At 41.5% G+C, this 57,671-nt stretch carries 47 protein-coding genes (2 of these 47 cut by a window edge); 16 read left to right on the forward strand and 31 right to left on the reverse strand.

The genetic code is table 11. The features are described 5' to 3' along the window. The 3 genes from FFR60_RS17250 to FFR60_RS17260 all read right to left on the reverse strand — a co-directional run. Positions 1-211 carry the 5' portion of an ASCH domain-containing protein gene (locus FFR60_RS17250; protein ID WP_137665099.1) on the reverse strand. The gene continues 179 nt to the left of window position 1, outside the view, so only the first 211 of its 390 coding nucleotides appear in the window; the start codon lies at positions 209-211; its stop codon lies off the left edge, out of view. A 76-nt stretch (positions 212-287) separates the two neighbouring features. Further along, complete coding sequence (locus FFR60_RS17255) at positions 288-794, reverse strand: macro domain-containing protein (RefSeq protein ID WP_137665100.1); 507 nt, start codon at positions 792-794, stop codon at positions 288-290. 88 nt (positions 795-882) lie between these two features. Continuing rightward, the gene (locus FFR60_RS17260) at positions 883-1,857 is read right to left on the reverse strand and encodes a tRNA dihydrouridine synthase (RefSeq protein ID WP_137665101.1); all 975 of its coding nucleotides are present in this window, start codon (positions 1,855-1,857) and stop codon (positions 883-885) included. A 414-nt stretch (positions 1,858-2,271) separates the two neighbouring features. Here FFR60_RS17260 and FFR60_RS17265 point away from each other — a divergent pair, with 414 nt between their 5' ends. The 3 genes from FFR60_RS17265 (at position 2,272) to FFR60_RS17275 (ending at position 5,856) form a co-directional block, all read left to right on the forward strand. After that, positions 2,272-2,976: a helix-turn-helix domain-containing protein gene (locus tag FFR60_RS17265; protein ID WP_137665102.1), complete on the forward strand. Its 705-nt coding sequence runs from the start codon at positions 2,272-2,274 to the stop codon at positions 2,974-2,976. Positions 2,977-3,047: 71 nt separating this feature from the next. Further along, a complete protein-coding gene (locus tag FFR60_RS17270; RefSeq protein WP_137665103.1) occupies positions 3,048-4,484 on the forward strand; it encodes a helix-turn-helix domain-containing protein in 1,437 nt (478 codons plus the stop codon). Positions 4,485-4,839: 355 nt separating this feature from the next. Continuing rightward, positions 4,840-5,856, forward strand: coding sequence for a hypothetical protein (locus FFR60_RS17275; protein WP_137665104.1), 1,017 nt, complete (start codon positions 4,840-4,842; stop codon positions 5,854-5,856). Positions 5,857-6,042: 186 nt separating this feature from the next. On the opposite strand, the gene FFR60_RS17280 is transcribed toward FFR60_RS17275, so the two are convergent. The 10 genes from FFR60_RS17280 to FFR60_RS17325 form a co-directional block, all read right to left on the reverse strand. Then, the gene (locus tag FFR60_RS17280; protein WP_137665105.1) at positions 6,043-7,497 is read right to left on the reverse strand and encodes a helix-turn-helix domain-containing protein; all 1,455 of its coding nucleotides are present in this window, start codon (positions 7,495-7,497) and stop codon (positions 6,043-6,045) included. 5 nt (positions 7,498-7,502) lie between these two features. Beyond that, positions 7,503-7,943, reverse strand: a complete 441-nt coding sequence (locus tag FFR60_RS17285; protein ID WP_137665106.1) for a hypothetical protein — start codon at positions 7,941-7,943, stop codon at positions 7,503-7,505. Positions 7,944-7,952: 9 nt separating this feature from the next. Beyond that, on the reverse strand, positions 7,953-8,732 hold the full coding sequence (locus FFR60_RS17290; RefSeq protein WP_137665107.1) for a class A sortase: 780 nt from the start codon (positions 8,730-8,732) through the stop codon (positions 7,953-7,955). Then, the gene (locus FFR60_RS17295; protein ID WP_137665108.1) at positions 8,701-9,804 is read right to left on the reverse strand and encodes a WxLIP family cell surface protein; all 1,104 of its coding nucleotides are present in this window, start codon (positions 9,802-9,804) and stop codon (positions 8,701-8,703) included. Before FFR60_RS17295 ends, FFR60_RS17290 begins: the two co-directional genes overlap by 32 nt. A gap of 67 nt (positions 9,805-9,871) precedes the next feature. Continuing rightward, positions 9,872-10,696, reverse strand: a complete 825-nt coding sequence (locus FFR60_RS17300) for a WxL domain-containing protein (RefSeq protein ID WP_137665109.1) — start codon at positions 10,694-10,696, stop codon at positions 9,872-9,874. Positions 10,697-10,717: 21 nt separating this feature from the next. Continuing rightward, complete coding sequence (locus FFR60_RS17305) at positions 10,718-13,786, reverse strand: pectate lyase-like adhesive domain-containing protein (protein WP_137665110.1); 3,069 nt, start codon at positions 13,784-13,786, stop codon at positions 10,718-10,720. Between the two features lie 26 nt (positions 13,787-13,812). Further along, positions 13,813-14,601 (reverse strand): WxL domain-containing protein, encoded by a 789-nt coding sequence (locus FFR60_RS17310; protein WP_137665111.1) that lies wholly within the window; start codon positions 14,599-14,601, stop codon positions 13,813-13,815. A gap of 21 nt (positions 14,602-14,622) precedes the next feature. Further along, positions 14,623-15,384, reverse strand: a complete 762-nt coding sequence (locus FFR60_RS17315; RefSeq protein WP_137665112.1) for a WxL domain-containing protein — start codon at positions 15,382-15,384, stop codon at positions 14,623-14,625. Then, positions 15,381-15,818 (reverse strand): EF2685/EF0750 family sortase-dependent surface protein, encoded by a 438-nt coding sequence (locus FFR60_RS17320; protein WP_503826028.1) that lies wholly within the window; start codon positions 15,816-15,818, stop codon positions 15,381-15,383. The genes FFR60_RS17315 and FFR60_RS17320 overlap by 4 nt, the downstream gene beginning before the upstream one ends. A 638-nt stretch (positions 15,819-16,456) precedes the next feature. Further along, the gene (locus FFR60_RS17325; protein ID WP_171004964.1) at positions 16,457-17,524 is read right to left on the reverse strand and encodes a Fic family protein; all 1,068 of its coding nucleotides are present in this window, start codon (positions 17,522-17,524) and stop codon (positions 16,457-16,459) included. Between the two features lie 425 nt (positions 17,525-17,949). Between FFR60_RS17325 and FFR60_RS17330 the strand changes: the two genes are divergently transcribed. Genes FFR60_RS17330 through FFR60_RS17340 form a run of 3 tightly spaced genes read left to right on the forward strand, consistent with a single transcriptional unit; the run spans position 17,950 to position 19,805 of the window. Next, a complete protein-coding gene (locus FFR60_RS17330; RefSeq protein ID WP_171004965.1) occupies positions 17,950-18,900 on the forward strand; it encodes an alpha/beta hydrolase in 951 nt (316 codons plus the stop codon). A 22-nt stretch (positions 18,901-18,922) separates the two neighbouring features. Then, on the forward strand, positions 18,923-19,381 hold the full coding sequence (locus tag FFR60_RS17335; RefSeq protein ID WP_088933949.1) for a LytTR family DNA-binding domain-containing protein: 459 nt from the start codon (positions 18,923-18,925) through the stop codon (positions 19,379-19,381). Beyond that, a complete protein-coding gene (locus FFR60_RS17340; protein ID WP_137665116.1) occupies positions 19,374-19,805 on the forward strand; it encodes a DUF6608 family protein in 432 nt (143 codons plus the stop codon). The genes FFR60_RS17335 and FFR60_RS17340 overlap by 8 nt, the downstream gene beginning before the upstream one ends. Positions 19,806-19,988: 183 nt before the next feature. Here the strand turns inward: FFR60_RS17340 and FFR60_RS17345 are convergent, their stop codons facing one another. The 5 genes from FFR60_RS17345 to rplM all read right to left on the reverse strand — a co-directional run bounded on the left by FFR60_RS17345 (position 19,989) and on the right by rplM (position 25,351). Continuing rightward, positions 19,989-20,867 carry a hypothetical protein gene (locus FFR60_RS17345; RefSeq protein ID WP_137665117.1) on the reverse strand — a complete coding sequence of 293 codons (879 nt, stop codon included), beginning with the start codon at positions 20,865-20,867 and terminating at the stop codon, positions 19,989-19,991. 177 nt (positions 20,868-21,044) lie between these two features. Beyond that, entirely contained in the window at positions 21,045-23,927 is a 2,883-nt protein-coding gene (locus FFR60_RS17350; RefSeq protein WP_249355032.1) for a DEAD/DEAH box helicase, read from the reverse strand. Continuing rightward, entirely contained in the window at positions 23,927-24,328 is a 402-nt protein-coding gene (locus FFR60_RS17355; protein ID WP_137665118.1) for a (deoxy)nucleoside triphosphate pyrophosphohydrolase, read from the reverse strand. The genes FFR60_RS17350 and FFR60_RS17355 overlap by 1 nt, the downstream gene beginning before the upstream one ends. A gap of 186 nt (positions 24,329-24,514) precedes the next feature. Then, complete coding sequence (rpsI, locus tag FFR60_RS17360) at positions 24,515-24,907, reverse strand: 30S ribosomal protein S9 (protein WP_088933951.1); 393 nt, start codon at positions 24,905-24,907, stop codon at positions 24,515-24,517. 15 nt (positions 24,908-24,922) lie between these two features. Beyond that, on the reverse strand, positions 24,923-25,351 hold the full coding sequence (gene rplM, locus FFR60_RS17365; protein WP_242550895.1) for a 50S ribosomal protein L13: 429 nt from the start codon (positions 25,349-25,351) through the stop codon (positions 24,923-24,925). Positions 25,352-25,703: 352 nt separating this feature from the next. Between rplM and FFR60_RS17370 the strand changes: the two genes are divergently transcribed. Both FFR60_RS17370 and argH read left to right on the forward strand, forming a co-directional pair. Beyond that, positions 25,704-26,912, forward strand: coding sequence for an argininosuccinate synthase (locus FFR60_RS17370; protein ID WP_137665119.1), 1,209 nt, complete (start codon positions 25,704-25,706; stop codon positions 26,910-26,912). 598 nt (positions 26,913-27,510) lie between these two features. Then, on the forward strand, positions 27,511-28,881 hold the full coding sequence (argH, locus tag FFR60_RS17375) for an argininosuccinate lyase (protein WP_137665120.1): 1,371 nt from the start codon (positions 27,511-27,513) through the stop codon (positions 28,879-28,881). A 44-nt stretch (positions 28,882-28,925) separates the two neighbouring features. Here argH and lacD read toward each other — a convergent pair whose 3' ends face one another. From lacD to pfkB, 4 genes are read right to left on the reverse strand one after another with little or no spacing between them, the layout of a single operon-like run. After that, positions 28,926-29,900, reverse strand: a complete 975-nt coding sequence (gene lacD, locus FFR60_RS17380; RefSeq protein WP_137665121.1) for a tagatose-bisphosphate aldolase — start codon at positions 29,898-29,900, stop codon at positions 28,926-28,928. Continuing rightward, the gene (locus FFR60_RS17385; protein WP_137665135.1) at positions 29,897-30,355 is read right to left on the reverse strand and encodes a fructose PTS transporter subunit IIA; all 459 of its coding nucleotides are present in this window, start codon (positions 30,353-30,355) and stop codon (positions 29,897-29,899) included. Before FFR60_RS17385 ends, lacD begins: the two co-directional genes overlap by 4 nt. Before the next feature lie 13 nt (positions 30,356-30,368). Beyond that, positions 30,369-31,811: a PTS fructose transporter subunit IIC gene (locus FFR60_RS17390; protein ID WP_137665122.1), complete on the reverse strand. Its 1,443-nt coding sequence runs from the start codon at positions 31,809-31,811 to the stop codon at positions 30,369-30,371. Then, positions 31,793-32,743 carry a 1-phosphofructokinase gene (gene pfkB / locus FFR60_RS17395; RefSeq protein WP_088933958.1) on the reverse strand — a complete coding sequence of 317 codons (951 nt, stop codon included), beginning with the start codon at positions 32,741-32,743 and terminating at the stop codon, positions 31,793-31,795. The genes FFR60_RS17390 and pfkB overlap by 19 nt, the downstream gene beginning before the upstream one ends. A gap of 147 nt (positions 32,744-32,890) precedes the next feature. Here pfkB and FFR60_RS17400 point away from each other — a divergent pair, with 147 nt between their 5' ends. From FFR60_RS17400 to FFR60_RS17410, 3 genes are all read left to right on the forward strand, one after another. Next, on the forward strand, positions 32,891-33,640 hold the full coding sequence (locus FFR60_RS17400) for a MurR/RpiR family transcriptional regulator (protein WP_088933959.1): 750 nt from the start codon (positions 32,891-32,893) through the stop codon (positions 33,638-33,640). Between the two features lie 466 nt (positions 33,641-34,106). Continuing rightward, positions 34,107-35,636: a DUF1538 domain-containing protein gene (locus FFR60_RS17405; protein WP_137665123.1), complete on the forward strand. Its 1,530-nt coding sequence runs from the start codon at positions 34,107-34,109 to the stop codon at positions 35,634-35,636. Then, entirely contained in the window at positions 35,629-36,333 is a 705-nt protein-coding gene (locus FFR60_RS17410; protein ID WP_137665124.1) for a transposase, read from the forward strand. The genes FFR60_RS17405 and FFR60_RS17410 overlap by 8 nt, the downstream gene beginning before the upstream one ends. A gap of 51 nt (positions 36,334-36,384) precedes the next feature. On the opposite strand, the gene FFR60_RS17415 is transcribed toward FFR60_RS17410, so the two are convergent. After that, positions 36,385-36,852, reverse strand: coding sequence for a Dps family protein (locus tag FFR60_RS17415; RefSeq protein WP_088933962.1), 468 nt, complete (start codon positions 36,850-36,852; stop codon positions 36,385-36,387). 111 nt (positions 36,853-36,963) lie between these two features. On the opposite strand from FFR60_RS17415, the gene FFR60_RS17420 reads away from it, so the two are divergent. Next, positions 36,964-37,668, forward strand: coding sequence for a prepilin peptidase (locus tag FFR60_RS17420; RefSeq protein WP_171004966.1), 705 nt, complete (start codon positions 36,964-36,966; stop codon positions 37,666-37,668). On the opposite strand, the gene msrA is transcribed toward FFR60_RS17420, so the two are convergent. From msrA to rpoB, 4 genes are all read right to left on the reverse strand, one after another. Beyond that, positions 37,650-38,174 (reverse strand): peptide-methionine (S)-S-oxide reductase MsrA, encoded by a 525-nt coding sequence (msrA, locus tag FFR60_RS17425; protein WP_137665126.1) that lies wholly within the window; start codon positions 38,172-38,174, stop codon positions 37,650-37,652. The two genes, FFR60_RS17420 and msrA, sit on opposite strands and share 19 nt — an antisense overlap. A gap of 280 nt (positions 38,175-38,454) precedes the next feature. Next, positions 38,455-39,555, reverse strand: a complete 1,101-nt coding sequence (locus tag FFR60_RS17430) for an LCP family protein (RefSeq protein WP_137665127.1) — start codon at positions 39,553-39,555, stop codon at positions 38,455-38,457. 206 nt (positions 39,556-39,761) lie between these two features. Further along, positions 39,762-43,415, reverse strand: a complete 3,654-nt coding sequence (rpoC, locus tag FFR60_RS17435) for a DNA-directed RNA polymerase subunit beta' (RefSeq protein WP_088933966.1) — start codon at positions 43,413-43,415, stop codon at positions 39,762-39,764. 199 nt (positions 43,416-43,614) lie between these two features. Further along, the gene (gene rpoB, locus FFR60_RS17440) at positions 43,615-47,229 is read right to left on the reverse strand and encodes a DNA-directed RNA polymerase subunit beta (RefSeq protein ID WP_171004967.1); all 3,615 of its coding nucleotides are present in this window, start codon (positions 47,227-47,229) and stop codon (positions 43,615-43,617) included. A gap of 849 nt (positions 47,230-48,078) precedes the next feature. On the opposite strand from rpoB, the gene FFR60_RS17445 reads away from it, so the two are divergent. The 4 genes from FFR60_RS17445 (at position 48,079) to FFR60_RS17460 (ending at position 51,840) form a co-directional block, all read left to right on the forward strand. Then, positions 48,079-49,044 (forward strand): ABC transporter substrate-binding protein, encoded by a 966-nt coding sequence (locus tag FFR60_RS17445; RefSeq protein WP_088933968.1) that lies wholly within the window; start codon positions 48,079-48,081, stop codon positions 49,042-49,044. 40 nt (positions 49,045-49,084) lie between these two features. Then, entirely contained in the window at positions 49,085-50,008 is a 924-nt protein-coding gene (locus FFR60_RS17450) for an ABC transporter permease (protein ID WP_088933969.1), read from the forward strand. Beyond that, entirely contained in the window at positions 49,983-50,786 is an 804-nt protein-coding gene (locus FFR60_RS17455) for an ABC transporter ATP-binding protein (RefSeq protein WP_088933970.1), read from the forward strand. Before FFR60_RS17450 ends, FFR60_RS17455 begins: the two co-directional genes overlap by 26 nt. Before the next feature lie 100 nt (positions 50,787-50,886). Continuing rightward, positions 50,887-51,840, forward strand: coding sequence for a biotin--[acetyl-CoA-carboxylase] ligase (locus FFR60_RS17460; RefSeq protein ID WP_137665129.1), 954 nt, complete (start codon positions 50,887-50,889; stop codon positions 51,838-51,840). 35 nt (positions 51,841-51,875) lie between these two features. On the opposite strand, the gene gor is transcribed toward FFR60_RS17460, so the two are convergent. From gor to FFR60_RS17480, 4 genes are all read right to left on the reverse strand, one after another. After that, on the reverse strand, positions 51,876-53,225 hold the full coding sequence (gene gor, locus FFR60_RS17465; protein ID WP_137665130.1) for a glutathione-disulfide reductase: 1,350 nt from the start codon (positions 53,223-53,225) through the stop codon (positions 51,876-51,878). 210 nt (positions 53,226-53,435) lie between these two features. After that, positions 53,436-54,677: a peptidase U32 family protein gene (locus FFR60_RS17470; protein ID WP_137665131.1), complete on the reverse strand. Its 1,242-nt coding sequence runs from the start codon at positions 54,675-54,677 to the stop codon at positions 53,436-53,438. Between the two features lie 13 nt (positions 54,678-54,690). Beyond that, the gene (locus FFR60_RS17475) at positions 54,691-55,605 is read right to left on the reverse strand and encodes a peptidase U32 family protein (RefSeq protein WP_137665132.1); all 915 of its coding nucleotides are present in this window, start codon (positions 55,603-55,605) and stop codon (positions 54,691-54,693) included. A gap of 104 nt (positions 55,606-55,709) precedes the next feature. Beyond that, on the reverse strand, positions 55,710-57,671 hold the 3' portion of the coding sequence (locus tag FFR60_RS17480; RefSeq protein ID WP_088933975.1) for an ATP-dependent Clp protease ATP-binding subunit. 537 nt of this gene lie beyond the right edge of the window; 1,962 of the gene's 2,499 nt are visible here — the last part of the coding sequence; its start codon lies beyond the right edge, outside the window; its stop codon occupies positions 55,710-55,712.

Here is a 57,671-nt window from a genome sequence, read left to right on the forward strand (position 1 = left end):
TCCACGCATACGAATCCTCGGCGATTTTTTTTACATCGACAAGATCCACGATACAAACTGCATGTCCTGAGATACAGCCGGGGGTCTTGATCGCGGTCGAGCAGATCAAGAGCGGTCCGCGGTAATGCGTCGTCCACGATCGATATTCTTCAGTTTTCTTGCCGGAAAGAATTTCCATAACTGGCTCGGGGTGAATGGAGATAGCCTTCAAATAAATCGCCTCACTTCGTCTATTTACTATTATTTTAGCACTTTATTCGGGTTATGATTCAACGAATTAACCGTTTTCACTTTAAGCCGCGTTGCCTGATTTTCTCAAAAATCGCCAGCCAAGACTCCTCAAAGGCAATTACCTGCGTTGTGATCTCCCGATTTTCCCTTCGATCAGCCACTTCACAAAGTATCCGGGCCGCGTCCTCTTTCGGATATCCGTAAATTCCCGCACTTAACACGGGCACTGCAATCGTGTGAAGCTTGTATTCATGAGCCAACCGATAAACCGCCTCATAGGCCGAATACAGCAGCGCTTCTTCCTTGTGCTTGCCGTCAATGTATCGCGGTCCCACCGCATGGATCACATAGTTTGCCGGCAATTCGAACGCGGGGGTGATCACCGCTGTTCCAGTCGGTGTCCCGCCAATGGATGCCATCGCTTGCTTCAATTTAGGTCCGGCAGCTCGATTCAACGCACCATCGACACCGCCGCCAGGGATCAAGGCCGCGTTTGCCGCATTGACTATCGCATCCACAGGAACGTCTAAACGAGAAATATCGCCGATTTTTACTTCAATCATCGCTTTTTCCTCCTTGAGCTTTTTATTTATTATAGCAAGAAAGGAGGAGCTGTCCGCTAATAAATCCGACGCCCTCCTCCTATTTAACTTATATAATTTCTGCGTGTTGATTCTCAAAATTGTCCAAGATCTCGCGGACTTCTTCGGTTGATTTGGTATTCATCAGACTTACCCGCAGATCGTTCGCGCCGGGAAAGCCTTTGACATAAATTTTGAAGAAACGGTGCAGCCCAACAATCGAACGAGGTACCTGCTCCGCGTATTGATCCTGCAAATCCAGCTGCAGCCGCAGCAGGCCGATCATTTCCTTTGGCGAATGCTCTTTCGGAGCTTTCTCAAAGGCGTAAGGATTCTTGAAGATTCCTCGGCCGATCATCAAGCCGTCCACACCATATTTTTCAGCTAACGCTAATCCCATCTGGCGGTCCTGAATATCACCATTGATCGTGATCAAGGTCTGGGGAGCAAGCTCATCCCGCATTTTCACAATCTCCGGAATCAGCTCCCAATGAGCATCGACTTTGCTCATTTCTTTTCTGGTCCGCATATGAACCGAAAGATTGGCAATATCCTGTTTTAATAAATGACTGATCCAGTCTTTCATCTCAGCCGTATCTGTAAAGCCCAGCCGCGTCTTCACACTTACAGGCAATCCGCCCGCCTTCGCAGCTTCGATCAATTCCGCCGCCACATCAGGACGCAAAATCAAGCCGCTGCCTTTGCCCCGCTCAGCAACATTTGGGACCGGACACCCCATATTCAAATCAATCCCCTTAAAGCCCATATCGGCTAGGGCAAGACTCATTTCCCGGAAAAATTCCGGCTTGTCGCCCCAAATATGCGCCACCATCGGCTGCTCGTCTTCGGTGAAGGCCAGACGTCCGCGAACACTCTCGATCCCATCCGGATGGCAAAAGCTGTCCGAATTCGTAAACTCAGTAAAGAAGACATCCGGCGCTCCCGCCTCTTTTACGACATGACGAAACACCACGTCCGTCACATCCTCCATCGGTGCCAAGATGAAAAAGGGCCTTGGCAGCTCCGCCCAAAAATTCGTTGTCATTATGTATGTTTCCTCCTATATCATCCAAAACAACGTTATTATACTAAGCTTTGCCCGAAGAAGCAAAAAGCTGGTTTTTGCGCATTCAGCGAACCAACATAATTCAAACTAACAAAAAAGTAATGTGCAAAAGGAGGAAATCACTCTTTAGCAGGAATAAAATCTGCGATACTTTTGCTATTTAGTTGTTTAAAAAAGCGTATTAGTAATTTATTCATACACCCTCCCCCTTTATAAGTAATGATAAACTGTGGATTATGCGTTGATATTTTAATGTATTTTATTCAAAAATTTAATTTATGAATTAAAAAAATTAAAAAGAAGGAAAAAATATGCTGGATCTTTTTGATAATGTATTGTTGCAGTATTAACACAGAAATAAGGCAAATTTATTTGCTGATAGGAGTGAAAAGCATGGCAAGAATATTAATCATAACAAGAAATTTATTGGCAGAACAAGATTTGCAGGCGATTCTGCAGCGTTCCAATGACGAGGTATACTGCTCCAGCGATTTGATGGCTGATGCACGGCTTTCTCCAGAGATCATCCAGTATTTCTCATTGGTCATCTTTAGCGACACCGTCTCTACTTTGGATATCTCGAAATGCTATTCCTTTTTCAAAGAAAACGGTCTGGCGATTCTGCGCAAAGGCAATAAAAACGACTTAAAAAAATCTGAATTTTCCTACTTGATCGAAGAGTTCGATGATTGGATCGACCGAGATGCCTCTGAGATCGAGATCATTGAAAAAATCGCTAAATTTACCAGTGATCAGAAAAAAGCGCGGGCTGCGAGCAACGAAACCAGCGGATCAAAGAAAGAAAAAAACGCCGATCTATTCTTTTTCAGCCTTTCTTCTAATGAGAAAAAGCTCTTATACCATTTGTACCAGTACCAAAAAGAGGGAAGAGTTCTGTCGCGAGAAAAATTATGCCAGCTGATCTGGGAATCCGATGTGACAAAATCCAATTTATGTCAGCTTTCCAACTTGACCCATCGAATCAAAAAGAAACTTACGGTCAATCATTTTCCCGATGGCGAGCTGATCACTTCATGGAATAAGGGCTATTTTCTAGGGGATCTGCTGTTTAGCGAGGTAGAGAAGTTTATGGCTTAGACAAGAAGGATAAAGGGATACTTATTTTATTAAGTTTTTTCCTGGCTGTGACAATATAAGGAGACATTCAATTGATAGACAACTTTATAGAAAAAGATATCCTGCGCAGAGTAAAAATCACCTATGTACTATATGAATGCAGGCAGATAAAAATTGGGGAACTGGCTGCGAATATGAATACCAGCTTCAATACGATCAAAAAAGATTGCCAAAAGATCGCTTCGAAACTAGAAGATGAGATCGTCTCTTACGATATCTCCCGTTCGCAGCTATCGTTTCAATTCAAACCGGATGTCTGCTGTTACGATCTGGTGCGCAAGCTGTATTCAGATTCACTTTTTTTAAAAGTATGTTATCGCTGCCTGCTGGGGAAGAATAACTACACTTCCATAGCAGAAGAGGAATTCATCTCTGTGACCAAAGTATTCAATTTGAAAAAGAAGGCTGAACGATACTTTCGACAAGGGCTGGGGCTAGCTCCTACGGGGAAAATCGCTTTTGATGACAAACTAAAAGTAAGATACATTTACTTGACCCTCTGGATGAGAGGAATCGGTGTCAACGAGTTGAAAAACGATCTGCTGTTTTTAAAGTCCGAACGAATTGCACAGGATTTAGGCGAGCTGTTAAAAAATCGCCTCAGCAAAAAAAGTCTGCATTACCTGCAATACGCGATATTTTTAAGCATCCGCAGAAAAGAAACGCTGCCGATCGATAGCGAAATGATCGAATTTTTAAAAACTGGAATTATTTTCAACAGCGTTAAGACTTGTTTTTTACAGCATGGTCTCGAAGTAGATGATGCGAATATCGCCTTTGTTTCTTTTATCTATAAAAATCTGCCCTACAACCCCGAAAACTATCGCTTGATCGAAATGGACTACCAATACTATCGAAACCGATTAATCAAAAATTATCCCTCGGTCGTTCAACTGATCCGAAATTTTGAAGCAGCTTTTGACATGACGCTTTTGGGCGAGATCGAGTTTGAAAAACCTTTGATGGACTTGGTCTACACGACTTCCTTGGGGCTCAATGAATTTTTGCTGAACCAGTACTATTTCATCGATTGCAATGACTACTCCATCAAAGAAAAAATCAGCCGAATCATACGAGCCTGGCTGAAAGAAAATATTTCGGCCAACATAACGATGTCCGAATCGATCATTTTGCAATTTTGTCATTTAGTCATGCCTCTTCTGAAAAAAGGTGAGAAAAAGAAGGTCCCGATCATCATCGTTTCTAAAGATGAATACTCCCACATGCTGTTTAGAAATAATATCCGCAAGATCATCTCCGAAAATTATTTCTTCATCAATGACGAGATCTATTATTCCATGGATGATATCCCGGAATTATTCTACAATATCAACTGCTTTATCGTGTGTGAGCGCTGTTTAATGAATCAGGAAAAGAATTTTATTCTTCCTATTTCAATCAATAACCTAACCCACGATTTGAAAGACATCTCCAACTACATCTTCACCTGCGTCTTAACGAAACAATAAGGATAGATACCGCATTTTTTGTGTGGTATCTATTTTTTATTGAAAATAATTATAATCAACCTGCTTACTTGGCAATAAAAATAAATTTGAAAAAATCAAATAAATACCCGCCGCCACCTAAACCTTCAGAACAAATTCCTAAAATTAGTTATTTTAACAGTCGTGAAGTCATCAAAACCCCCTCGAAAATATCGTAAAACCTTATAATCCAAATGTTTAATAATAAATAATAGAAATAATTTTTGAAAAAACTATTTACAATCATGTTATTAAAGGCTACTATTTTAGATACAAATAACAGAAAACGCTTTCGGTAAATAAAAACAAATTTAGAACAGTATGGGGGAAAATGAAGATGGACGTAGCGAAACTAGGACAAAGACAATTATTTGGAATGAAAAAGGAGACGCTCTTAAAAAGAGTCCGCCTATATTTCGAACAAACCCAGCATGCGGCAGAGGTTGTGGAGTACCTTGTCGTGATCCTTTTTCGTCACTCAATCTGTGTCGGGGACTTTTCGCTTCAACCGCTAAGCGAGTTGATCCGCCAAATTTTCTTGACTGAAACACCAAATAATACCCTGCGCCGTCACTGCGTCTACTTTGAAGAATTCTTTGCGCAAGAAGAATGGCAAACCGTTATCCAACGCCTATTCACCAACGAAGAAGAATACCATGAATTTACCAAGGAAACTTGTTTATATAAACAGCTCTTAATAAAAAAGAATCTTGAAACACCGAAAGAAAGCGAATTTCAATTCGACCTCGTGTCGATTTTTAAAGACGCCAATGGAAAACGCCATACATGGACTTTACGCAATACGAAGCAAGTCTCTTCTGTGGAAGAAACCGCGAAAGTATTGGAAATTTTAACGACCTTGACGATCTTCCAAGCCTCAGGTGTCCGCCGCTTCGCCGAATATGTAAAATTCAAAAGCCAAAAAGGCTGTATCGATGCCGAACACGAAGCTGCTCCAGCAGAACTTGTTCAAGAAGAACAGCCAGAAGAAAGTCTGCCGCAAGAACCAGTCAAAGCAGCTACTGGCAAGGCCGCTCCAAAAGGCCAACCTCGTTCATCATCCAGCAACGCTCGTTCAACCAAGCAAAACGCTCCAAAAGTCGCTGCGAAGCCAGACACACGGACCCCGCTTCAAGAAAAAACGCCGCCAACCAAATCAGAGAACCCCTCTGACTCTGCGAAAACCCGTCCGCCCAAAACCAACAAACTAATGACCGAGAGCGCCGCCGCACTTCTCGAACCCGATACCTCCTATATGCGCCATGGGAAAACCAAAGAACAGATCAATCAGGCGCGGGAAGAGCGAAGACGCCAGCAGAAAGTTAATAAGGCCCTAAAAAAGAAGAAAAAATGATGATGCGCCCGCAATATTACGAGCAGTTTATTCAGCACGACCGTTGAGCATAAATAGCCTGCGGGTTTGGCTTATTTAGTATTGGAAAAATAGGTTTCTTTGTGGTGCCTAAATTAGAAAAAAAACGCCAAAAAGCGAGTGATTTCAGATCTACTCGCTTTTTGGCGTGTCTAAATATAGTTTCAATTAAACGTTCGCTTGCTGATGCTTCTGCGCACGGATTTCTAGCAGCTGATTTCCTAGATGCGCCCAGTCAATCGCTCTGGGAGGATCTAACCAAATGACCTTTTCAACATCGAGGTCTTCATATTCGGAATTCAAATTGGTGATCACAATATCCGTTGATTCATCGAAAACAAATTGCACCGCCACATTCAGATTAACAAAAAAAGTCAGGTTTCTCTTAATGAACTCGTTGTATTCCTGACCAAAAGAAAAATCGATACAAATCGTTATTTGCGGCATCACCCGCTCCAATTCAACATGACTCACTAAGATCATCAGATATTTATAGAAAATATAGGGACGGTAGGCTGAAAAGTTTTCTTCCTTAACAAAGGCATCATCCATCAAATAGTCCCGACAAAATAGAAAATACTCGATATAGGATTCCTTAAAAAAGCTGACATCAAAGCGTTCAAAGGAATTAAAGGCATTTAATGGAAAATAAGCCAATTCAAAATGGAGACGATTCAGCTCGGCTGCCAGTATTTCTTGCGTTTGACGATCTTCGATATGAAACGAATCCGTAAAATATTGGATGAAACGCTCGTTGAGTCGGTTGATTCGTTTTCCCAGTTCTTGGTTTTTCATCTTTTCCCGTGAAAGCATGCCATTCGTATATAAATAAGCTAAAACCTCCTCCTGAATAGAAGGATCAATATCAACTGTTTGGATAACTTGGAATTCTTGAGCATAAACCGCTTTTAGTTTTTCCAGCACTTTTTGTTTATTGATATCTTTTTTTGCTAATTGATACTGTTTGTCCTGGCGCATCAATGAAATCGCTAGAAAATGAAAAAGCTTGGTCTGAACATTACGGGGCAAGCTTATTCCCGTTTCTGAAAGTTCATCGATGATGTTTGCGACTTTGCTTTTATAGGTAGCGGGATAGACATCCGTATCGGAAGCGAGCACAAACGAAAAAATGCGCGTCAATAAATAGCGGACATTTCCTTCATTGCCGGCCAGGTGATATTTCTTACTAACCTCAATCTGCAGTTCTTTCAGCAGCTTTTTTATCTGCTGCGTGTGGCTATACACATTGGTATAACTCGTATAGCTCTCTAAAGCAAAATTATTCGCCGACTGGTAATCCTCTCTAAACAGTGCCAATAAAATCGCAAAGGAAAGAGAGTTGCGCAAATAATGCGCCAGTAATAAATCCGAAGTTGCTTGTCCGACTTCTAATAACGTCGTTTGGACATTATTGCTATCAATAGCAAAATAGACTTCCAAACCATAGTTTTCAAAGTCTAGAGATAACTCTTCAATTGTTTTATTGAACAGGAAGTTTGAAAGAGACAGTTGGGCTTGAATCGTTGTATTTAGCGCCGTTAGATCTGAAGACTCCTCCAAAAGGCGAAGAAAATCAAACTTGCGTCGATCCTCTTTATCTAAGAAATTTTCCAAACTCAACATCTCTCTCACTTCCTTCTTCCATATATCGCCACACCTGAAAGCAGCTTTAATGTTTCTGTCAGCTGGGCTTCAGATTGTCCCTGTCCGCCTCCGGATGAGCCGCCATTTAAGGCAATCGCTTGATGATTAAAATCATTCGTAAAAAAAGCCTCGTCCAAATAAAGTTTTTTTCTCTGCATCGTCTTCTTCTCAGTTTCCTTCTTAGGAGTTTGTTTCTTTGCTTTTGGCTGCTCCTTACTAGAAGACTCCGTACGTACGACAGGTACTGAACTTTCAGTGGTCTTTTCTTCAGGTACATCGGAAGGAGCGACTGGTTTTACTTCTTGGTTAGGGTCAACAGGACTATAGATCGTATCGTTGGCAAAAGAAACATCCTCTTGCAGAAGCAGCGCCGTAGAAAACAAGACCAATGTTCCTAAAACGATAATTTTTTTCTTGTTTTCCACATCCGCACCTCACACTTTCTTGATGATTAAATAGGTTAACAGCACCAGCAATAAACCGATACCGAGCAATGGCAGCCAGATCATCGAAAGACGCAGCCGAGGCTTTTGACCGTGACTCACTTTTTCTTGCTTTGTCATCTTGGTTTGAATACTGGCTTTTGCTTGATCTTCAACCAGCTTAGCCGTGATCACTAATCGACCGGTCGTTTGCGTACCGCGATCACAGGTCACTAGCGTTAATAAGGGCTTTGCTGTATTTTCTAAAACCGCGATATCGGCTTCATTTACAATTTCTTTTGACTGTATCTTGTAGGCATAATAGTTGGAAAGATAGCGCAAATAGATCGTATCACCTAGCTGCGCGTCTTTTAACTTTCCAAACAAAAGGTCAGAAACGCCCAAATGATGACCTAGTAAAACTAAATTATCTTTTTGCGGATTTCTTTCTGGATACATCGAGCCAGCACCATAAATCATTTCTTCTTGACTCAATCCAGCAAAAACTGGCAAGTCTAAACCTACCCCAGGAACTTGAACTTCACCAATACTAGAAAAATCATTACTACTTTTCATAATCTCACTGACAGAGGGGGCTTCGATTCGTTCGAAGGGAATCTGAGTGATCTCCGTTAAGTTCTTCACTTCAGTAATCTTCGAGGTCGTTGCCTTCTCCACCAAAATACTATTTTTAAGAATCGGGAAACTAACTAATAAAACGCCAGTGTATAACAAGAACAAAACAACTATTTTGACTAGTCTATTCTGCTTTTCGTTTTTCCTCTTCTTCATTCTTTTTCTTCTTTCTCCAAATCAACCAAATAATGAATAGCACTAACAGTAACAACACAATACCGATCAGAACAAATAACCAAGTATAGTCTGTCTTGACTGTCACATCTTTTTTGTTTAGATCACGTGCTACTTCACCAGTGATGGTAAAGTCTTTTTCGAACACCCATTGGTTTTGATAGCGAACTTCTTTTCCAGCGCTGTCTTTGCCGCGAACATACTTGCCATCGGCACTTTTATTACCATCCATCACAAGCTTGATATGATAGTCTCCTGCTTCTAAAGGTTTTCCGTTTAGATTTACTGGGAAGTTGAAATTAGAATTAGGAGCGACTTGCAAGGCATCCTTATGTTCATCATATAAAACCTTTGAATCACCTTTTTTAGTGATTTCTGCGTCAATCGCCACTTGGTTAATATAGGTCATTTGATCATTTTGCAAATTCGACAAAATAACGTTTCTTGCATTGATTTGACTTGGTTTAACTGAATTCATTTGAACCTTAGGAGCCACAGTCGTTTCATTTTGACGCATTAGCAAAGCGACCACATACGAGTATTCGTTTTGAATAGCCAAGCCTTTTTCATCGGAAGAGGCCTTGGTAGTTTTCTCTGTTTTGGCTTCCTTAAACGTGATCCCGCCAGCCATGACACCATTAAATGCTTCTGCGGGCATTTGAAGCTCAAATGGTACCTTCACTGCTGAATGAGGATTTAACGTTACTTGTTTAGGTGCCTTCACATATTTTGCTAAATCATATTTCAGACTTTTATCTGGTTTGATACTGTTTTTGCCGTATTCTACGATGACATTGGTGTTCGTAGTCGCACTATTGACAGAAACATCCACCTTCACAGCACGATCCAAGTCGTTTTGCAATTGAACATAGACCGTTTCTTTTTGTCCGGCATTTAGTTTTAAGTCAAAGAATGTTTTTGTTTTGTCGATTTGATTATCTGGAATGATTGGCGTCACGGCAAAGCTGAATTCACTAGCCAATGAAGTCAAACCGCCAGAAAAGACCGCTAAGATCGTGATGATTAAAGTAAGTAATGATTTTTTAAATTTCAATGCAGCTCTCTCCTTTGATAAGAAAAGTAAGATTCGCAAACACTGCGAATCTCACAAGTGTAACAGTCTACGCGTTTCCTTCAGGATCTGAATTTCCGGGAACGTCTGTTAATGTCCAAACTAATTTCGTTGAATATTTTTCAGCATACTTGGTTGTTGCACCAGGAACAGCTAATTGAATATTGTTGGTTTTTATTACGTCTTTACCGTCTTCTTGAACTACGCTTAAATTATCTTTAGTTCCCCAATCATTCAAGTAAGTACCTGCACCTTGACCTGCTTGAGCGCTCATTACTGGTGAAACTTCCCCTGGAACAAGTGTCAAATCACTATCGTTAGGCGTTGGTTTTGTTGATTCAGAAGCTGTTTGCACGTTCGCACCTTTTAAGGTAATCGCTGCACCAGTCAATTCATGATCAGCAGTACCTGTAAATTGTTTTTCTTGTGCGACAGTTAATGACCAGCCCGCTTCAGTACCGCGGTTATCTGTTACTTGGACATAGTCTGGTCCGTATAAGATTTCGCCAGTTGGTTTGCCGTCTTCACCTAATTTTTGATATGGTTGCGCTGATGCTAAATAGACTTTATCTTCAGAAGTAATTTTTTGTTTCCCGAAATCTAAGCTTGAAGCAAAATCGATTGACAACGGACCGTTAGTACCTGGTTCTACTGGTTTTTCAGGATCAGTTGGATCGATCGGTTGAACGGGATCAGTTGGGTCAGTTGGGTCTACCGGCTTGGTTGGGTCGGTATTTGGTGTAAATTCAATCACACCATTTGAATGATAAACACCACCGTGTTCGCCATCTTCTGCGGCGAAAGTTGTTAGTGGAGCAGCTGCGATAGCTCCCAATACCACTGTTGATAATAAAATTTTAGAAACGTGTTTCATGATTGATTTCCCCTTTAATCTTTAATTATTTCCTGGAACATTTTCCAATGTCCAAGAAAGAGTACCCTTATATTCACCAAGTAATTGTTTTCCAACAGGAACCGTCAATGCCAAGCCATTATTATGATTGGCTTCTCCCCATTGATCAGAGATTGTCAGCAGACCATCTTGATCAAAGCTGCCAGTTTCCACTACTTGATTGTCTTGATTAATTTGAACCGTGTTTTGTGCATTCTTGTAAGATAATAAGCCGCTTAGGTCATTCGTATCTGAATGCAGCCCTTCCGTTTCTTTTAACGTAAGCTGCCATGGCACTTTGCCGTCTCCTCGTGTATCAGAGATTGCTAACTTACCCGAAACGTTTGGATAGTAGGTTTCTGTTTTCGTGCCTACTTTTTGTGTCCCGAAATCTACTGTATCTGGAACGGATACCAGCTCTAGGCTGCCATTTACTTGAACTTTCTTCGCTTCTTTAAATGTAGCATCATGATAGGTCATGTCTGTGGCAGGTTCAATATTCCCGACGCTGTCATTTGTTAGCGGCGGATTGGTTACGGCTGCTGCTCCCGCATGGTCTCTTAAGAATAATTGTAGGAAATCACCTTTTTTCAGACCAGTCGGCAACGCTGCAGTAAATTCACCCGCTTCGTTAACGGTTGTTTCAATCCCAGTGTTCACACCGTTTAAGAAAACATCCAAAATATCTCCGGCTTCACCAGTTCCTGTAACTTCTTTGGCACTTGGGGCAACCGTGTCACCACCACTTGTCAATTTGACCGGATCTGCTGGCGTTACATCATAAACTTCCGGCGTATCCTTTGTTAGTTCATCTGGTGAACTTTGATGAATCCAGCCAGAGTCGTTCACCCCACGCCAAGCATCTAGAACTTTTAACGTGTAGCCGGTTTTCAAGAACGCTTTGTCAGGCGCATCAATTTTGATTATCCCTTTTCGATCAGCGTCGCCATATACAGATAGCGGATCACCAATGGATTCCCCTTTGACTTGAGTGACTTCTTTTCCGGTTTCATCATACACACCGATCGTCGCTTGAACCTCACCAGTATAAGCATCCCGCAGCTCATCTTTTCCTTCTGGAACAGACGCATGCGCATAAATGTATTTATCGGCATTTGTCGGGACTCTGATTTCGTCTAAGACCGCTGCTTGATTGTTGGCACTCATTCGAGAATAGTTGGTTAACGAACCAAATTGCGTTTGCATTTGTGAGTTGTCCGTTGAATCAAGGTTGGCAAAGTTTGCGCCGGAAAGTTCAAAATTCACATTGAACCATTGATGTGTCGGATTGCCATCTAAATCACTTCCAGCATTCCAAACAGCTAAGTCTGAGTTCTTGCTTGAAAATTTAGAACCAGCATCGGTGGAACCAAATATCAATCCGCCGCCTACACGGTTATTACGAAAATCGAAGTAATTGGTATCATCCATCGTAAAATTCATTTTCTTTGCGGAAAAAATTCCTTTGTCGGCACTTTTAGTATTCCCACGAGCTATAAAGTACGTACCGGCACCAGCCGTAATATCAACATCGCTCCCTGCAACACCACCACTACTACTACCATCAATCGCTGGTCCAGTTTTAGAATCGATTAAAACTGACGAATTTTTACCCGTCAAGTTAAACTCGTTGCCTGTATCTCCACCACTGCCAGTACCTAGTGAATATTGGATTGCTTGACTGTTACCATTACCATTGGGATCACCAATCTGGCTAGTAGTGTCACGTTTTACAATAAAATCGGCTCCGCTAGAAACATTAATTTTATTGTTACCACCAAGCATACGAAGTGCAGGTGCGAATTTAGTCGTTCCACTATCACTTGTTTTTACGATATTAACTTTTGATTCATTGCTCACGTTGAAGCTCATATTACCAACGGCTTTAAAACGTAATGTAGCTTGAGCATTATCTTTTTCACCATTTGAAGTTAAGTCAATACTTGAATGATCATCCACATTAAATGCTCCACCATCACTTTGCAATAGTACAGCAGAAGAATTATTGGCTATTGCTTTTAGTTGCGAATTCCCAGTAACATTTAGAGTTGTTTTAAGTGCCACAATGGCCATAAGTCCATTATCCCCAGTAGCATTTCCGTTCAATGATACTGTCGAATTATCCGTGATCCAGATGTCACTTTGTCTTTCAATATCCCATATAGTAGCGATATTCGTTTTGTCTTTATTACTATTGGTCGTAACTTCAGACCCACCATCAATACGAACCTGTCCGCCTGCTGCACTACCAGAAGCAAAGAAATTTTGCGCATCTGAAACTACGACTGATTTATTCGTAATAGTGAAATTCGTACTGATAATTGAAGGATTGGCAGTGGTAGCTTTACTGTCTGGCACACGATCATAATTCATCGTAACTCCATCAAAAATCACGTTACCAGCCTTCATACTTGCAATACCAGCAGCATTACCAGCTACACTAGAAAAATTATCAGTCAGTTCTAATGTCCCGGTACCAGTTCCTAGGAACCCAGCTGTTAAACCTGTTAACTGAAGATTGTGTATGATCACATCTCCTGGTGTATTGATCGTCAACGTTTGACCCTTCAAGTCCAGTGTATGTGACCCAAAATCCACTTCAACTGTCCGTGTTACCGTTGGCCCAGCAGAAGTTGCTGTTAAATCAGCGGTAACTTTGATCGCAGAAACACTGGTATCCTTCATCGCTTTGACGAAATCAGCCCACGTACTTACTTCTGTTGCCGCCGCTTGAGCAGCAATCTTAACTTCTTTCTCAGAGGAGGCTGTCGTCTCACTCGAAGACGTCGTTTGTGTTGTTGATTGGCTTGTATCAGAGCTTTTATCCGCGACATCCGTACTAGACTCTGATGGTTTGGTAGAAGATTCCACGCTTGAACTTTCAAGCGTGGGAATTTCAGAAGACGAAGAAGTCAAATTTGTACGTTCACCATTAGTAGTCTCGCCCTCTTGAACAAGCCCATTATTCAATTGTTCTTGTGGAGTTGAAACCTGCGCAGCTAAAGTAACGACTGATGGACTAAAAAGAAGTAAACTCGCTGCGGCCCATGTACCTAATAATTTATTGAACAAATTTTCTCGCTTCTTTCTTGTCTTGATTAGTTGCTTGGAACATCCGTTAGTACCCAAGTCAACGTTGTTTCATATTCCACCGCATCTTTAGGTGTTGAGCCGGGTACGCTTAATGCGACACTCTTAGTTACATCTTCGTTTTGTTCTTGACCTGATTCATTTGTTTCTTCTTCTGACTCTACATGGCCCCAATAGTCGACCCAAGTGCCGGCACCAGAACCTGTTGTTGCAGCCATTACTCGTGATTCTGCACCGTCAGGGTTCAAAGTAATCTCTTGCGCAGGTGTTGGCTCAACAACGCCTACCGCATTCGATTTAACTTCTGGTTCTTTTAAAACAATTTGTGCACCAGTTAACACTTTGTTTAATGTGTTCGTCGTTGCCGTTAATTGACCGGTTTCTTTCACATTCAAAGTCCAGCCGCCATTGGTTCCGCGGTTATCAGAAACTTGGACGTAATCAGGTGTATCTGCATGGCCTTCGCCATAATGTTGCGCACGAGCATAGTAAACTTCATCTTTGTTTGAGATTTTATTCACACCAAAATCCAGCGTTGAAGCATAGTCAATGGATAACGGGCCCGGTGTTCCCGGCTCTGGTTCTCCTCCTGGATTAGTTGGATCAGTTGGATCAACTGGGTGTTCTGGATCAGGATCTTCTGGATCAACGGGATCAGTCGGATCAGTATTTGGTTGAAATTCAACCACACCATGTGAATGATATTCATGCGTTTCCGCCGCAAAAGCCGTTGAACCGATCGTTGTTAACGCTACGGTGCTAAGAGCTAAAAAGCTCAATGCTTTGATTGGTTTCATTTTTAGGTTCGCTTCCTATCTTTAATTTTCGCTTCCGTTTTCTGGAATAGATGCTAATGTCCAGTTCAAGGTTGTTTTATATTCTTTGGCTAATTTCACAGATTTACCTGGAACCGTTAGTTGAACTGCTGATTTACCAGCATCCGCAGTATCACCAAAGCGATAAACCCAAGTACCGGCACCCTTGCCTTCTTCTGCTGTGATCGCATCTGAAGTCCCTGGTGTTGTACCATCTCCAGGTGTTAAAGTGATTGATGAAGCGACTGTACCTGGTTTGTAGCCATCCATTGAGTTATCATCAACGGCCGCAACAGCAGAAGCTGTATTGATTTTCAATTGTGCACCGTTTAAGGCTTCACCTTCTGCTGTCTTAAATTGATCTAATTGACCAACTGTTAAAGTCCAACCAGCTAATGTTCCGCGCTTGTCAGTAACTTGCACGTAGTTGCTATCGCCAAACGTTTCGCCATCTGAACCTTTAAATTGGTCAAGCGCTGCGTAGTAAGTTTCATCTTTTGTAGAGATTTTTTGTTCCCCAAATTTGAAATTTGATGCATAATCGATTGATAAAGCACCGCCGACTGGAGTAGGAGGATCAATCGGTTGGATTGGGTTGCCGGGCTCAGTCGGGTCTGTTGGGTCTGTTGGATCTTGACCAGCGACAAAGTTGACTGTTCCGTTTGTCGGCATTGTGCCGCCATCTTCAGCGGCAAAAGCCTGAGCAGTTCCTCCAACCAAACTTAACGCTAAAACAGCGGAAGCGAATAAAATATTTTTTTTCATTTCAAAATTCTCTCCTTTTTCTGTATCCCTAGGAATAATACAAGCGTAAATAATAGTAATGATCCAACCGCTTGAATGGTTGTAAAATCTTGGTCTCCAGCATTTGGTATGATCTCACGACCAGAGGCCGAATAATTCGGAGAAGTCCGAGATTGATTAGATGACACCTGATTCTTATTTCCTTCAGTGGAGGAGTTATCTGGGTAGGCGTTCTCTGGCGCCGAACTTTGCGGTTCCTCTTTTGGTTCTTCATAGCTGCCATAAAAACTCGTTACGCCATGTGAACGATAATCATGCTCTGCCGCATGTACTGCCCCATTGGAAAAAACAAAAACCATTAACGCTGCTGAAATTACCGAAACTATCCTTTTCGTTGTAAAACCCTCCTTTCGATACCTTTTGCTTAAAAATAAGATTTGTTGTCTCTGAGACAAACAACATCATACAAGCACGGCAAAAGAAATTCTATTTTGTTTTTTTAGAAATCAAAAAATTTAAAAACAACATCCTAAACACCTCACCAATCTTTTAAGATCAAAAAGGGGAATATTTCTTATATCTCTCTTTTTTTCTAACGGAATTATACTCTGATATTTGTTTTTTTCAAATTATTTATCTTCTCTAAAAACATTGGGAAAACAAGGCAGAACACGCTTTTATTTTCCGAATAATTGAATAAAATTCGACAGTTAAACGGGATATTGGTTCTTTTTCATGACCTGGGTGATTTTTTTAACAAGAAGCGTTTTCCAAAAAAAGACCAATAAATTTAATGCCAAAATGTAATAAAAAACACGTTTAGATTTATTCGTCAAAACAAAAAGCGGTAATGCTTTTATAAATAGAAGAATCAGAACCACGTTTTTCAGAAATTTAAGGAGTCGATTCGTGCAAATCGACTCCTTTCTTACTGTTTCGGCAACGCAAAAAGACACCCTCCGAATGGAAAGTGTCTGCTTTAGAAAACGGCGAAGCCTTTTAGAGCTGATTAGTCGCTTCCTCATTTTATTGCGATTCAACGAACATCAAAAAATACTGAATTTCATAATAGCTTCTTTATTCAATGCGTGGATTAACTTTTAAATTGAGCAGATAGTTGGTATCTAGTTGAGCGCCCTTGTCCGATTTTCTCAATTTTATTCTCCATTTGCAAATCTGATAGCGCTCGCTCAATTGTTCGCCGACTAATATCGGTCAATATTACTTCCAATTCAGCTCGACTTAGGGGTTCAAAAGATTTTTGCAACGCCAGCAACAGTCGCTCAGCCGGCGTTGATATGCGATTGTTTATAACTTCAAAACGTTCTGAAAAACCTTCGTAAGCTCGCAAAATAATCCCTAACAAATAGCGAACAAACGGCGTATAATCTTGCTCGTTTTTAATCCAGCCAACAGAACTTACCTGTAAGGCTTCATAATACGTTTGTTTCGATTCTTCAATCAGCAGCTCAATGCTAATATATTTTCCCACTAAATAACCGGATTTGTATAATAACAATAAAGTCAGTAGTCGGGACATCCGACCATTTCCATCACTAAATGGATGAATCGATAAGAAGTCTAAAACAAAGCAAGGAATCAGCAGTAAAGGATCAATCTCTCCCTTTTGAACTGCCTGATTGTATTGATAGCACAATTCTTCTACTAAATCTGGCGTTAAATAAGCTGGTGCGGGTACAAACCGAACCCGTTCATTCCCATCTACATCTTTTTCAGTAATGACATTGTCACCACTTTTGAATTTTCCTTTATAGCTTTTAGCAGAATAATTATAGAGATTTTTGTGCAGCGTTAAAATGTCATTGGGCACTACATTAATATACTCATAGCTTTCATGAATCAGTTTCAGAACATCACGATAACCCGCAATTTCTTCTTCATCTCTATTACGAGGAGTGACTTTTTCTTCAACAATTTGTTTCAAGCGACCGTTTGTCGTTGCTATTCCTTCAATTTTATTAGAAGCCTCTGTGCTTTGAATCAACGCTAAATCTGTTAATTTGTTTAAAATTTCTGGCTTTGTGGCAATATACAGCTCTTGTTTCCCCTTATATTCATGAACCTTTGTCAACATATTCAACAAATCATGACTAAGGGATAAATTTTCCAACTCACGATAATTGAATTCTTTCACCGCCATCCACCTCTTTTCTCCGCCATTTTATATCATTTGGCGGAGAAAAACAAACGATGGCGGAGAAAAAAATCCGAAAGCTTTTACTTTCCCCGTCATTCATAGTGATTAAGTTTCTTAAAACCCTAACAGTGATCATCCATGATTTCTGCGCACGAGAAAGATCAGAAATAGCCTCGTATTCTAACTTTTGGGGAATCTTTCTAGTACCATTAAGTTCAATGTCGTTTCTAAAATTTGCATATCATTTCTAGATAAACCTGAATACTAATCCTTAGTAAATGCTTGATCTTTAAATTCACCGCAAATTTTTTTAAAAGTGCAACTCAGCTCCTCCAAAGTGCAACAAAGAAAAACTCGGTAGAAAACCCTTTTCCAATCGCCTATGATGACCTTAAAGATAAAACAAAAACGACATGGAGGAGAACAAAATGAAAAAATCAATCAAAAAGAAAATCATCATCGGGGTAAGTATTTTGTTAGGAATTATCGTAATTGGCGGCATCGGGGGCAGCTACTATTTTGGAAAGTTGGTAACAGAAGGCTTGTTCCACCAAAACGATGGAAACGATACAAAGAAGAATAGTTTGCTGCAGCTGAAGGAATGGGGCTATGATTTGGAGCAATTTAATGCGAAATACTCTGGCGAGACCTTTCACTTGAAGGCTGAAGATGGCAACACATTTCCAGTGACCTCTTACAGCACAGATGGCGATAAAGCGAAAGATACCGTGATTTTGATTCATGGTGCGGGCGGCGATAACGTATTTCTTTCTCCTTTGGCAGAGATTTATTTGGAAAATGGCTGGAACGTGTTGACTTTCGATCTGCGCGGACATGGTGATAACGAAGATCCTTTGGTTACTTTTGGCTACCTAGAGCGAATGGACGTACGTGCGATCGTCGATTATGCAGAAAAAGTAAATTCGGATAAGCAAATTATCGTTCACGGTCAATCAATAGGCGGCGCGACTGCTGGCATGTATGCAGCGACTGAACACGCAGCCAAACATGTGGATGCTGTGATTATGGATTCGCCCGTTTATAGTATGGAGGAAATGTTTGCCGGCGTTTGGCAAGATACCGAAGACATTCCTTTCTCGTATGCTGTCACTTGCGGGAACTTATATATGAAGCTAAACTACGGCTTTACCTTTAAAGATGTTGAAATCACCGAACAACAAAAATATAATGAAATCAAAACACTCGTTATCAAGAGCGAGCAAGATGACGTATGCCTGCCAGAAAAGGTTGAGACCTTATATGAGAATGTTGCCGCAGAGGATAAGGAGCTCGTTTCCATCGATACCGAGCACATTAAAGGCATGCTGGACCAGAAAGAAGAATACACAGCAGCCGTTATGCAATTTCTAGCAAAATAACTGATTGAATTGGAGCCGAACTATGCGGATCAAATTATTTCAAGAGGACGCTCTTGAAGAAGACCGAACAGAAATTTACTATCGTGAAATGACCGAGCAAATTGAGAAAGTCTGCCAATTGCTGGAGGGTTCCGTCCCCCAGCTTTTTGGACTAGAGGATGGCGAGCAGATCCTTCTGTCGCTGGAAGAAATCTTTTATATTGATACCGTCGATAAAAAGACCTTCGCTTACTTAAAAGAGCACGTTTACCAAATCCAAGGAAGTCTAACCTTTCTTGAATCTGCTTTGTCCAAACATGGTTTTTGCCGCATCAGTAAAGCCAATATCGTCAACATTCAGCACATAAAGAAAGTAAAATCCGAAGCCAATATGCGGCTGAAAGTAGTTTTGAATAATCAGGAGGAACTAGTCATCAGCCGCTATTATCGCAAGATCTTTCAAAACTATTTAAAGAAAGTACGAGGTATTTTACATGACTAAAAATCGTTTAAAAGAAATGCTGACAATGATTTGTATCAGCTATACGATCATCTCCCTCGGAACGACCCTATTCGATCGCTTATTTTACGATGGCCGTGACGATTTCTCCAGCCTGCTGTTCAAATTCATCTGTACCACCATTGCAGTGAGCATCTTATACACCCATCCGTTGCTGGAACGCCTATCACCCTTGGCGATGATCGTACTGCAATATGTCGGGGCGATGCTGCTGGTATTTTTGACCATTTGGATTAGCAGCTTTTTTGAAAAATTATACGCAAACAGCTACATCGGCGCCTTCCGCTCCTTTACGATTCTCTACATAATTGGCGCGATCGCCTACTATGTCGGCCTGCATCTTGATGTCCGCAAACAGAATCGATTACTAGAAGAAATTCAGTCGAGTCAGAATAAGCTGCTTTAATGGAGGAGAATCACCGACTATACTTAAATAGAAAAGTTGCGTATACACCTAAACTTTGATTTTAGTGTATACGCAACTTTTTGGTGTTAGGCTATTTATCGACAAATCCAACGTTCTTGTAGTTTTACTTTTATCTATTCAATACTAATCGAGAGCTTAGCCAGTACTCGTTCTCAAGTTGTGTTACTGTACCACAGTCACATCCGAAGTATCCATAAACTTAGTTGATACGACCTTATAAGTTACAGGATAGCCATTTGATTTATCCTCTTCCTCCAACTGCCCCTCATCATTTATTCGAAACATCGTAATCGTATCTACTTGCATCTCACTATGTTTCACTCGAACATAAGCATACCCATTATTATTTTCTGTAATCAGATCATACGGAAACGAACTTCTTCCCATACTGAACTGTTTGTCTAACACCGCACTAACCCATTCTTTGAATTGCTCAGAAGTTAAATTCTTTGTATCAACGCTCGTTTCAGAAGAATTTTCTTCTGGAGCGAAGGACCAAGTTACCATATGACCATCAAGATCTGTTGTCCAATCATCGAAGGAAACAATCCCATTCTTCACAGAATAAGGGATATTTCGTTGTTGAATAATTATCATATTATCGGTCAGCGTATACGAGGTATCATAGTCAGGTCTGTAAGTACCCAGCAATTCAACATGCACAGTAGAGTCATTAGTAAAACTGAACGTTGTCGCTCCATCATGGATTAAGTTTTGCGGCGCTTTATTTTCTGCCATTGCCTGAGCAGCATCTTCACCATCATACAAAACAGGTATCATGGAAAAACGTTTCCCAACTAGCTGTTGCTGTGCCGTGCTTATGATATTTGGATCGCTATTAGACGAATCCTTTACATCATTACTTTGTTTTTCCAAACTACTACTCGTTGTACTAGCCGCTGTTGAGCTGCTGCTAGATTTTTTTACAATACTACTCGTTTGTTTGGTAGACTTTGCTGTAGTATCAGTATTCGATTTTTGACAAGCCCCAAGAAAAAGCAGACTCACAAATAAACCACCAACAATCACTTTCTTCTTCATCCCATACTCCTTTAGTTGAATTATTTACCACTACTAATTGTATACTATATTTCCCCGCTTAATCATTACCAATCAACATATTTAGTTTTATTGAGTGCGGAAAAAATTATCGATAGTGACCTTGTATACTCAAAAAGAAGCCTCTCCGAGTAAAGGGCGAGGCTTCTGAAAATTGAATTATTTAGTCAAACTACCAGTTAAAAACTTATAGATATTTGGCTCAACAGATTGTACAAGATCAAATTCCATTTCTACAACATTTTTCTTTTTATTATCACTCGTTGTTTTTTGAACCTGCTTGATTGTTTCATGTTTTGGCAATACTTCGCCCAAATAATAAAAATCGGTCTCGTTGTCAGTTTTGTTATACCGTCGTTTGACGAATAAATGAACGATCCAATCCTCGTTATTCATCAAAACCTTAACTTCTTTAGATTCTATCGTTCGAGGCGCTTTGGTAAACCAGCGAAATCGTTTCTCATCAAGAAATTCATCTTCATAAGAGATCAATGAGCCTTTAAAATCCTTACCTTTATCCAAGGTAACAAAAATCGCAAAATGATGATTACTGTAAGTATAACCGCCAATTCCTTGTTCATTTTGCTCGAAATTCATGTTAAGGGCACGTAAAACATCTTTACGGCGATATTTCTTATACAAATCCAGTTTGACTGAAAAATTATAATCTTTCGCCTTTTCAAGTCCAGTATCTATTATATCTTGGAACAATTGGACAAAATATTCATCATTTTTAATTTGAGAAAATAAGTCTGTTGAAATTAGCTTGTCGTCATTAATAGTAAACAGCTGAATTTCAGAATACTTTCGCCACAAATTCTTCTCATAAAAGGATAGATCCAATACTTTAAAAATTGAATTAACAATATCTTGATCTGATAGCAAACCTTTTGATTCAAATAATTCTGTCACTTCTTGACGAGTGATTACTTTTCGATCTTCATTCAAAAACAGATTTAAAACTTCTAACTCATGTGATCGAATCCCGTTTAATAGTTCTCCCGTGATAAATTTTAAGATAAGATTCTCTTCGTCGCTGATCCTTGTCTCATTTTCCTTTATCTTAACTAGAAAATTATAGTACGTTTGTTCCTTACTTGCGATCAATAAGGGATCAATACTTCCCAAACGTTTAAAATCGATAAGCATTGGGACACGATTTAAACGATTTTTCAAATCATAAAAGCTCTTTTTTATCTCAGCTAATCCACTCAATTTAGCCTCATCAATTGATTTAAAAATCCGTTCCTTTGCGATTTTTTCAAAATTAATCGTCGACAGTCCCTCAATATAATTCGTATCAAAGGTATCCCGTCGTAAATTATTTTTATTCCGACTATTATCCTCTGAAAAAGCCATCGGGATCATGTAATTATTTTTATAATTCCCAATAAAATCGATGATTGTGACAAATTCTTTTGATGGATCTTTACGCAAACCGCGTCCAAGTTGTTGAATAAAAATGATATTCGATTGCGTGTTTCGCAGCATGATTACTTGATTTATTTTAGGAATATCGATCCCTTCATTAAAAATATCCACAGTAAAAATGTAATTAAGTAATCCATTCTCTAGCTTTTCGACTTCTTTTTCACGTGCTTCTATCGAATGATCTCCTGATAGATAACTACTCGGAATACCTTTTTCGTTAAAAAGGCGAGCAAGCTTTTGGGCTTCATCCTTACGACTACAAAAAACCAATCCCTTTACTTTATTTCCGTAACAGCCATAATAATCAATTTTCTCGATCAAAAAGTCCACGCGTTCATTATCCGTCAGGTATTTTAAATCAGCAGTTTCGTCAATAATATTCCCATTCTTCTCATAGTCAGTCACTCCAAAATAATGGAACGGACATAATAAGTCTTCTTTAAGTGCCTCTTGCAATCGAATTTCATAAGCAATATTGTAATCGAACAGCTCAAAAATATTGAACCCATCCGTTCTTTCCGGTGTAGCTGTCATCCCTAATAAAAACTTCGGTTTAAAAAAATCAATCGTTCGTGTGTAAGATTCCGCTCCAGCTTTGTGGACTTCATCAATCAAAATATAATCAAAGGCTTCTGCACCTATTTGTTGCTGAAATTTTTCTTTGGAAATCGTTTGGATTGTAGCAAATAAATATTTTGCATCAACTTCTTTAGAACTTCCAGAAAGGATTCCGTAGTCGGCATCATCCCCACCGAGAATTTTTTTAAATGTCTCCATTGCTTTATTCAAAATTTGCTCCCGATGCACTACAAACAACATTTTCTCCGGCTTGAAGGCGCCAACATCAAAAGCCGCTAAATAGGTTTTACCCGTTCCTGTTGCAGATATAATCAACCCTTTTCGCTCGCCTCTGTTACGTAAATCAGTCAATCCATTTAACGCTGCTTTTTGCATCGTATTAGGTGTAATATAGTCAGAACTCTCAGCAATAGACTTTGTTAGATTTAGTGTTTGTGGCATAACTAGGGCTTTGTAGTTAATTTTAAAACTAGAAATCCACTTTTCAGTCAATGGTTCTGCGTTTTCCCATTCTTCTTCCAAATGTTCTTTTATTTCAGAAATCAACTCTCCATGGTCCAAAGAAGTGAGTTTAACATTCCACTCATAATTGATTTTTAATGCACTCATCGTTAAGTTTGAACTTCCAATAATGAAGGATTGATGATCTTTATGATTAAAAAGATAGCCCTTAGAATGAAAACCTTCTTTGTCTGAAATGCGTACTTCGACATTAGGAATTTTCAACAGGGATGAAAAAACATCTGGATTATTAAATCCCAAATAAGTCGAAGTCAATATTCGTCCTTTAATCCCTCGCAAGTGCAAATCCATTAATTGTGCCTTGATAGAATCCAAACCGCTCTGAGTAATGAATGCTACAGATAGGGTAAAATCTACACACTCAGCAAATTCTTCTTGTAATGTGGGTAAAAAGAATTGTTTCTTCTCTGGGCGATTGATAATAAATGCTGGACTTAACGGATTAGCATCAATATCCTTATCAAAAAAAGCCCGATTTACAGCCTGCTTTAAATATCCAATATTACTCATCATAAAATACCCTGTTGAATTAATTTTTGCACCGCTGGAATATCTGCTGGTGCCCAATCTAATTGATCCAATTGATCTGTTGAGAGCCATATTGATTGGATATGCTCCGTCAAAACAGGATCTCCTGTCTTCAAATGGCAGAAATACGTTTTTAAAGTAACAATCCCAAAATCATATTCATATGTTGTTGATTCAAATTGGTGATCAGCGATTTCAACTTGAATTCGCAGCTCTTCCATCAATTCTCTTCTCAAAGCCTCTACGGGCGATTCGTCTTTTTCAATCTTACCACCAGGAAATTCCCATAATCTTGCTAAAGCACGTCCTTCTCCTCTTTGGCAACAAAGGATTTTCCCATCACGAATAATAATAGCTCCTACTACAAAAATCTCTTTTTTCATTCCAATAAACCCTCTTATATTAGCGTTATGTTTGATCCCAGGATCTCATAAAATAATGCGATATGCAAATTGTATTCGTTTGAATAGCTCGATAAAGATGACTTTCTCTTTTGTTCAATCAAAAATAAAAAAGACGCTTCGCAAACTGAATTGCGAAACGTCTGAAATGTCGATATATAAAATATATTAACGTTTTGAAAATTGTGATGCTTTACGTGCTTTTTTAAGACCTGGTTTTTTACGCTCAACCATACGTGAATCACGAGTAAGCAATCCAGCGCGTTTTAATGGTGCGCGGAAATCAGGATCTACTTCTAATAGAGCGCGTGAGATACCGTGACGGATAGCGCCGGCTTGACCTGCGTAGCCTCCACCGTTTACATTTACGAATACATCGTATGAACCAGCAGTTTCAGTAACACCAAATGGTTGGTTGATTACTAAACGTAGGTCAGCATGTGGGATATATTCTTCAACGTCTTTTTTGTTTACAGTAATTTTACCAGTTCCTGGTACTAAACGTACGCGAGCAACTGCATTTTTACGACGGCCAGTGCCGATATATTGAACTTGTGCCAATGAATTTCCCTCCTATTAAATCAAGTTTGTGATGTCTAAGACTTCTGGTTGTTGTGCTGCATGTGGATGTTCTGCTCCACCGTAAACGTGAAGTTTCATGCCTTGAGCGCGACCTAAAGTGTTTTTAGGAAGCATTCCTTTAACAGAAGTTTCGACCAAACGGCGAGAATTTTTAGCACGCATTTCGCCTGCTGAGATTGATTTCAATCCACCAGGGTAGTTTGAGTGACGGTAGTAAATCTTGTCAGTTGCTTTTTTACCTGTCAATTTGATTTGATCCGCATTAATTACGATTACAAAATCACCAGTGTCAATATGTGGTGTGAATGTTGGTTTATTTTTTCCGCGTAGTACAGATGCAACAACTGTTGAAAGACGTCCTAAAGGAACATCAGTTGCGTCTACTACGTACCATTTACGTTCTACTTCGTTTGGCTTAGCCATATATGTTGTACGCACGTTTTTTTTCCTCCAATTTCGATTTCGAATGTTTGACAAACACTTGAGTTTCCGGGGCTCTTGTGGGGCAAACAATACCATTTACCATAATACTTGCAAAGCCTTGTCATGTCAATGTTTTTCTCTTTGAAAACGCAAAATATTTTCATTTCCCAAACTTTCTCCTACTATACATAATCGTTCGCAATATACACCGATAAATGAATAAAGAAACGAATGATCGAAATTATTTTGCATAAATATTTAAAAAGTGCTTGCTTTTTGTATTTTACGGTGCTAATATGGCTTCAACACATTAATTAGAATTTAATGAAAAAGCGATAAGGGAGCAATCAGGATGAAAGAAAAAGTAATTTTAGCATACTCAGGTGGTCTCGATACTTCAGTCTCAATCAAATGGCTCGTCGATGAAGGTTACGACGTGATTGCCTGCTGTTTAGACATCGGCGAAGGCCGCGATACCGAATTTATTAAGAACAAAGCGCTGCAGGTCGGCGCCATTGAATCATATGCCATCGACGCTCGTGAAGAATTCTCGCAAGACTTCGTATTAATTGCTTTGCAAGGAAATACCTACTACGAAAATTCTTACCCATTAGTTTCTGCGCTGTCTCGTCCATTGATCTCGAAGAAATTAGTGGAGCTGGCTCACCAAACTGGAGCAACCACGATCGCTCACGGCTGTACTGGTAAAGGAAACGACCAAGTTCGTTTTGAAGTTTCCATCGCCGCCCTTGATCCGAACTTGAAGATCATCGCGCCGGTTCGTGAATGGAAATGGTCCCGTGAAGAAGAAATCAACTACGCGGCTGAAAAAGGTGTGCCGATCCCAGCAGATTTAGACAATCCTTATTCGATCGACCAAAACCTATGGGGACGTGCCTGCGAATGCGGCATCCTAGAAGACCCTTGGGCTACACCGCCAGCTGGCGCTTATGCGATCACCGCTGAATTAGAAGATACACCAGATAAACCAACCATCGTTGAGATCGCTTTTGAAAAAGGCGTTCCGACTGCTTTAGATGGTGAAGAGTTATCATTAGCCTCATTGATTATGAAGCTGAATACCATCGCCGGCGTTCACGGCATCGGCAGAATCGACCATATCGAAAATCGTCTGGTGGGAATCAAATCTCGTGAAGTATACGAATGCCCAGGTGCGGAAGTATTGATGAAAGCCCATAAAGAATTAGAAGATTTGACCTTTGTACGTGAGATGGCCCATTTCAAACCAGTCATTGAACAGCAATTATGCCAAATGATCTATGATGGACTTTGGTTCAATCCAACAATGGATGCGTTGATCGCTTTCTTGAAGCAATCACAAGAAGTCGTAAACGGCGTCTTGCGTGTGAAACTCTTCAAAGGCAACGTCATCGTTGAAGGACGTAAATCTGACAACAGCTTATACAACGAAAACTTGGCAACTTATACGTCTGCTGATACTTTCGATCAAGATGCAGCGATCGGCTTCATCAAGCTGTGGGGCTTGCCAACTAAGGTCCACGCTGAGATCCAAGCAGAGAACAAACAACCGACGATTTAGAAATTTGCAAGAGAAACCAGATGTGAGGCGGCTTTTACTTGCCGGTAAATAAGGCCGTCCGGTTTCACATCTTGCCATTGCTCTTAGGAGAGTTTCTTTTCCTGTAAGGAAATAAGGAAACCAGCAATGTTTTCATCCTGAGGTATCTGAAAAGATGCCTCCTCCCTATAAAGAAAAGCTAAGCGGGCTCGTACAGCTCTCAAGCAATAAGACCAAAATATTGATAAATCGTTTTTCAGATTTCTCAATATTTTTGCTTATTGTCGTAGAGAGCTAGCCCGCGTGCTAGACATCAAACTAAAAGCTTTTCGAACTCGTTCAGCTTTTGAGCAATAAGACTTAACAAAATTTTCGCTTATTGTCGATAAAGCTAGTTCGAAAAGCTAGATATAAAGAAAAGCTAAGCGGGCTCGTACAGCTCTTGAGCAACAAGTCTAAAATTTTTTAAATTGCTCCTCAAATTTACAAAAATTTTCGCTTGTTGCTTCAAAGAGCTAGTTCGATAAACTAGACATCTAAGAAAAGCTAAACATAAAAAAAAGACCGTTGCGACGGTCTTTTTTGCTAAAAATCAATCAATAGAAGCGAGGATAAAACAATGGCAAAATTATGGGGTGGCCGTTTTGATGGAAAAAATGAAGCATGGATTGACGCATTCGGTGCTTCAATTCCCTTCGACCAGCAACTGGCTACACAAGATATCACCGGCAGCTTGGCGCATGTCAAAATGCTTGGTGAAACAGGCATCATTACAAAAGAAGAGTCCCAGCAAATCACCGCTGGTCTAAAAATATTGGCAGAAAAAGCTGCTAAGGATGAATTAACCTTTACGATTGAAAATGAAGACATTCATTTGAACTTGGAAAAGATGCTCCACGACGAGATCGGCCCTGTTGCCGGCAAGCTCCACACCGCCCGCAGCCGAAACGATCAGGTCGCAACCGATATGCATTTATATCTGAAGGAACATTTGACCGAGATCATCGAGAAGGTCCAACATTTCCGCGCTGTTTTGGTCAATAAGGCCGAAGAACATGTGGAAACGATCATGCCCGGCTATACCCACCTGCAGCATGCACAGCCGATTTCTTTTGGTCATCATTTAATGGCGTATTACGGCATGCTGACGCGTGATCAGGCTCGCCTTGAGGAAAGTATGAAGCGTGTCGACATTTCTCCTCTAGGGTGTGCTGCCTTGGCTGGTACGACTTTCCCGATTGATCGTCAGATGACGGCAGACGAGCTGGGATTTGCTGATCTTTACATGAACAGTCTTGACGGCGTGAGTGACCGTGATTTCATTCTTGAATTTTTAAGTAACAGCTCAATCCTAATGATGCATCTTTCGCGTTTTTGCGAAGAGATTATTTTATGGTGCAGCCATGAATTTAAATTTGTCGAATTAACAGATACTTTTTCAACCGGCAGCTCCATCATGCCGCAAAAGAAAAATCCCGATATGGCCGAATTGATCCGCGGGAAATCAGGCCGTGTCTTCGGTGACTTGGTCGGCTTATTAACGGTTATCAAAGGATTGCCGCTCGCCTATAACAAAGACCTGCAGGAGGATAAAGAAGGCATGTTTGATACGGTCCACACCGTAGCCACCAGCTTGGACATCATGGCCGGTATGATCGACACGATGAAGGTCAATACCCAAATCATGCACGATGCCACAGAAAAAGACTTCTCCAACGCGACTGAGCTAGCTGACTATCTAGCTACAAAAGGGATTCCCTTCCGTCAAGCTCACGAAATCGTCGGCAAACTGGTACTGGCCTGCACTCAAAAAGGGATTTATCTGCAAGATGTCCCATTGGAAGAATATCAGTCCATCAATCCAGTGATCGAAGAAGATATCTATGATACGCTGTCATCGAAAACCGCAGTGACCCGTCGCCATTCATTAGGCGGCACCGGCTTTGACCAAGTTCAAAAACAAATTCAACTGGCAAAAGCTGAATTATAATTCGTACAAAAAATCGACTACCCGGCATGGATAGTCGATTTTTCTTATGCATTTGTATAAACTGAAGTCGCAGTTTCTTTTAATACTGCATTCAATTCTTCGATGTTGCGTTTGCCCTCTTCGGATAACCAAGCGATTGCTTGTTCTTCACCTTCTTTTACAAAGGACTCTACACCATTAGCCCACGTTGCCCGTCCGCATAAGACCCCATTGAAGGTCGAGCCTGATTTTTTGGCAAAGCGCAGGGTTTCTTGGAACAGCTCGGCACTAACGCCGGCACTTAGGAAAATGAATGGCAGATCAGCCGCCTCTGATTGTTTTTTGAAGTAAGCCGCTGCTTCTGTTTGACTGTAGCACGCCTCTTGACCGTACCCTTCGACAAAGTTCATGTTTACCGGCACTTCTACCTTCAAGACATCCACCTGATAGCGTTCCTTAGAAAACTCCCGCATCGCTTCAATTACTTTCTTCGGTTTTACTTTGGCATAGTCTAATGAAGCAGCATCGGTGATCTTGGCATCATAGGAAACAATTTCTAAAAAGAATGGGATATCCTCTGCCGTACATTCAGAACCGATCCGTTCCATATAGGCTTGTTTTTGCTGATTGATTTCTTGCGGTTCATCCACATCATAATATAGTAGGAACTTGCACGCGTCGGCTCCTGCTTCTTTCAGACGTTTCACCGACCACACATCCAAGACATCCGGCAAACGTCCCGGCGTAGTTGCGTCATAGCCGGTTTTTTCATAAGCCAGCAACAGTCCGCAATCATTATCCCGCACCTCTGCGGCCGGCAATCCATATTCCGGGTCTAGTAAAATGGCAGACGCATACGGCGTCAATTGCTGAGAAACCAGCTCTTTGAATTTGATCACATCTTCTGCGGTCGCTTCTTTGTATTTGCCGATCATTTTTTTCAAGGCCCCGCGCTGATCGATCGCTAATGCACCGATGATCCCTGCTTCGTTGGTAATTTGCTCTAAGTAACGCTTTTTCCCTGCACTGATTGTCTTCATTCATTCTCACCTATTTTTTCATTTAGTAGTGTCGCGATTGCCGTTTTTGATTGTGCGGCTTTTAATTGTTCCGTGACTTCATTGCGCATCAGCAGCCGCGCGACTGCCGATAGTAATTTCAAATGGGTCGTGCCCGCTTCTGAATCAGGAATAAATAGTGCGATGACAAAGTTGATCAATTGACCATCTAGACTATTCCACTCGATACCCTGATCCAGCGTCACGATGATGATGCTTGGTTCCTTGATGGTCTGATCCTTGGCATGGGGGATCGCAAAGCCATCCATCATTCCTGTGGTGCCTTCATTTTCACGTTCTACTAATTTTTGATAAACCTGCTTCTCATCAGTAGAAATGGCTAACTTTTTCGCCTGTTCCGCTAAGAAATCAAAGACTTCCTTTTGACTAGCCAGCGATTGCTTTAAAAAGATCTTTTCTTCCTGAATAATTCCCATCATCGTTTCCTCTCTATTCCACGATAGCCGATTTATCTGCTTGCTCGGCATTCGCTTTCTTTTCCTTTGCGGCAACACTGCTCTTTTGGATCAAGCCCAAGATCACACCGCCGACGATCGAACCAATCAGAATGGAAAGCACCCATTGGATTTTCCCGGTAACAACTGGTAAAACTAGGAAGCCCCCATGAGGTGCTGGCACTTGTACGCCAAACATATACGTTAAAACAGCAGCGATTGATGAACCCAGCATCATTGTCGGCAATACCCGAATCGGATCTTTCGCCGCAAATGGGATCGCGCCTTCGGTAATATGCGTTGAGCCTAAAATGAAATTGACCAAGCCGGCATTGCGGTCGTTCGTATCGAAATATTTTCCGAATAACAATGTCGCAAATCCGGTGATCAACGGCGGTGCGATACAGGCCGCTGAGACACCCGCCATAAAGGTCGTATTTCCTTGTGCCAATAATGCGGTACCTGTTACGTACGCCGCCTTATTGATCGGTCCGCCCATATCAAAAGCACACATACAGCCGACGATCACACCTAGCACCAAAGGATTTGAATTTTCAAAGCCAGCTAAGAAACTCATCATCCCTTCGTTTACAGCTTTCATCGGTCCTGCCAATAAAGACATCACGATCCCAATGAAGGCGACCCCAATAACCGGATATAAGAAGATTGCTTTCAAGCCGTCTAATTGCTTCGGCAACACTTCCAAGACCTTTTGCAGGAATAAAATGAAGTAACCCGCTAAGAAACCAGCTAAAATTCCGCCTAAGAATCCAGTACCGCCATTCATCGCAACGATCCCGCCAACAAAACCAACGACTAGCCCCGGACGTTTTGCGATTCCTTCAGCAATATACGCAGCCAGCACCGGGACCATCATCCCCATCGCTGCATCGCCGACCGCTTTTAGCATCGCTGCTGTAGAATTGTATTGCGCATTATCAGGATCAAAGGAATAAATTCCCCAAACAGCAAACGAGATCGCGATCAAGACACCACCAGCTACTACGAAAGGCAGCATGTGAGAGACACCATTCATCAAATTTTTATAAATGCTGCGACCAAAGCTGGTGCTGCTCCCAGTTTCTTGTTCCAAAGCATCAACCGATTGATTCTCTGCTGCCAGCGATCCCTTACCTGCCAATGCGTCATCGATCAAACGCTCCGCATCTTTGATTCCCGTACTCACAGAGACATCAATGATCCGTTTTCCCGCGAAGCGTTCCGGATGAACATCCTTGTCTGCGGCAATAATAACCGCGTCGGCATTTTTGATTTCTTCTGCCGTTAATTCATTTTCGATCCCGATCTGTCCATGTGTTTCGACTTTGATGGTGACGCCCTTTTTCTTAGCCGCTTGCTCTAAAGCCTCTTGCGCCATGTAGGTGTGGGCGATCCCTGTCGGACAACCTGTTGCTGCGATTAATTGATAATTTCCCATGTTTTTACCCTCTCTTCTTTGATTTCGATTTGCTTGCTTAGTTCTTCAACATCTAAAAAATCGGTCAGCCCTTTGCGAAAAGCGGTTGAGCTTCCCGCGGCCAAACTTTTCCGTAACGTTTCCTCCAACGGTTGATTGGTCAAATAGCCAGCCAAAAAAGTGCCCAGCAACGTATCTCCGGCACAAGCCGTGTTGACGACTTTGCCTTTTGGCGAATTGCCGCGAATGATCTTATCCTTAGTGAAAAAGATCGCTCCTTCTCCGCCCAGCGACAGCAGCACATTTTGAGCGCCTGCTTCTAACAATTGCTGCCCATAAAACAAATAGGCTTCTTCTGTGTCGATCACTTGTCCAAACCAAGATTCCAATTCCTCTTCATTAGGCTTCAGCAGAAACGGTCGATAAGGCAAACAGTCCATCACTTCTTGATAGCTGCTGTCAAGAATCAGGTGAATTCCGCGCGCTTCGCAGATTTGACTGATCTCAACCAGAATCGCAGGCTCCACCCCGCGCGGCAAACTCCCTGAGATACAAAGATAATCCTTCGCCTGCAAATTTCTGATTTGATCCAAAAAGGCTTGGATCTTTTCAGGCGGTATTTCAGGTCCTTGATTGACTAGTTTATATTCCTCCTTCGTTTGATTGACTTGCGTGAATACATTGATGCGGGTCATCCCAGGAACCTCAATAAAATCAGTGCTGATTGCTTTTTCCCGTAAATAATCTTCGATATAGTTTCCTGTAAACCCTGCACGAAAACCGAGTGCAGTGGTGGTGACTCCCAACATTTTTAGTACGAGCGACACATTCACTCCTTTGCCGTTTGCTTGGATATCATCATCCTTCGTTCGATTTACGGTAAAAGGATTCATGGTGTCCGTTTCGATAAATAGATCAATCGCTAAATTCATGGTACATGTGTAAATAGACATGAGTGACGACCTCCTTGACCTTATTATGGGACATAGCATACCGAAAAGGTTTTCACGTTTAGGCCTTTTTCCTGAAAAGCTTTACATCTTTTTACAACCCATGATACTTTTTAACTAGTAACTACTCGAAGGAAGGTCAGTACAACAATGGAACATAAATTAAGCGACACGGAACAATATCTTTGGGATTTTATCGAAAGCCATATCCTTGAAGTCCCTAATTACTCCATCGTAAAACTTAGCGAGCAAGCCAACGTTTCAACCGCTACGATTGTTCGTACGATGAAAAAGAAAGGCTACGAAGGCTTCACCGCTTTTAAGCACCACTTAAAGGAGCAAGAAAATAAAAACATCAATTTTTCTTCATTGGATAAAGTCGATAAGGGGATTCGGCGAGCCATTTTAAAAAATGAGCAAGAAGTCGTTCGTACGATCAATATGATCGAGATCGGCAACATCGAGGATGCGATCCAGAAGATCAAATTTGCGGAGCGGGTATTTATTTTTGCCCGCGGCTTTTCGGAGATGATCGGCCAAGAAATGATGGTGAAGTTCCAATTGACCGGTAAAAACTGTCAGATGCATACCGACCCGGAAATCATAAAAAATATCAGCCGAAAGCTGACAAAACGAGACATCGTCATTTTCATTTCGCTGAATGGTGAAACGAAGGAGCTCGTCGTGGCCGCCAAAAACTGTTATGATGGAGAGATAGGGTCAATCCTGTTAACGGCGAACAATTCTTCCAGTCTGGTGAATTACAGCGAAATCGCTTTGGTTGGTTTTAAATCAGAAGGTTCCTATTTCCCTGATTACGAAGTTCGCTCGCGCTTGCCATTACAAATTATCGCGAGGATTTTACTTGATTCCTACGCTTTGCGTGTTACGGATAATTAAGAAATAGCCATAATACGGCTTTTAAGTGTCAACTCACGGCAAAAACAACCTTCCCTTCTCAAACAGAAAAAGGAAGATGTACGAGTTGAGAATTGGATTTATTTTTTTCTGGCAGAGAAAATAAATCCTTATTAAATGAACAAGGATGCCAGTCCTACTTTTGGCAGCAGATACATGCAATTACCATTCACGCCTTTTATTTCCAATCCTGAATTCCAACATTTAGTAGGATGGTATGCGGCGTGAATAGCGGAATTATTTTTTCCAAAAGAAAAAATAAATCCTTATTAAATGAACAAGGATGCCAGTCCTACTTCTGGCAGCAGATACATGCAATTATCATTCACGCCATTTATTTTCAATTCTGAATCTTGACGTTTAGTAGGATGGGATACGGCGTGAATAGCGGAATTATTTTTTCCAAAAGAAAAAATAAATCCTTATTAAATGAACAAGGAGTGAATCGATGAATCAAAAATTAAAAGAAAATATTTTAGAATCCTTATCAGCAGTATTACCGATTACCATTACTGTGCTCGTCGTCAGTGTCTTTTTGGTCCCGATGGAGATCGGAACCTTTGCGATGTTTCTAATGGGCGCCGTGATGCTGATTATTGGGATGGGGTTCTTCCAGCTGGGAGCTGAAATGTCCATGACCCCCCTCGGTGAAGGGATGGGGATTCAGCTTTCTAAAAGTAAAAAAATCGGCATCTTGGCCTTCAGTGTCTTTGTTATTGGTGCTGTGATTACTATTGCAGAACCTGATTTGCAGGTACTGGCCGATCAGATGCCGGCCATACCCAGTAATTTATTAATATGGACCGTAGCCATTGGCGTCGGCATTTGTCTAATGATCGCCGTCCTGCGGATCTTATTCAAAATCAATTTATCCCTCTTACTGATGGTGCTGTACGCTATTGTCATTCTGCTCTCTTTTCTAACGCCGAATGATTTCGTGCCAGTGGCTTTTGACTCTGGCGGGGCTACTACCGGACCGATTACCGTTCCCTTCATCTTAGCTTTAGGGGTCGGGCTGGCTTCTGTCCGAAGTGATAAAAATGCTTCTGATGACAGCTTTGGTTTAGTCGCAATCTCCAGCATTGGACCGATCTTGGCCGTTTTATTATTGGGGATTTTCTTTCAGCCCACAGACGCAGCCTATACGCCAACGGAATTTCTTGATGTGAGTACGACCCAAGACGTTATGCGTGAATTCATGCTGGAGCTGCCTCATTTTGCTAAAGAGGTCTTTATTTCCATGCTGCCAATCGCTGTACTGTTTTTCGTCTTTCAACTCATCAGCCGCCGATATCATCACAGACAATACATCCGGATGATCGTCGGTCTGATTTATACTTATATTGGCCTCGTGCTCTTTTTAACCGGAGTCAGTATCGGTTTTGCCCCAGTCGGAAGCTTGCTGGGTGGAGAACTGGCCGCAAGTAAATTCAAGTGGCTGCTGATTCCTATTGGTATGCTGATCGGCTATTTTATCGTAAAAGCCGAGCCGGCCATTCAAGTATTGAACCACCAGGTCGAAAATGTTACAGGCGGCTCGATTTCCGCCGCTTCCATGAACCTCTGCCTTTCTTTCGGGGTGGCAGTCAGTGTGGGCCTTGCTATGATGCGTTCTATCACTGGTGTCAGTATCTATTGGATCATCATTCCCGGTTATCTGATCGCTCTGCTGCTTTCCCGCTTTGTTCCTAAGATATTTATCGGTATCGCCTTTGACTCCGGCGGGGTAGCCAGTGGTCCAATGACCAGTACGTTCCTGCTTCCGCTGTGTATCGGGGTGAGTGAATCCTTAGGTGGAAATATCATGGCGGATGCTTTTGGTGTCGTGGCGCTTGTCGCGTTGACTCCATTGATCGCCATTCAAATCATGGGACTCGTCTACAAATGGCGCGAAGGCCAATCTGATCAAACCGATGCTTTAACAATCGAAGAACTTAATGAAATTGAAGAATGGGAGGACGCTGAAGAGGATGCATAATAAACCGGCAGCACAAATGTTGATATTGATCATTGATCAAAAAGATAAGAAAAAAGCCCATGCCATTTTTAATGCCCATAAAACGCCGGTCCAATATTTATGTATCGGTGAAGGGACAGCAACGAATGAAGTCATGGATTACTTAGGATTAGGGACATCAGAAAAAGCGCTGTTCGTTTGTCCCGTATTAAAAAAATGCGTACCTGATTTATTTGATGCTCTTGGTGAAGGCTTATGTCTCCATAAACCTAACAGAGGCTGTGCATTTACTGTTCCCATCTCTGGTGCGAGCAGTTATGTCCTGAAAGTTTTAGATTCAGAAATGCACGAAAAAATGCAAAAGCACATGGAAAGAGAGGAAAAGCAGATGATCCAAGATGCAAAACATAGTTTACTGATGGTTACGATTAACCAAGGCTTCAGTGAAGAAGTAATGACTGCTGCCACCGAAGCTGGTGCCGCAGGCGGAACGGTTCTACACGCCCGCCGCCTTGATTCGCAAGAAACGATGAGAAAATGGGGCATCAGTATTCAACCAGAAAAAGAAATGGTTTATATCTTAGTCAATCAAGATAAAAAAATGGCCATCATGAAAGCCATCAGCGAACAATGCGGTTTGCTTAGCGAAGCGCAAGGCATCTTGATTTCCATTCCCGTAGACGGCGTGATTGGTTTAAACACCGATACCACTCATTAATAGTGAAAAAGAGGTTCTCATCAATATGATGAGAACCTCTTTTTAATTTAATTAAGCATCAATTTCAGGAGCTTTTCCTAAATGCGCTTGGATCATCCAAATGCGTTTTTCAGTTGCTGTTTTGAATTCGATGAAGATATCTTGCGTTGGATCATCGCCTTCTTCACCAGTTACTTCGATCCCTTTTTGATAAAGATCTGCTAAGTAACGGTAGCCTTCAACAAGTGTAGTTAAGCGTTCTTCCATTGTACGGTCCCAACGTCCTACTTCGTCTGGGATTTTTGTTTGGTCAGCCATTTCACGCAATGTTGAATAAGGTGAGCCGTCTAATGTGATTAAACGTTCTGAAATTTCGTCCAATTGATCGTTCACGTCATCCATGAAATCGTCCATCATTGGGTGTAATGTCAAGAAACCAGGGCCGCGCATATACCAATGTGTTTGGTGAATGACCATGGACATTTGACTTAAGTCTGCAACTAGTTGATTCAATACTTCTTTTGTTTTTTCGAATTTCATTCCTTCATACCTCCTAATTTATCTTCCATTAAAAGCATAATACAATTATGGCAAAAGCACAAAGAAAATGCTGGAAATTCGCTCTTTTTTCGTAACTTATTAGAAAAGGAGGTGAAAGCGATCACACATTTCATTTTTGGAACGATCATCGGGTCTTTTTTAGCTGTCGTTTGTTTCCGCCTCCCGAAAAACGAATCATTACTTTATCCGCCGTCGCATTGTGATCATTGCAAACATCGGCTGCGGCCAAGCGAAATGATCCCATTGATTTCCGCATTGCATCAAAGGTTCCGTTGTACCCACTGCCAGCAAAAATTCTCTCCACGCAGTTTTTGGCTGGAAATTTTTTGCGGACTGCTCTTTTTGATTTTTTTGCACGATTTACAATGGATCAACCTTTGGCGGCTGTTTTGGCTATTAAGTGCCTTCGTTTTAGCCGTAATTGATGGGGAGCTGTTCATTGTGGAGATGAGGATTTTTTGGACAACAGGAGTGATTTTGCTAATTAGCGGGCTCTTTCTTTTCCAATTTTATTGGACGCATCCGCTGATTGTCTGCGGACTCTTTTATCTTAGCCAAAAAATTCTCCCAGACAGCTTAGGTCTGGGAGATCTTTGGGTGATTGGGCTATGGAGCTTCTTTCTGTCTGGCTACGAGCTGCTGCAGCTGCTCTTCATCGCTTCGCTTAGCGGTATCGGCTTTTTCAGCTATCAAGCATTTCGTAAAAAAGTCCCAGAGAAGCTGCCTTTTCTGCCCTTCTTATTTATTGGACTGTTGGTCCTGCTTTTGAAAAATCATTACGCGTCCCAATTTTGACGAATAAATCCGCGCCGGCCGGAGCCTTCACTATAAGCTGTATAGTGTTCAGGATTTTTCCGATAAAAATCTTGATGATACTCTTCCGCAGGATAAAAGACCTGTGCCGGCTCGATTGCTGTAACGATCGGCTCTTTGAAACGTCCACTAGCCTGCAGCTGCGCTTTCGATGCTTCTGCGGCTTCCTTTTGTTCCGGTGAAGCATAAAAAATCACCGCACGATAAGAATCGCCGCGATCGGCAAACTGACCAAAAGCATCAGTCGGATCGGTCTGCTGCCAATAAATCTCTACCAATTCCTGATAAGAGATGACCGCCGGATCGAAGGTAATCTCCACCGCCTCAGTATGTCCGGTCGCGCCGCTGCAAACTTCTTCATACGTTGGATTCGGCACATGCCCGCCCGTATAACCGGATACTACCTTTTTAATTCCCGGCATTTGATCGAAAGGCTTCACCATACACCAAAAACAGCCGCCGGCAAAAATTGCTTTTTCTTCTGTCATAAGATCGTCTCCTTTTGATTTCATCATAACCATTTTTAGCAAAATTGAAATGAATCTGCTCAATATTAGAAAGACTTTGCGAACTCGCTCAGCTTTGCCAGTTTTTCTCCACACTTTAGCGTGATTAGAAAAATGATTTCTTAGTTAAGAGTTAGCTGAGCACCAAGTAGGTACTGTTCCACCTCAGCTCCAAAAAACCGATCGCTGTGTCTCACAGCAATAAGACTAAAATTTTGAATTGAAAAAAGCTAGCGTGCCGATCCAACTGGCACACTAGCTTTTAATAATTATCGCTATCGATCGGATACAGAATTTTGCCATATCCGGTGTAATCGTAATGGGTTCCTGCACTGATTTTATCAACGTCGCTATCATCAAAGAATAACTGATTGTCGTCGTCTTCATCTAGATTGGGTAATTTCTTCTTCGTAGGCAAATCCAGCTGTTTCTTAACTATGTTTTGCTCTTCCAATAAATTATTCAAGCCCAATATTTGGAAATAAATGTCGTTGATCATCTCACCTTGACCTTCGACTTGAGTTTGTTTAATATTTTTCGCTGCTGGTGTGTAGTCTTTTGCGATCGTCAGCATCTCATTCCAGCTTAGATCAGTTTGTACATAATCTTCCACTGCACGTAGATATTTTTTATATTTGGTCACCGAATTAACGGAAAGCAGCTTATCAATAATCTTCGATAAAATTTCACGCTGCCGCGCTTGGCGGCCCACATCGCCCTTTGGATCTTCATGGCGCATGCGCACATATTCCAAAGCATGTCTGCCATCTAAGGTCTGTTTGCCCTTTTTCACATGCACACCATCTAAGGTAAAGTCGATCTTATTATCGACTTCGATCCCGCCAACTGCGTCGACTAACGATTTCAATCCCTTCATATTGATCTCAATATAATGATCAACAGGAACATCCATCATTTCTTGCACCGTTTCGATCGCCATCTTCGTGCTGCCTAATGAATAGGCCGCGTTCAATTTATCATAATAGGTATCGCCTTTTGCGACGTAATTATTCTCATCACCCTTATAGCCAACGATCTGGGTATAAATATCGCGATCCAAACTCGTCATCAAGGTTTGCTTCTTCTTAGGATTGATGGTCACCAACATCATGGAATCTGAACGACCTTGGTAGGTCCGCCCCTTATCGCCTGTATCTGTACCCATCAAAAGAATCGAAAACGGCTCTCCACTTTTCAAATCTATTGTATCTGAACGTTGACTTTTATAATTGACTTTCTTAGTCATTTTTCTGATTGCTTGATCGACGTCATAATTCACTTTTAATAGATAAACGGTCCCCGTTCCGACGAGTAACACAATAATTCCTACGACAATCAAGATGATCTTCTTTGTTTTGCTCATGCAGCACCTCAAAAATCTTACATCTATATAGTTTCCGATATTTTCTCATAAAATAGCTGTTGAACATAGCTTTACTTTTATGCTCTAAACGAAATTTAATATCTGAACAAAGTGACCGCTGTCATTTTGTCAGATACCTTCCTATAATAGCGCGAAAATAAAAAGACCACAAGATTCTTTTGAATCTTGTGGTCTCAATTCTAGTATTAATTTAATGGATTGTTCAAAGCGTCCTCAGCAGCCATTTGTGCTTCAATATCAGAGATACTGTACACATTTTCGCTAGCCACAACGACTTCTTTTGGTTCCATGTTACGGTAAGTTGCCATACCAGTACCTGCCGGGATGATTTTACCGATGATAACATTTTCCTTCAATCCAAGTAATGGATCTTTCTTACCGCGGATCGCAGCATCCGTCAAGACACGAGTTGTTTCTTGGAATGATGCAGCAGATAAGAAGCTGTTTGTTTCCAATGAAGCTTTCGTAATACCAAGCAAGACTGGACGAGATGTCGCAGGTGTTCCGCCGGTAACGATCGTCTTGTAGTTTTGGTCTTTAAAGTCAGCGATATCAAGCAATGTACCTGGCAAGATTTCTGTGTCGCCTGGGTCCATTACACGGACTTTACGCAACATTTGACGAACCATAACTTCAATATGTTTATCGCCGATTTCTACCCCTTGCATCCGGTAAACACGTTGAACTTCACGCAGCAAGTATGTTTCAACAGAAATCACATCACGCACTTGCAATAAGTGTTTAGGATCGATTGACCCTTCCGTTAATTGATCCCCACGGTGAACCATATCGCCTTCAACGACTTTCATACGTGCAGTGTAAGGAACAGTATAGGTACGAGTATCCGTTTCACCTTTGACGGTAACTTCTTTCGTACGTGTTGCAGCATCTTCAGCAATCTCAACAACTTCACCGGTAACTTCAGTGATGACAGCCAAACCTTTAGGATTACGTGCTTCGAAGATTTCTTGGACACGAGGAAGACCTTGTGTGATATCATCTCCGGCAACCCCGCCGGTATGGAATGTACGCATGGTTAACTGAGTACCTGGTTCACCGATTGATTGAGCGGCGATAGTACCAACTGCTTCACCAACTTCAACGTCGTCACCAGTCGCCAAGTTGCGGCCGTAACAATGTTTACATACACCATGTTTAGTATTACATGTGAAGACTGAGCGGATCGTTAATTTCTCAACGCCAGCGTCAATGATGCGTTTTGCATCGGCTTCACTAATCAGTGCATCGCCAGGTAAAAGAACTTCACCCGTTTCAGGATGCATCACTGATTTTTGTGTATAACGTCCAACTAGACGTTCTTCTAATGATTCAATGATTTCATTACCTTCGCGAATCGCAGAAATTTCCAGACCACGGTCAGTGCCGCAATCTTCTTCACGTACGATGACATCTTGGGCAACGTCAACCAAACGACGAGTAAGATAACCTGAATCGGCTGTCTTCAAGGCAGTATCGGTCATCCCTTTACGAGCCCCGTGAGTCGAGATAAACATTTCCAAGACAGATAGACCTTCACGGAAGTTAGAGATGATCGGCAATTCCATGATTTGTCCATTCGGAGCGGCCATCAATCCACGCATACCAGCAAGCTGAGTAAAGTTGGAGATGTTACCACGGGCTCCAGAATCAGACATCATGAAAATTGGATTCTTAGCATCCATTGATTCAATCAGACGTTGTTGAATATTATCTTTCGCTGCATTCCAGACAGCGATAACACGTTCATAACGTTCATCATCAGTAATCAAACCACGACGGAATTGTTTCGTGATCGTGCCGACTTGCTTGTGGGCATTGTCGATGATTTCTTGTTTTTCTGCCAGCGCCATGATATCAGCGATACCAACGGTCATACCAGCATGTGTTGAGTGTTTGTAACCTAAGTCTTTCATCCGGTCAAGCATCATTGATGTATCAGTGACTTTGAAACGTTTGAAGACCTCAGCGATGATATTTCCAAGATTTTTCTTCTTAAATGGCAAGATAATTTCTTGTTCCTTGATCGCTGCAGGAATATCTGCACCCTTTTCGACAAAATATTTGTCAGGTGTATATTGCGTTAAGTTGAAATCAGTCGGTTCGTTCAAGTAAGGGAACTCTTGCGGCATGATCTCGTTGAAAATAATTTTCCCAACAGTCGTGATCAGCATGCGTTCTTTTTGTTCTTCTGTAAATGGTTTGTCGCCTAATGTATTAGGATCAACAGCCACACGTGAATGCAAGTGAACATAGCCATTGCGCCATGCTAAGACAGCTTCATTCATGTCACGGAAGATCATTCCTTCACCTTCGCGGCCTACTTCTTCCATTGTCAGGTAGTAGTTACCTAAGACCATATCTTGAGATGGTGTAACAACGGGTTTACCATCTTTAGGGTTCAAGATGTGGGTTGCAGCCAGCATCAACATACGAGCTTCCGCTTGTGCTTCTTCTCCTAGCGGTAAATGGACAGCCATTTGGTCTCCATCGAAATCGGCGTTGTAGGCTTCACATACTAGCGGGTGAAGACGAATCGCACGACCTTCAACTAAGATCGGTTCGAAAGCTTGGATACCCAGTCTGTGCAACGTAGGTGCCCGGTTAAGTAAAACTGGATGTTCTCTGATAACTTCTTCTAAAACATCCCATACAACGTCTTCTTGACGTTCGATTTTACGTTTTGCATTTTTGATATTTGAAGCAATCTCGCGTTGAACTAATTCTTTCATCACGAACGGTTTGAACAATTCGATCGCCATTTCTTTTGGCAGACCACATTGATACATCTTCAAGAAAGGTCCAACGACGATAACTGAACGAGCAGAGTAATCGACACGTTTACCCAGCAAGTTTTGACGGAAACGACCTTGTTTCCCTTTCAACATGTGAGACAAAGATTTCAATGGACGGTTACCTGGTCCAGTAACTGGACGGCCGCGACGACCATTATCGATCAAAGCATCGACTGCTTCTTGCAGCATCCGTTTTTCGTTTTGCACAATGATGTTTGGTGCATTCAAATCTAACAAACGTTTCAAACGATTGTTACGGTTGATCACACGACGGTAAAGGTCATTCAAGTCACTTGTTGCAAAACGACCACCTTCTAATTGAACCATTGGACGTAGATCTGGCGGGATGACAGGAATAACATCCATCACCATCCAGCCTGGCTGGTTGCCAGAAGAACGGAAGGCTTCTAAAACATCTAAGCGACGAATTGCTCGTGTACGTTTTTGGCCTTGAGCGGTCTTCAACTCTTCTTTTAACTCTGCTGATTCGCCATCTAGATCAACTTTATCTAATAATTGTTTGATGGCTTCGGCACCCATTGCCGCATGGAATTCTTGACCGTATTGATCACGTTTTTCACGATATTCACGTTCAGTCAATAATTGTTTCTTCTCTAGGCTTGTATTACCTGGATCGATTACGACATAAGATGCAAAGTAGATAATTTCTTCTAACGCACGCGGGCTCATGTCTAACACAAGACCCATACGAGAAGGAATTCCTTTGAAATACCAGATATGTGTTACTGGGGCTGCTAACTCGATATGGCCCATCCGTTCACGACGAACTTTTGAACGTGTTACTTCAACACCACAACGGTCGCAGACGATCCCTTTATAACGGATCCGTTTGTATTTCCCACAGGCACATTCCCAGTCTTTGGTTGGCCCAAAAATTCTTTCATCGAATAACCCTTCGCGTTCAGGTTTCAATGTACGATAGTTAATGGTTTCCGGTTTTTTTACTTCACCGTATGACCAGCTTCTGATTTTTTCAGGAGAAGCCAAACCTATTTGCATACTTTCGAATTTATTTACATCGATCAAAAGGGTTTCCCTCCATTTCATTTTATCGTAAGACAGCTAGGGGTTAGCTGTCTTACACATGCACAAACGGTGTTCCAGAAGTAGCTTCTTCGGAAATAAGCCGAAATTTCATAAAATTTGAGAAATAATTTTTTGAAATTCCTTCTTATTTCTTGAAGCTGAACACTTCTGACACCACCTCTTCAGACAAGTGCGACTCTTATAAGTCTTCAGCAGTTTCGATTTCTTGGATCAAGTCTGACTTTTGTTCGGCCTTTTCAGCAGCTGCGCGTTCTTCGACTTCTTTTGCAGTTTGTTGCTGTTCTGCATATTTCGTCAACGCATCAACTGTGATCAAGTCATCATCGTCATCGTCCATGTCTCGCAACTCGATTTCTTTGTCATTAATATCTAAGACTTGCATATCTAAACCAAGGGCTTGCAATTCTTTCACTAATACGCGGAAAGATTCAGGCACGCCTGGTTTTGGAATAGGTTCACCTTTGACGATGGCTTCGTAAGTTTTCACACGACCAACCACATCATCTGATTTGTAAGTCAAGATTTCTTGTAATGTGTAAGCAGCACCGTATGCTTCCAGTGCCCAAACTTCCATTTCCCCGAAACGTTGTCCACCAAATTGAGCTTTACCACCCAATGGTTGCTGCGTAACAAGAGAGTAAGGTCCAATTGAACGAGCATGCAATTTATCATCGACCATGTGGGCCAATTTAATCATGTACATAACCCCAACGGAAATACGGTTATCAAATGGTTCACCGGTACGTCCATCATAAAGGACAGTCTTAGCGTCTGCCGCCATACGAGATTCACGTACAGTTTCCCAAACATCGCTATCCTGTGCGCCATCGAATACTGGTGTTGCCACATGGATACCTAATTGACGAGCAGCCATCCCTAAGTGCAATTCCAATACTTGCCCGATGTTCATACGAGATGGTACCCCTAATGGATTCAACATGACATCCACTGGTGTGCCGTCTGGTAAGTACGGCATGTCTTCTTCAGGCATAATGCGAGAAACGACCCCTTTGTTTCCGTGACGGCCGGCCATTTTATCCCCTTCATGGATTTTACGTTTTTGCACGATGTAAACGCGCACTAACATATTCACACCTGGAGATAATTCATCGCCTGCTTCACGAGTAAAGATCTTCACATCATGAACGATCCCGCCGCCGCCGTGAGGCACACGTAGAGAAGTATCACGAACTTCACGCGCTTTTTCACCAAAGATCGCATGTAATAAACGTTCTTCAGCGGATAGTTCCGTTACCCCTTTAGGAGTGACTTTACCAACTAATAAATCACCATCATGAACTTCAGCACCGATGCGGATAATCCCCATTTCGTCTAAGTTCTTCAATGCGTCTTCCCCAACGTTAGGGATTTCGCGGGTGATTTCTTCAGGTCCTAATTTCGTATCGCGTGCTTCTGATTCATATTCTTCAATATGGATTGAAGTATAAACATCATCTTTCACCAAACGACGGCTCATGATGATGGCATCTTCATAGTTGTACCCTTCCCAAGTCATGAAGGCTACAACCACGTTTTGACCTAATGCCAATTCGCCGTTTTCCATTGAAGGTCCATCAGCTAAGATATCGCCAACATCAACTTTTTCACCTAAACCAACTAATGGACGTTGGTTATAGCTGGTTCCTGAGTTTGAACGACGGAATTTAGTGATGTCGTATTTATCTAATGCGCCATTGTCGCGACGTACACGAACTTCGTGAGCATCAACGAATTCAACGACACCTTCGTTTTTACATAATAAAGCGGCACCTGAGTCATGAGCTGCTTTATATTCCATACCAGTACCAACCCATGGAGAACGAGGTTGGATCAATGGTACTGCTTGACGCTGCATGTTGGCACCCATCAAGGCACGGTTGGAGTCATCGTTTTCCAAGAATGGAATACAAGCGGTAGCGACTGCAACTACTTGTTTTGGCGATACATCCATGTAATCCACTTTATCAATCGTTACTTCCAAGTTTTCAGAAGTTGCACGAGCCATAACGACTTCTTCAGCGAAGGTGCCGTCTTCATTCAACTTACTGTTTGCTTGGGCAACAACGTAATGGTCCTCGATGTCAGCTGTTAAGTAATCGATTTTATCCGTTACTCGACCAGTTGCACGATCAACACGACGGTAAGGTGTTTCGATGAAACCAAACTTGTTGACCTTGGCATAAGAAGCCAAGCTGTTGATCAACCCGATGTTGGGACCTTCGGGCGTTTCAATCGGACACATACGGCCATAGTGAGAATAGTGAACGTCTCGAACTTCATAGCCCGCACGGTCACGCGTCAAACCACCAGGTCCTAAGGCAGATAGACGACGTTTATGAGTCAATTCCCCTAATGGGTTCGTTTGATCCATGAACTGTGACAACTGAGAAGAACCAAAGAATTCTTTGATGCTGGCAACAACTGGACGAATGTTGATCAATTGTTGCGGTGTCAATGTTTCTTGATCCTGAATGGACATGCGTTCGCGAACGACACGTTCCATCCGAGCTAAACCGATACGGAATTGGTTTTGTAATAATTCACCAACTGAGCGGATACGACGGTTTCCTAAGTGGTCGATATCATCGACATTGCCGATGCCTTCCATCAAGTTCAAGAAATAGCTCATTGAAGAAATGATGTCAGCAGGGCGAACCGTACGTACAGAAGAATCAGGATAAGCATTGCCGATCACTGTAACTTCACGTTCTGGATCTTTTGGTGAAAAGACTTTGATCACTTGAACAGTCATTGGATCAGTAACAACCGCATCTTCTGATGGGTAGTAAGTTACTGAGTTCAAGCCATTTTCCAAGTGTGGTCCTAAATCTTCCATTACTTGGTGTGTTAGAACCGTTCCTTTTTCCACGATGATTTCGCCTGTTTCAGCATCAACCAAGGTTTCAGCTAAGGTCAAGTTCAATAGACGTGTTTTAAGGTCTAATTTTTTATTTACTTTGTAACGACCAACATTTGCTAAGTCGTAACGTTTTGGATCGAAGAAACGAGCAGTTAACAAGCTGCGAGAGCTGTCTGCTGTTTTTGGTTCGCCTGGACGTAAGCGTTCATATACATCTTTCAAACCTTCTTCGGTACGAGAATCACTTGGGTTTTTGTGCAAGTCTTTCTCGATCGTGTTGCGTAATGAGTCGCTTTCGCCAAAGATTTCAAAAATTGTATCATCTGACCCAAAACCTAATGCACGAACTAACGTAGTCAAAGGAATTTTACGCGTACGATCAATACGTACATAAGAAATATCTTTTGCGTCTGTTTCCATTTCTAACCATGCGCCGCGGTTAGGGATAACAGTTGAACCAAATCCTTCTTTCCCGTTTTTATCCACTTTTCCGTGGAAGTAAACGCCGGGAGAACGAACTAATTGGGATACGATAACCCGTTCAGCTCCGTTGATGATAAAGGTTCCTTGCTCCGTCATTAATGGGAAATCGCCAAAGAATACTTCTTGGGATTTGATTTCTCCAGTTTCACGGTTTACTAAACGTAATACAACATGTAATGGTGCAGAGTAATTTGCATCGTGTGAACGAGCCTCTGCAACGGTGTATTTAGGTTCTTTCAATTCATAGTCAACAAATTCAAGTGACAAGTTTCCATTAAAGTCTTCAATTGGCAAAATGTCTTCAAACATTTCTCGTAAGCCCTCATCTAAGAACCATTGATAAGAATCTGTTTGAATTTCGATCAAATTCGGTAATTCCAACACTTCACTGATTTGTGCGAAGCTTCTACGTTCTCGGTGTTTCCCGTATTTCACTACGTGTCCAGCCAAGTTCTTCACCCCTCTTAAAAGTTTGAAAACCGATCCGAAGATAAATTACATTTATGTTACATAGATTAAATTACTGTAACACCTGACATTTTTTGCGGCTTTTAGGCAAAAAAAAACCAAAAATAGAACGTTCTCTTGAAAATATTCGCGAGCTTCTACTTTTGTTTCCCTATATAAAGCCGGAACGGACAATATTTCGTTCCTGCCTGTTATCATTTCAGATAGTTTTAGCAAATTAATATAATACATGACGCAAACACAAAAGTCAATAGCCTCAACGGTTGAATAAATATTTCGCAATCTTTTCTTAAAGTTTTCAGCAAAGATCAATTGGTTTAATTAGTTTTACATTTTTGAATATTCAGAATATTCGACGATTTATTATTGACATCTCATTTTTCTTAACGTATACTAATTTACATCTTAATCAAGTGGAGGTTGTTCCTTATGTTGAACGCAAAAAACTCACAACTGAATAACCGCTATTACTTTAGCTATTTTAGATAGGTTTGTATTCATCATGATGGGTACAAACAACTTGAGTGTTTTTTGTATCTATGATGGCTAGAGCATTTCGATGTACCACCGGCCGCATAGAGAAATCTAAGTGGCTGAAGAATCATACTATTTTTGTATTCGTATCACCCACTTAGAGTTTCGACAATTCTAAGCGGGTGATTTTTTTATGAAAAGGATGTCAGCATCTCTTTTCACAGTTTGTTTAGGTCAAAAATTTAAGCCGATTATCGCTACACTTGTTTAGAGGGATGATATACGGCTTGAAAATCAAACTTATTTTTCCGGTTTTTGGAAAAATAAATTCTTTAAAATGAAAAAGGAGAGAAAATTATGAAAAAAGCAGTATTAGCAGGAATTGGATTGGTAAGTTTATTAATGTTAGGGGCTTGCGGCAACAAAGAAGCGGCCGGCAATGACGAAGCAAAAAAAGTCGGAGTTTTACAGTTGGTTCAACACCCTTCCTTAGACAATGCCTATGAAGGCTTCAAAGAAGGTTTAGCTGAAGGCGGGTATAAAGAAGGCGACAACTTAAAAATCGAATATCAAAATGCACAAAACAATCAAGACAATCTAAAAAGTATGAGTGAAAAATTGGTCAAAGACGAACCCGATTTACTTTTAGGCGTCGCTACTCCAGCCGCTCAATCTTTATTGAACACGACAACCGAGATTCCGATCACCGTTACTGCCGTTACCGATTTAGAAGAAGCGAAATTGGTTAAAAGTGATAAAAAACCGGGCGGAAACGTAACGGGGACAACCGATATGGTTCCGATCGATAAACAAATCGATCTATTATTATCAATCGTTCCAGAGGCAAAATCTATCGGGATCATGTACAACGCAGGTGAGGCTAATTCAAAAATCCAAGCCGATCTTGCTGAAAAAGCATTGAAAAAAGCTGGCGTTGAAGTAAAAGTAAAAACAGCCAACACAACAAATGATGTTCAACAAGTAACGGAATCTTTAGCAAATGAAACAGATGGTATCTACGTACCAACAGATAATACCTTCGCAAGTGCTGCTTCGGTCATTGGCGATGTGGTAAAAGAAAAGAAAATTCCATTAGTTGCCGGTTCAACTGAACAAATTGACGGCGGCGGTTTAGCTACTGTTGGGATCGACTACAAATCACTTGGTAAACAAACTGGAAAAATGGCGGCGAAAATTTTAGACGGTGATGCAAAACCTGAAGATACACCAGTGGAATCTGCTGATACGCTTAAATTGGTCGTTAACAAAGATATGGCAAAAGCCTTAGATATTGATCCAGATAGTATCAAAGAACCTAAATAAAAATATTTAAAACTGCTTCACAAAGAAAGAAGGAAGAATCATGAACGTTATCACTTTGTTATTATCAGCGACGTCACAAGGTATGCTCTGGTCGTTACTAGCGATTGGAGTCTACATGACTTTTCGAATTTTGGATATTGCCGATCTGACCGCCGAGGGAAGTTTCCCCTTGGGCGGCGGGATCGCTGCGATTGGGATCGTTAATGGCATGCATCCTGCTCTAGCTACTTTGTTAGCATTCGGCGGCGGCATGCTGGCCGGATTAGTTACTGGGATCTTGAATACGAAATTCAAAATCCCGGCGCTGCTAGCTGGAATTATCACTATGACTGGCTTGTATTCCATTACTTCGCGGGTGATGGGCGCTCCAAACATCGCTTTATTAGGCGAAAGTACTGTTTTTACAGCTGCACAAGATATGGGCTTGAGTAAAAATAATGCGGTGATCTTAGTGGGTCTGTTAATTGTCCTGCTGGTTATTTTGCTGCTAGTCCTCTTTTTCCGAACGGAGATTGGTTTAGCTGTTAGAGCAACCGGTGATAACCCCGATATGAGTGAAGCCAATGGAATCAAAACTGAAAATATGAAGCTTTTGGGCTACATGATCTCAAACGGCAGCATCGCTCTTTCAGGTGCCTTGTTAGCTCAAAATAACGGCTTTGCGGATTTGAACTCCGGAGTCGGTACGATCGTTATTGGATTAGCTTCGATTATCATCGCAGAAGTTCTGCTCCATAATAAACCAATTCTTATTCGTTTGATTACGATCGTGGCGGGAGCAATTATTTACCGTTTCATCTTGGCGTTAGTATTTGAGTTGAACGTAGAGCCGACAGATTCTAAATTAGCTTCGGCGATCGTATTAGTTATTTGTCTGTCATTACCACAAATCCGTTCAAAATTTACCATTAAAACAAAGAAGAAAGGGGCTGACGCAAATGCAACCAGTATTAAGAATCAATAATCTTCATCAATATTTCGAACGCGGAACAGTGAATGAAAATCATGTATTGCGCGGCATTAATCTAAGCCTAGCCCCTGGCGAATTTGTGACTATTATCGGCGGAAATGGCGCAGGTAAATCAACCCTGTTAAATAGTGTCGCCGGTACGTTGCCGATCGAAGAAGGTCAAATGTTTTTGAATGAAGAAGACATCACGAAACATTCCGTAACACGCCGTTCAAAAAAAATCAGCCGGGTCTTCCAAGATCCTAAAATGGGGACGGCCGTTCGGTTATCGGTGGAGGAAAATCTAGCGCTGGCAATGAAACGCGGACACAAACGCGGATTTTCTCTAGGCGTAAAAAGTAAAGATCGCAGTTTCTTCCAAGAACAATTAGCGATGCTGAATTTAAATTTAGAAAATCGATTAGATGCTGAAATTGGTCTGCTTTCTGGGGGTCAACGGCAAGCCATCACCTTACTGATGGCAACCTTGCAACGGCCTGATCTAATTTTACTAGATGAACACACAGCAGCACTTGATCCAAAAACTTCATTGACTGTCATGGAGCTGACGGAACGCTTGATTCGTGAACAAGAGCTGACTGCCTTTATGGTTACCCATAATATGGAGGATGCGATTCAATACGGCAATCGTTTAATCATGCTCCACCAAGGACAAATTGCATTAGATTTAAAACAAGCGGAAAAGCAGAATTTAACTGTGCCAAAATTAATGGAGCTTTTCCATCAAAACTCTGGTGTCGAACTAAAAGACGACGCCTTGTTATTGGGTTGATTCCACAAAAGATTCTCCCTTCTTTCTTGACAGGCTGCTTTTATGCAGCCTGTTTTTTTGTTACACTGAGCCCAGAAAGAAAAATGATGGAGGTATCCCTTTGACAACAAAAGAGAAAGTCTTGGCACGTTTAAAAGCCGCAGAAGAAATTCTATCTGGTGAAGCCTTAGCTCAAGAATTGGGTGTATCCCGCACCGCTATCTGGAAAGCAATCAAAGAGCTGGAAAAAAAAGGCTACCAGATTCAACATTTAGCAAATGGCTATCGCTACCAGCCTTCAGATATTTTAGATGCAAAAGAGATCCAGGAACATATTAACCAAGCTGTCGACGTCACCGTTTTGGAAACTTCAGATTCAACTATGAAAGATGCGCAGCTAGCCGTTATGGAAGGCAAAAAATCCCCCTTATTGATTGTGGCGGATATGCAAAAGGCCCCGCGAGGACGCTTCAACCGACCATTTTTTGCGGCGAAGCAGCAAGGGATCTATATGAGTTTATTATTGGAACCCAAAGAACAGCTGCAGGAATTGCCGCAATACACGATCTTAATGGCCGTCGCTGTCGCTGAAGCGATCGATGAACTATTAGGAGTCGAGAGTCAAATCAAATGGGTCAACGACATCTACTTGAATCACAGAAAGGTGGTTGGAATACTGTCCGAAGCGATGACTGATGTTGAAACCAATTCATTGAAATACATTATTATCGGTATGGGGATCAATTTTTCGATTCCACAGGAAATTTATCCTGAGGAGCTGCGTGAAAAAGCAACCTCCCTCTTTTCTGATGGAAAAGCAACGACTACACGAAATCAATTAATCATCAATATTTGGAATCGTTTCTTCGACTTATTAGCTGAACAAACAACCTACCTTGATTCCTATCGCAAAAAATCATTCGTATTAGGCAAGAAAATTACGTTCAAGCGTAAAGATCAGCTATATCTAGGTACCGCTGTTGCGATTACCGACATCGGAGAATTAGTTGTCGATTTAGGAGACGAAAAGGTTACTCTTTCCTCCGGCGAAATTAGTTTAAGTTCGATCCAATAAAAAAATGATGTGCCGCATTCGGGCACATCATTTTTTTATCGCATCGTTACAAATTCTTCACTGCCAGTTGGATGAATGGCAACCGTATCATCGAAATCTTTCTTCGTTGCTCCCATTTTGATCGCTACCGCAAATCCCTGCAGCATTTCATCAACGCCAATGCCGATCGCATGCAGACCGATGATCTTCTCTTCCTCGCCAACACAAACCAATTTCATATCACATTTTTGACGATAATCGCTTAATGCAAAATACATTGGCGTGAAGCGTGAATGATAAATTTTGATCTGATCTTTTCCATAGCGCTCGATAGCATTATCTTCAGTTAAGCCAATCGTTGCGATCGTTGGATGGGTAAATATCACGGTTGGTACATTTTCATAATCTAAAAATTCTTCGGACTTGCCATTAAATACCCGTTCAGATAAACGGCGCCCTGCAGCAATCGCTACAGGAGTCAAATCGATCTTACCGATGACATCGCCAACAGCATAAACCCCTTCGCTCGTTGTGTTTTGATATTTATCGACAATCACAAAGCCCTTCTCGTTCAAGGTTACCGAGGTATTTTCCAAACCTAATTTATCAGTGTTAGGTAAACGGCCGCCAGCAAATAAGACCTTATCACCCGTTAAAGTATTGCCATTCTCAAAATGGACGGTGTACGTTCCGTCAGTATTTTGTTTAATTTCTTTTGCTACATGGTGATCATACAGCTTCATCTTGTTCTCACGATAGATTTCAACTAAGTTATCTGCCAGCATTTTATCAAAAGTCCGTAAGGGACGACTATGCCGGAAAGCCCAATGAACCTGAGTGCCCATTCCTTGCAATACACCGCTTAACTCTGCTGCGATATATCCTGCTCCCAAGACAACCACTTCTTTCGGTTGTTCTGTCAATTCAAAGAATCCATTCGAATCAATCGCCAATTCACCGCCAGGAATAGTCATCTGACTTGGGCGACCGCCTGTTGCGATTAAAACATTCGGCGCTGTATATTCCTCACCATTTACACGAATGACATGATCGGATTTAAACGTGGCATATCCTTCGATCCGCTCAACGTTATTGCTATCCAGCCCGCGATAGTACGCGCCATGTAAAAAATCGATGTATTTTTCGCGTCGTGCAACTAATTCTTTAAAATCAAATTTTTCCACGTCGGCTTGAACACCATAACTAGGCGCATCCCGTTCAATCATCTCCAGCATACTGCTAGCTTGCCACATTACTTTTTTCGGCACACAGCCAACATTGACACAAGTACCACCGATTTTATTTCCTTCGATTAATAGTACTTTTGCGCCATACATGCCCGCACGGTTTGCCGAAGCAATCCCGCCGCTGCCTCCACCGACAACGATGTAATCATATTCCTTCATTCAACTGCCTCCTAATTTATACTGATTTAATATAAGTCTAATTTCACTATGTAAAAACTTTCTATCAACTGAACCTATTAAGCAACTGCTTCAGACCCAATACGTTCATTTTAATACATTCTGCTAAAAAAGAATTGCTTTTTGCCTATTCCGTTTATGATTGAAGTATTTCCTCATTCTCTGCTCTAAAAAAGACTGAGAATTTATTCCTCAGTCTTTTTTCTTACGTATCATATCTCCAGGCTTCACTGGTTGAGCCACCGGCATTGTGATGATCATCATCGGATTTGGTGCTCGATCGATCATTTCGCCTTCATCATTTTTCATCTCGGTAACCGTTTGTTCGAAATGATGGAAGTTTGGCCCATAAAATTCGATCTCATCGCCCACTCTAAAATGATTCCGCTGACGAACAGTGGCAATTCCACTCTTTTCATCATAACTTAAAACTTCGCCAATAAATTTATAAACTGGAATCTTCCGGCGCGGACCAAATAACTGTTCATTTTCCGTCGGTACATGGTAATAAAACCCGGTCGATAATTCCCGTTGAGCGACCTTCCACAATTCATCGATCCATTCCTGCTTGCAGACATAATTTTCTGGATCAGAAATGTAGCTATCCACGGCCGCTTTGTACACATTTGCAACAGTCGAAACATAATGAATCGACTTCATCCGTCCTTCAATCTTCAAACTATCAACGCCGTTTTCGATCAAATCAGGAATATGTTCGATCATGGACATGTCCACGGCACTCATAGAAAACTCTTCTGTGACATCCCCGTTTTCGGTCAATGAACGATGCTCCTGAGCAAACGGCATATCAAATAATTCGTATTTCCAACGGCATGATTGAGAACAGCCGCCACGGTTTGCATCCCGCATCGACATATGATTCGACAATGTACAGCGTCCTGAATATGAGATACACATGGCACCGTGAATAAAGGCTTCAATTTGAACATCCGTATTCCGTCGAATTTCCGCCAGCTCTTCCATTGAGACCTCACGAGCTAAAACAACCCGCTCCAAACCTTCATTTTGCCAAAACTTCAATGTTTCAGCATTTGTTGCCGACGCTTGGGTTGATAAATGAATTTCTAACCCCGGAGCTTCTGAAGCACAAATTTCTATCAAGGCTGGGTCAGAAACAATTACTGCTGAAATTCCGATATCACGCAGCTTTTTGAAAAATTCTCCAGCGCCTTCTTCATTGCCTTCATGTGTCACCATGTTAGCTGCTACGTAGACTTTTGCGTTGTACTTATTTGCAAAAGCCACTCCTTCTTCCATCTCTTCAAATGAGAAGTTCCCCGCTCGGGATCGCAAGCCATAGGCATCTCCGCCGATATATACTGCATCCGCGCCATAATGAATCGCGGTTTTTAATTTTTCCAATGTCCCGGCCGGCGCTAAAACCTCGGGCCGTTTCAATTTTCTCTCTGTCATGTTGCTATTACTCCTATTTAATCGCTGTTGGGTCCAAATGATAAAAGCCAGTATCCATTCCTCGACCAACAGGATGATATTTTTGGATTTCTTGTTGCGCGCGAATTGCTTCCGCTTCGTTCCAAGTTCCCTTTTCAATTGCTCCTTTAGCTTCCGCAAAAACTCTTGCAATAGCTGTAAAATCTGCTCCTGGTGTAAATAAACCATCGAGTTTCCACGTTTGATAGCCTGCTTGAGCTAATTCAGCCAACTCTTGAATTAAATTCAGATCATTATCAGCAAAAATATGAGTCCCGTGCTGATCCTCGTAGATTGAATAATGCGTGTCAGCCTTTTTCGGTTCTGAAATAAACAGCCCGCGTTCTTTTGAAGTCTCTTCCGCCTGCTTCGTATAATTGAAATAGTTATCTAATAACGGTCTTTTCGATTGGTGAATACACGTAGCCCCATAGACTAATACTTCTACCGGAACATCAACATACTGCCGTAGCTGCTGCATCTCTTCAAAAGGCACCTCACGAGCTAAAACAGCCCCTACCGCACCCTTCTTCTGCCAAAAATTAATTTGTCGTGCATTAGTTACCAAGGTTTCCGCATCATAAATATAAGGCAGATCATACTCTTGCAATAAATAGATTACACCAGTATCGCCAACAACGACATAGTCCGGCTTCACCTCTGCTAAAAATGTCAAATACTCTGGAATTTTTTTCATCTTATCAGGATGCATGATACCATTTACAGCAACATTCACCTTTTTTCCTTGAGCATGGGCCATTTCAATCAAGGCTTTTTGTTCATCACGAGAAAAAGAATGCGGCAATCGCAAACCAAACTCTTCTTCTCCTATGTATAATGTATCTAAGCCGGCAGCAAACAAGTCTTCAGCTTGTGCCATTGACTCTACCGTCGCAATTAATTCGATCATGTTAGGTCCTCCTTTTAGACTTTCTCATACTATCACAGCTTCCCAAAGTTTCCAACTGACGGCATAAAAAAGAGGATAACGCCAATGCGTCATCCTCTGATTAATTAAACTTTTTCTGGAATTTTTTCTTCTTTAGAATTTTTTACAGTTAATGTCACCTTGCCCTTGCTGGCACCGATCGTCACTGTGTCACCTAATTGAATTTGACCAGATAACAAAGCTTCCGCTAATCGGTCTTCAATCTCTTTTTGCAACGCTCTGCGAATTGGCCGAGCACCGTATTCAGGATCAAAACCAACTTTTCCAATCACATCATAGGCAGCTGGTGTGATCTTCACTTTGATTTCATGTTCCTTCATACGATCTAAGATAGAACGACTCATAATTTTCACAATTTCATGAATTTGTTCTTGATCCAATGTTTTGAAGACAACCGTTTCATCAATTCGGTTTAAGAATTCAGGACGAAAGGCTTTTTTCAATTCCTCCAGAATTCGTTTTTCCATCGCTTGATGATCTTTGGTAATATCCTTCACGTTGAACCCAACATTTTTTTCTTCGCGAATTTCTGTCGCACCAATGTTGGAAGTCATAATCAAGATTGTATTTCTGAAATCAACTTTTCGACCTTTTGAATCCGTTAAATGACCATCATCTAAAACCTGCAATAAAATATTGAATACATCTGGATGAGCCTTTTCCACTTCGTCTAATAAGATCACTGAATAAGGTTTTTGACGAATTTTTTCCGTTAATTGCCCGCCCTCTTCATAACCAACATAGCCCGGGGGCGATCCAATCAAACGACTCGTACTGTATTTTTCCATGTATTCAGACATGTCCACTCGAATCAGAGCTTCTTCGCTGCCAAACATTGCTTCGGCCAAAGCTTTCGCCAACTCTGTCTTACCAACACCAGTTGGACCCAAGAACATAAAGGAGCCGATTGGGCGATTAGGATCTTTCAATCCGCTTCGAGCCCGACGAATAGCACGCGAGATAGCCTGAACTGCTTCTTCCTGCCCGACTACCCTCTTATGCAGAACATTTTCTAAATCCAATAAACGCTGACTTTCTTTTTTCTCCAACTGTTGTAACGGCACACCTGTCCATTGGGAAACAACCGCCGCAACATCTTCATCCGTCACTTGATCAATATAACCATTTTCTTGTTTTGCCGCTTTAATTTTTGCTTGTTCCAATACTTCGGCTAATTGTTTTTCTCGCAAACGCAGACGCGCTGCTGATTCAAAGTCTTGATTTTGAATCGCTTTTTCCTTCTCCATCACCAATTCTTGAACTTCATCTTCTAATTCCGTAAGTTCCGATACTTCATCAGTAGAATCCAAACGAACTTTTGCGGAAGACTCATCCATCAAATCGATTGCCTTATCTGGCAACTGGCGTGAGTTGATATATCTTACTGATAAAGAAACTGCAGCATGCAGCGCTTCATCAGTTATTTCTACTCCATGGTGATCCTCATAACGCGGACGCAATCCTTTTAAGATTTCTTCCGCTTCCTCAGGTGTTGGCTCTTCCACTTGCACTCGAGCAAATCGACGTTCTAAAGCAGAATCTTTTTCAATATATTTTTGATACTCATCTAACGTCGTGGCACCAATTGTTTGCAGTTCACCACGAGCCAATGCAGGTTTCAAAATATTTGAGGCATCTATCGCCCCTTCAGCTCCGCCAGCACCAATTAAAGTATGCAATTCATCAATAAACAAGATAATTTGACCATCATGATAAATCTCATCGATTACTTTTTTCAATCGATCTTCGAATTCCCCACGATATTTTGTTCCAGCAACTAAAGCGCCCATATCCAACATCATCAAACGTTTTCCACGCATATCTTCTGGTACATCACCAGAAATGATCCGTTGTGCCAAACCTTCAACAATCGCCGTCTTACCGACACCAGGTTCACCAACTAATACAGGATTATTTTTCGTACGGCGGCTCAAAATTTGGACTACACGACGAACCTCACTATCTCTTCCAACTACTGGATCTAAGCGTTTTTCTCGTGCCAGCTTCGTCAAGTCACGAGCCAATCC

This window comes from Enterococcus hulanensis (genome assembly GCF_005405485.1).
In the GTDB taxonomy this organism is placed as follows: domain Bacteria; phylum Bacillota; class Bacilli; order Lactobacillales; family Enterococcaceae; genus Enterococcus_A; species Enterococcus_A hulanensis.

Excerpts from the sequence above, each read along its gene's own strand:
- FFR60_RS17255 (WP_137665100.1), bottom strand. The coding sequence starts at position 794 with ATGATTGAAGTAAAAATCGGCGATATTTCTCGTTTAGACGTTCCTGTG.
- FFR60_RS17260 (WP_137665101.1), bottom strand. The coding sequence starts at position 1,857 with ATGACAACGAATTTTTGGGCGGAGCTGCCAAGGCCCTTTTTCATCTTG.
- FFR60_RS17265 (WP_137665102.1), top strand. The coding sequence starts at position 2,272 with ATGGCAAGAATATTAATCATAACAAGAAATTTATTGGCAGAACAAGAT.
- FFR60_RS17275 (WP_137665104.1), top strand. The coding sequence starts at position 4,840 with ATGGACGTAGCGAAACTAGGACAAAGACAATTATTTGGAATGAAAAAG.
- FFR60_RS17280 (WP_137665105.1), bottom strand. The coding sequence starts at position 7,497 with ATGTTGAGTTTGGAAAATTTCTTAGATAAAGAGGATCGACGCAAGTTT.
- FFR60_RS17290 (WP_137665107.1), bottom strand. The coding sequence starts at position 8,732 with ATGAAGAAGAGGAAAAACGAAAAGCAGAATAGACTAGTCAAAATAGTT.
- FFR60_RS17300 (WP_137665109.1), bottom strand. The coding sequence starts at position 10,696 with ATGAAACACGTTTCTAAAATTTTATTATCAACAGTGGTATTGGGAGCT.
- FFR60_RS17310 (WP_137665111.1), bottom strand. The coding sequence starts at position 14,601 with ATGAAACCAATCAAAGCATTGAGCTTTTTAGCTCTTAGCACCGTAGCG.
- FFR60_RS17315 (WP_137665112.1), bottom strand. The coding sequence starts at position 15,384 with ATGAAAAAAAATATTTTATTCGCTTCCGCTGTTTTAGCGTTAAGTTTG.
- FFR60_RS17325 (WP_171004964.1), bottom strand. The coding sequence starts at position 17,524 with ATGGCGGTGAAAGAATTCAATTATCGTGAGTTGGAAAATTTATCCCTT.
- FFR60_RS17330 (WP_171004965.1), top strand. The coding sequence starts at position 17,950 with ATGAAAAAATCAATCAAAAAGAAAATCATCATCGGGGTAAGTATTTTG.
- FFR60_RS17335 (WP_088933949.1), top strand. The coding sequence starts at position 18,923 with ATGCGGATCAAATTATTTCAAGAGGACGCTCTTGAAGAAGACCGAACA.
- FFR60_RS17340 (WP_137665116.1), top strand. The coding sequence starts at position 19,374 with ATGACTAAAAATCGTTTAAAAGAAATGCTGACAATGATTTGTATCAGC.
- FFR60_RS17345 (WP_137665117.1), bottom strand. The coding sequence starts at position 20,867 with ATGAAGAAGAAAGTGATTGTTGGTGGTTTATTTGTGAGTCTGCTTTTT.
- FFR60_RS17350 (WP_249355032.1), bottom strand. The coding sequence starts at position 23,927 with ATGAGTAATATTGGATATTTAAAGCAGGCTGTAAATCGGGCTTTTTTT.
- FFR60_RS17355 (WP_137665118.1), bottom strand. The coding sequence starts at position 24,328 with ATGAAAAAAGAGATTTTTGTAGTAGGAGCTATTATTATTCGTGATGGG.
- rplM (WP_242550895.1), bottom strand. The coding sequence starts at position 25,351 with ATGGCTAAGCCAAACGAAGTAGAACGTAAATGGTACGTAGTAGACGCA.
- FFR60_RS17370 (WP_137665119.1), top strand. The coding sequence starts at position 25,704 with ATGAAAGAAAAAGTAATTTTAGCATACTCAGGTGGTCTCGATACTTCA.
- argH (WP_137665120.1), top strand. The coding sequence starts at position 27,511 with ATGGCAAAATTATGGGGTGGCCGTTTTGATGGAAAAAATGAAGCATGG.
- lacD (WP_137665121.1), bottom strand. The coding sequence starts at position 29,900 with ATGAAGACAATCAGTGCAGGGAAAAAGCGTTACTTAGAGCAAATTACC.
- FFR60_RS17385 (WP_137665135.1), bottom strand. The coding sequence starts at position 30,355 with ATGGGAATTATTCAGGAAGAAAAGATCTTTTTAAAGCAATCGCTGGCT.
- FFR60_RS17390 (WP_137665122.1), bottom strand. The coding sequence starts at position 31,811 with ATGGGAAATTATCAATTAATCGCAGCAACAGGTTGTCCGACAGGGATC.
- pfkB (WP_088933958.1), bottom strand. The coding sequence starts at position 32,743 with ATGTCTATTTACACATGTACCATGAATTTAGCGATTGATCTATTTATC.
- FFR60_RS17400 (WP_088933959.1), top strand. The coding sequence starts at position 32,891 with ATGGAACATAAATTAAGCGACACGGAACAATATCTTTGGGATTTTATC.
- FFR60_RS17405 (WP_137665123.1), top strand. The coding sequence starts at position 34,107 with ATGAATCAAAAATTAAAAGAAAATATTTTAGAATCCTTATCAGCAGTA.
- FFR60_RS17410 (WP_137665124.1), top strand. The coding sequence starts at position 35,629 with ATGCATAATAAACCGGCAGCACAAATGTTGATATTGATCATTGATCAA.
- FFR60_RS17415 (WP_088933962.1), bottom strand. The coding sequence starts at position 36,852 with ATGAAATTCGAAAAAACAAAAGAAGTATTGAATCAACTAGTTGCAGAC.
- msrA (WP_137665126.1), bottom strand. The coding sequence starts at position 38,174 with ATGACAGAAGAAAAAGCAATTTTTGCCGGCGGCTGTTTTTGGTGTATG.
- FFR60_RS17430 (WP_137665127.1), bottom strand. The coding sequence starts at position 39,555 with ATGAGCAAAACAAAGAAGATCATCTTGATTGTCGTAGGAATTATTGTG.
- FFR60_RS17445 (WP_088933968.1), top strand. The coding sequence starts at position 48,079 with ATGAAAAAAGCAGTATTAGCAGGAATTGGATTGGTAAGTTTATTAATG.
- FFR60_RS17450 (WP_088933969.1), top strand. The coding sequence starts at position 49,085 with ATGAACGTTATCACTTTGTTATTATCAGCGACGTCACAAGGTATGCTC.
- FFR60_RS17455 (WP_088933970.1), top strand. The coding sequence starts at position 49,983 with ATGCAACCAGTATTAAGAATCAATAATCTTCATCAATATTTCGAACGC.
- gor (WP_137665130.1), bottom strand. The coding sequence starts at position 53,225 with ATGAAGGAATATGATTACATCGTTGTCGGTGGAGGCAGCGGCGGGATT.
- FFR60_RS17470 (WP_137665131.1), bottom strand. The coding sequence starts at position 54,677 with ATGACAGAGAGAAAATTGAAACGGCCCGAGGTTTTAGCGCCGGCCGGG.
- FFR60_RS17475 (WP_137665132.1), bottom strand. The coding sequence starts at position 55,605 with ATGATCGAATTAATTGCGACGGTAGAGTCAATGGCACAAGCTGAAGAC.